We start from the raw sequence: 57,135 nt of genomic DNA on the forward strand, positions 1-57,135 counted from the left end.
ACAAAGAAGGAGCACTCTTTTGCTAGAAAAAGAGGTATTTGTGATTGGAAGATGGCGATCAGCACTGAATAACAAATAGAAATCTGACAGAAATTGTCTGAACGGTCACAAACGAAGTTGAGCGGTCAGAAACAGGATTGAACGGTCATAAATCAGTAACGAACGGTAAGATTCCAAGTATTTGCGGTCAAAACAATTGATTTCAAAATGAAAATTTACTTTTAAACTGACAATTGAAAATTCAATTTTCACTTCTTGCAGAAAAGTACACAGATGGTTAAACTATCATCAGAAAACTATTCAGCAAGGATGTGGTTCATTGATTAAAAAGGAAAGAAAAGCCCCAATTAAACTTCTGAAACTTGAGGCTATGATAAAAAGGCTGCCACAAAGTCACAGGATGAGAGCAAGTGCTAGCGAAGAGTTAGCTAAATTAAAGGCTGGATATAAGGGTGAGCAAGCGATAGATTACTATTTAAATGATTTGCCTGTTGATCAATATATCATTCTTCATGGGTTAAGGCTTGCTCATAGTAAGACAGAATTCTTTCAAATTGACACTTTACTATTAACTCAGCGTTGTTTTTTTATTTTAGAAGTAAAAAATATTAGCGGAATACTGTATTTTGATCAGACTTTTAATCAGCTTATTCGTATTTCTGGAAAAAATGAAGAAGCTTTTCTGGATCCAATACAGCAAGTAAAAAGACAAAAATCCAAGTTGGAATTATTTCTTAAACAGTATCCATTCCCTCCTGTACCCATCCACTGTCTTGTTGTGATCAGTAATCCATCCTCGCTAATAAAAGCAAAGTTTGACTCAGTAAAAAATACTGTGATTCATGCAGGTTCGCTTCCAGAAAAATTGGAGTCATTTCAAAATAGATATCATGAAGATCTGTTAACTATTAAAGATCTTAACAAGATTTCACACCTTTTACAGAAGCAGCATACTTCCCCTAAAATAAATATACTCTCACAGTACGATATTGAAAAATCAGAGTTAATATTTGGCGTGAAATGTCCTTCGTGTAGCAGATATCCGATGAACAGAATCAATCGTTCCTGGTTTTGTCCTTATTGCAGAAAAATGTGTAAAAAAGCTCACATAGAAGCCTTTTTTGACTATGTTTACCTCTTTGGTAATACTATGAAAAATAAGGAAATGAGAGAGTTCTTATGCATTTCATCAAGGCAAACAGTAACCCGCCTCCTAACCTCCCAAACCACCCAAACCGGCAATCAAAAAAACAGAAAATACATTCTTCAGCTTCCAGATTAGTGGTATAGTTTTTAGTGAAAGGTGTGAGATTTTAGTGGGGTGTATAGGTTTTCTGTTTAGGGTCCTTTTTCTTACAGGAGCTTCAATGTTTGTGATTTTTACCGGAGCGGCGGCTGTTTTTGAATTTGTTACTCTTCCTTTTGACGGGACATTTTCTAAGTTTATAACGCTTTATTTGATTTGGCTTGTAAGCAGCTATATTGTAGGCTGGTTTATTGAGGAGAAGATGAAGAATGATGAAATGGATACGACCGGCAGTTTTGTGCTGGATGCGTTGATCTGGTTTAATGTGCTGAATTATAAGTTCATTAACCGGTTCGTGTTTAGAAGGAAAAATAGAAATAATAGGAATGCAGCCCGCTAGATTTGACCTAAAGGCATTCTTAAGCTATCGTTTTATACATAAGCTGATCGGAAAAACCGAAGGCCCTTAACATTCACTTGTTAGGGGCCTTTCCTATTTGGAGGGAATGTTCATGAACTATAGTTATCTATCACATTTGAGCTGTCCGAAATGCGAAGCTGTCTATTCTGCCGATAAGATTCAGCAGCTTTGTACATGCGGATCGCCTTTGTTGGTGAATTATCACTTGGATCAAATTAAGTCTGTTTTGACGAAAGAAGAGATAGGACAAAGAGAAAATAGTTTGTGGAAATACCATGAATTGCTTCCTGTAGTGAACCCGGAAAACATCGTATCGATGGGAGAAGGCATGACGCCGCTGCTTGAGATGACCAGAATGGGAGCAGAGATAGGCATTCCAAATCTTCTTATGAAGGATGAAGGACTTATTCCAACTGGATCGTTTAAAGCAAGAGGTGCCGCTGTCGGAATTTCAAAAGCAAAGGAACTGGGAGTGAAAACGTTCGCGATGCCGACGAATGGGAATGCGGGTGCGGCCTGGTCTTTATATGGCGCAAGAGCAGGATTGGAATCTTACATCATTATGCCTATAGATGCGCCTCTCATTACGAGAAAAGAAACAGCAATATCAGGTGCTAATTTGCATTTGATTGACGGATTGATCAGCGATGCTGGAAAAGTTGTCGCAAAGCTGGTAAGCGAACATGGTTTTTATGATGCATCTACGCTGAAAGAGCCTTATCGCATTGAAGGGAAAAAGACGATGGGGTATGAAATCGCCGAGCAATTAAATTGGGAGGTCCCTGATGTCATTTTGTACCCGACCGGCGGGGGAGTAGGCATTATCGGTATATATAAAGCTCTTCTGGAAATGCAGGAACTCGGATGGATTAAAAAGGACAAACTTCCTAGACTCGTTGCTGTGCAGGCAGTAGGGTGCGCTCCAATTGTGAAAGCCTTTGAAGAAGGTCAGAGCGAATCGGAATTCTGGGAAAACTCAAAAACAGATGCATTTGGAATAAATGTGCCAAAAGCAATTGGTGATTTTCTTGTTCTGCAAGGAATCTATGAAACGAATGGGTGTGCAATTGCCGTTACTGAAAAAGAGATCAGTGAAGAGCAGTCAAACGCTGCCAGATTGGAAGGCAGCTTCATTTGCCCAGAGGGTGCAGCGACTTTTGCAGCGGCCCGTCTTTTAAGAAAAAGAAATTGGATAAAAAAAGATGAAAAAGTGGTATGTCTGAATACAGGGCAGGGAATAAAATATCCCGAAACCGTCAGTGCAGAAGCACCGCTGCTTCATAAAGGTGAAATACTTCACCTCTAAGCTTCTACTCCATCAGGCCGGGTCATATAATCTAGCAATGTACAGCCTGTCTCGTACATAATCGGCCGTGGAGGTGCTTTATGTTAATTGAACTTAGTGCTGTCGGAGCTGCATTAGCCTTTATTTGTCTTGTCGGGTATTTGATCCAGACGCTTCGAAGAGGAATGGTTACACTTGAAGAAACGAATGAAACGCTTGCAGAGGTGAGAAAGGCTGTGCATGATTTGTCAGGTGAAGCTGAAGAGCTTATTCACTCTGCGAATCAAATAACAGTAGATGTAAAAAGCAAGATCAAAACAGTCGAGCCGCTGCTTGATTCAGCTCAAGATATGGGTGAGGTCATACATAGTGTGACAAATTCGGTTAAACAGGCAGCAACCGGGTATGGCTATGCACTTCCGCCGGTGAAAAATAACCCTGTCCCGAACCGTGAAGTGAAAATAAAGCTGAAATAAGATTTCCCACTTAATGGGAATTTTTAAAAAGGTAAATAATTTTGGGTTATGCCACAACTTCTAGAGTTGTGGTATTTTTGATTTTTGATCAACATTAGGAAAAAATGAACGGAAGCTCTAAAAGTACGATCTAATGTGCTAAAATATTACAAATGGCAAAGGTTTATAGAGGGAGGTTGTCTAATGAAACCAAAAGTTAATATCATTACCCTTGCAGTTGATGATTTACAAAGGTCGTTAGTTTTTTACAGGGATGGATTAGGTTTAAGTGATATTACGGACGGTGGAGACCATGTTCTTTTTAATTTGCAAGGAGATTTATCATTAGTGCTCCTTCTCCGTACTGAGTTTGATAAGGTAGCTAATCAATCGAACACAACACAAAGGTTTTCGGAAATTAGTTTAAGTCATAACGCTGATAGTAAAGAAGAAGTAGACACTATTTTAAAAAGCGCTAAAGCAGCTGGCGGGACACTGACTTCAGGCGCAAAGGAGTATGAATGGGGGTACTCAGGTCACTTTAAAGACCCAGATGGGCATCTTTGGGAAATCGTGTATTTTTGTGTATAAAAAGTCTTTTGGCTTTAGTAATGTCTTTCATATTTCTTCCCGAACAATCGTAATGATCTGTTACTTAATAATTGTTATTAAGGAGAATAAAAATGAATCGTTCAAGAAAAATTGTTTTATTTATTGCCATCAGCATAGACGGATACATTGCCCGTCCAGACGGTGACATCAGCTGGCTCGATGATGTTCAGGGTGAAGGTGATAATGGTTACAGCGAGTTTATTCAATCTGTCGATACGGTCGTGATGGGTAAAAAAACGTATGATGATGTTCTGAAATTAACAAATAATCAGTACCCATATGAAGGGAAGACAAGCTATATTTTTACAAGAAAGGAAACAAGCACTAACTTAAATCTTGTTTTTACAAATGAAAACCCCGCAGCTTTTGCTGAAAAATTAAAATCAGAAGAAGGATCAGACATCTGGCTTGTTGGAGGGGCAGATCTTCTGGACAGCTTTATGAAAGAAAAATTGGTCGATGAGTACATCATCACGACTGCCCCGATTATTTTAGGTGACGGCATCCCGCTGTTTAAGGCTAATAATCCTGAGATCAAGCTCAATCAGAAGAGCACCAGACAATATGGGGAGTTTGTACAGTATCATTATGTGCACGCCTGAAAAAACGCATGGATTTCCATGCGTTTTTGTTTTAAACAAACAGAATTTCATCCGTCATACGATATTCGCTGGGGGTTATGCTCACGTATTTTTTAAAAGTGGAACTGAAATAGTTTGGTGTATTAAATCCAAGTTCATCTGCAATTTGCTCGATTGTTTTATCTGTATGCCTAAGCATCCAAACGGCGCGCTGCAGCCGGACAAAGGTTACGTATTCAACAAAACTCCGGCCGGTTTCTTTTTTGAAAAGCTTGCAGAAGTAGGGAACACTTATATTGATTTGGTCTGCAACGGTTTTGGCGGTCAAATCATTCTGATAATGATTGGTTATGTATTTGGTGCATATGTTCATTTGCTGATTGACTGTAATTTCTTCAAAATACCGAAGGGAAAGTCTATTATAGTGCGGCGTTCGTCTTGCTTTGCGTGCTTCCCGGTAAGAATAGGAAAGCAGCAGAGGTTCTCTGTAAATGGATCCGACGCCTATGTATAGATGAATGTCATGTTCATTTTTCAGAATATCTATACATTCAAGCAATTTAGCTTCGCCAGTCTGCCAATTCTTGATGGAAGAATATCCTTGCGGGACCTGGATGAGCATGATTAAGTGCTTTTTGTATGCAAGAAAGGAGGGCTGCTGTTCAATTTCTGAAAAGAGCTGTTTAAAGATCGTCTGAATTAAAAGAGGCGCAAATTCTGATTTTTCCCTGCTTTGATTATGAATAAATCCTTGAATAAAACAAACGGCATTTGGGACTGAATAATCAGGCAGATAGGGACGTGCCTCAAAAAGCTCTTCTTCTGACTTCACTTCGGCACGAAGCAGTCTTCTTAGGAATGCTTCTTGAAAAGGCAAGAGACCAGCACTCGAATTCCGAACTAGTTCAAACTGTTCTACCATCTTCCCATAGTTCGGAATGATTACGCTTTCATTTTGAGGCGATTGCAGCACTTTTTTTAGGTTCTTAATAAATGTATGTTTTTTAACTGGTTTCACGAGCATTGATTGAAGCTTCAATTCAATCGCGATTGGGGATGTTTTAAGCATAGCCGGATCCAGCAGCGGGAAAATGACGCAGTCTTTGTGCTGTTTTTGAAGACGGTGTATTTTCATCCAATCAAACAGCTTCGAAATCTCAACAACCGCAATATCAAGCGAGCTGTTGGTTTTACCTTCATCGAGTTGCAAGGAGTCATCTAATTCTTCGTGTAACCATGTCATCATTTTTTCTTTTTCAGATTGCTCTTGAACCATGAGTTTAATGTTATACACGTCCGATTCCTCGCTCCTTTGCCAGTATGTCTCTAGCACTAGTATACATGAAACGGAGAATATATTAAATATTTATACATTTCTGATAATTTATTGTAAGGTATGTGGTTTCCTTCTATTGTAAAATACAATCAAGCATAGCATTGCCGTGCTAAAGCAGAACAAAGGGGGAATGAATTTTGGCCGCTGAGTTTAAGGAATATGATTATGTAGAGGCAGGAACGGTTGATGTCCGTGAGCTTGAGCCGCTTGATGCAGAGACAACTCATTTGATGAAAAGTGAATTTAGTACTGGGTCGAAGCTTACACTCTTTTATTTTGCATTTATTTTTTCAATGCCGATCTTAAATTGGTTCGCACCTGGGTTTATGTTTTCAAATTTCTATGGCGGAATGACATACGCATGGTTTTTTACAGGTATTATTGCAATGGGAATGGCCTTTATAATTGCTTATATTCATACTGCGTTATATGAGAAGAGATTGAAAAAGAACATGAATACGGACAGCTCCAATCGTCCTTCAGCTGGAAGGAGTGTAAACTAATGGCTGCTTTGCTTGAACCGAAGATGCTGCTGACGATATTATTGATGGGAACGATTGTGTATATTACTTATTTAACAAAACGGAATGCAACAGCTTCTGATTTTTTCGTAGGGGGCCGGAGCTTTGGCTGGTTTACCAATGGATCTGCCATCGGAGGAGATTACTTAAGTGCAGCAACATTTTTAGGGATTGCAGGTTTAACATTCCAGCTGGGCTATGATGGTGCTTATTATGCATTTTGCTTCTCAATTGGATTAACGCTGCTTGCAATCTTTGTGGCAGGACCGCTGCGCCGTTTTGGTGCCTACACAGTTGCAGACTTTCTAGGGTATCGTTTTCACAGTAAACGGGCAAGACTTGCTGCAGTTGCCGTCGTGCTTGCTATATCAGGATTTTATGCTGCACCGCAATTATTAGGAGCGGCGCAAATTTTAAGCATGTTCTTTGGGACTAGCTATGAATTTGGAATCATTTTTACATGCAGTGTCATGATTTTCTACGTCGGGATCGGCGGAATGAAAGGAACAACTCTGAATCAGGCGCTTGAACTGTGGATTCGACTTGGCGCATTTATTTTAATGGTAGTTGCTGCTGTTTACGGCGGATTGTACTATGAAAGAATACTAGCTTCAATCAGTGAATTTACCGGATCCATTGCAGGCACGTCTACTTTTGCCCTTGACGGAAAAGACGTCGTGCATGACGGTCAAACCTGGATTGGCACAGGAAACTACTTCCCGTCCTTCTGGCAGACAGTTTCTATGACAATTGGACTTGCGCTAGGTACAATTGGTCTTCCTCATATCTTATTGCGCTTTTACACCAATCCAAGTGCAAAGGCCGCACGTAAATCAGCCCTTATGGCGATCTTAATTGCAAGCGTTTTCTTTTTCTTCGCTGTCTATCTTGGAGCTGTTGGAAGATCGATTTTCTTAAGCGGTTCAGCTGATCCACAAGTAATGAAAGATCTTGTCGCTGGAGGAAATAACATGGTGATTCCTTCAACAGCTCAGGCTCTAGGCGGAGAATGGCTGCTTGGACTCGTTATTGCGGGTGCGTTTGCAGCCGTTTTCTCTAACCTTTCTGGCTTATTCATCGCAAGCTCAGGTGCATTGGCCCATGATTTATATGCTACTTTTTTAAGAAAAAACATAACAGAAAAAGAGCGTGTTATTGCAGGGAAGGTCTCAATTCTTATCTTAGGTGTTTTGTACGGAATGCTTGGACTGCTTGTAAAAGAAGCTTCAATCGGCCACCTTGTCGCACTTGCCTTTACAGTTGCAGCAAGTACATTTACACCAATCTTTATCCTTGGAATCTGGTGGAGAGGCATGACAGAAAAAGGAGCGATTGCAGGACTTGTCCTAGGCCTGCTTTCATCCATGTACATGATTTTCTTACCAACAACACTGCCTGAATTCCTTCAGTTCAGAATACCAGGACTTATTACTGTACCAATTGGATTTTTGTCGGTTTACATCGTATCAAAACTGGACCGTAAAGTACCGGCAGATGTAAATGATTTCATGAGAAAAGTCCATTCGAAGGAATCTGAAATTGCTTAATTTTGAATGAAGAGAAGGCCAGATTTGGTCTTCTTTTATAGTGGAATTTTAAGAGATATCTTTAACTTAAGCGCTCAATATAAGTTTTACCCCTTATTTATGACCGTCTGGCTGTTTTTTAGCCAGCGCGATGAATGACTGCATCCCGGGGAAAAGGCAGTGGACGTAATATTGAATGAATAAGCAGAGAATCGCATGAGTCAATTCTGATGCAGGCAATTACCAATTAAAAGAGTAAGTGGAATGGATTCCATATACGGCCCATTCCACTTAAGCAATTCTAAAGATTTTCGATTAATCCTCTGTCACATTCACTTGTTTATTATTTAATACGTTTAAATCTGAAACGGGACTGTTTGAAAAGACACCATAACGCCCGTTTACGAAAACATTGTCAAAAATATTCAGGTCACGTGCCGCATGCTCTGCATTTGCAGAAGTGATCGCAATGATGGAAGAGTCCTTATAGTTCCCGCCATTTTTCAGATAATTGTCCGCTATTTTTATATGACTGGCACTTGCTACATCAATAATTCTTCCATAGTTCCCTATACCGTTGATTGTGTTGTCTTCAATGACTGTATGGTCGGCATAAACTGAAATGGCAGACCACATATCATGTGTTTTCTTTTCGGAATACGTTTGATAAAAGTTGTTATCGTCAAAATTATTGTAGATTGTATTTCCTTTAATAAGGGCACCCGGTGATTGAATTTTAATGGCTCTTTTATAAATATAGGCAAATGAGTTATCGATAATTTCCAGATTCACGTTCTCGTCAAACCCTTGGACAACAATGCCGTCACCATCATCTTTTGGTCCTATTTTCGAAAATTCCGTATTGCTGATTGTAATATTTTTGCTTACGCTTTGATTATTGTAGGAAGGACTTATTAATATTCCCCTTGCCACATAATGGTCCCAGCCTTTTATCGGATTTCGCGACATGACATCGTGAATCTGATTATTATCAATGTTTATTTCGCTTGAGCCGCCTTTAATTCTAATTCCCGTAACAGTCAGACGGGAGAGATCAGGATCCTTGGGCTGTGTGAAATGCTGAATCGTATTATTAGAAATGTCCACATTGTGTGAGCCTTCCTCGATGGTCATGCCTCGCAGGGCTGTTTTATTTCCATTCATTATAAGGTTTTGAATGGATATGTTTTCGCCTTTAATTTCCATCATCGTTGCAAGATCAGAGGAAGCTTTTATCTCAGCATTTTTTCCAAATAAGGTTGTATGACCCCGAATTGGCAATTCGCCTGTTATTTTATACTCTCCTTCCGGAAAATAGATACGGCGATATTTACCATCATTCAATGCGCTTTTTATTGCTGCCGTATCGTCTGCTGCGCCGTCGCCAACTGCGCCGTAATCTTTCACATTTATTGTTGCCAGAGATTTAAGATAGGTACAATATGTGAAAATAATAGCCATTCCTAAGAAAATAGAGACTATTATTTTTTTAGAAGATGTCTTCATTAAAAGCCTCCAATTTATTTTAGAATTCCCTCACCAATATACCCGATAAACATGGTAGGAAAACAGGGTCGAATGGCATAAGGGACAATGGAGGATAGTTGAGAAAATAAAAAACACTCTGGTCCTGGGCATGAAAATAGTCTATAAAAAAATCATTGTACTGTATTTATCTTTTACAAATAGTATAATCAATCGTCAAAAAAGGAACCGAAAAGATCCACATTTTGTGCTTTGCTTTAAGCTCTCCATCTTTTATTTGCTCCACATGAAATACTTCTTCAATCGGGAGTTTGAACACCGCTTTTTTAAACGCTAAATAAACACCTGAATCTGATTCTGGTTTTTCTTTTCTGCTTGAGAGCTGCAGGGTTTGACCAAGCTGTTTGAGTTCTAAAATCCCAACCATAGCTGCAGAGGGGAGAGGCAGAGAGATATTCATATACCATTTTCCTTCAGACTGGTGTTTGGAATAAAGTGCGACAAATGCAGGATCACCATTCACTTTCCGCACCCATGCGCGCACTCGGTCTCTCCCATCAAGTTCTGCTTTGATAGGAACAATATCTCCTGTCATTTCAATCTGCCTGCTTGAAAGCGGCAAGTTGATTTGTTTGACATAACGGCTTATAACCCGATATGCAGCTGCAAATGGTTTGAACCAAGAGTGCCAATTAATTTCTGCAAATAAACGATATTGGTTTGTATTTTCATAAAAATCGACTATGGCAGGCGCCAACAATTTCGAAGTCACATCAGGTTCATATATGCCAATATCATCTATAAGCCCTGAAAATTGCCGGCCATTATTGTCCGTTATGTCATCAAGGATTTTTTCTCCAATCACTTTTTTACCTCTTATCTTGCTGATTGGAATTCTTCTGCTGTATTGTGATGAAGGGGTGAAAATCGACCAGCCAATTACACCAAATAAGGCAAACAGACCACAATTCAAAATGCCATGAAATTTAAGCATAAAATCGATGGAAATGGTGAAAAGTCCCCAAACATTACCAAGTGCGTAGGCAAAAGAAAAAAGGATAGTAATGCCAAGTGCGGAGAATGAAATCCGGATCAGCCATTTTGCCTCATGAATAGGTGCTTTAAACGAAAGATATATCAAACTATAGATGCCGAAGATATAAAAAATGACAGAAAGTAGTTCAAGCCAATTTGAAAAGGAGATTCCTAGTGCAACGATGATGGGAGAGATTAGCAGAATGTTGCATGAAATCCTGTAAAACTGAGTTTTATAGATTCTCCCCAGAAATCCTGTGAAAATCGGCAGCAAAAAGGAGGCATAGTGAAAATGAATACCTGTAAGCCAGCGAATGATTGGAGAAAATCCTGTTTCAATATCAGCAATATGGGCAAAAAACCATGCTCCGCCAATCATTAAATAGAAAAGACCCATATCAATTGCAAACTCTTCTAACTTTATGAAGCCCCTGTTTATAAAACGTGTAAACCCGTAAGCAGCAACTGATATGGTAAAGATTAAATAGAGAGCTGCCAAGAAGATATCTCCCGGGGTCTCGTTTGTTATTTGTAATACCGCTACAGATAAATAGGCAGGAATCGATAGATAAGGATAAATGGCATGAAACCAATCTCCTCTTCTCATTACGAGCTGCAGAACGAGGGGGACATAGACCAGCTGCGCTGCTGTAAGCAATAAATAATACCAGGGGCCCGCATGAAAGATGGCCGTGAAGATAAATATTAGAATATGAATCATGGCTATACTACGCAATCTCATCAGGTGTAAACTCTCCTTCATATGAAAAGACATTTCCGATTATTGGATTATATACGTCTACTTTAATTTGAAAGACATCTCTTTTTTCATTGTACGATTCTCTTACTGTGGCTAAGCCTTGAAGCCATTTTGGCATTGGGATTTCTAGCTTTCCAACTAAGAGCCGCTGTTTCTTGGATGTGATAATTAACTGACCTTGATCACCTGCGGTAAAGGAAAGGTCAGAGTAAAACAGCTTTGGTTCACCGAGGTAATCCTTAATCATCCCTTCTTTAGAATCCATACTCATTAAGGCGTTGAAATATCTTTTCTTGTTATTAAAATGAAAGACCCGCTCCCAATGAACCTGCTCTTCGCCATTTACACCTGTGCGCAGAGTATTATGGATTGAAAATGGTATGTTTTCTCCATGTTCAGGAAAAAGAAGTTTAAAACGGACGCCTGCTAAAAAGAATGGATAGAGCCACTTTGGTCCGCCATTAATGGTTTTCATCACTCCTGAAGCTTTAAAGGGAAATTCGTATCGCTTTTGAAGCATAGGATGAAGCAAGATAAACTGCTCTCCCAAAACAATTCTATAAATAGACATCGAAATCTCCTTATCTCTTTCTTTTACAGCTTTTCGCAGTCGGCAGATCCCTGCTTACTATATATCCAATGATTGAAAGGATGAATAAAGCTGCATTATAGGTTAATGGACTGAATGGATGAATCAGATTCGAAGGTTCTGCCAAAATTGCTGAAAACGTAAGCGGCGGAAATACCATGATTTGCAGGCCGAATAACCTTACTTTATTAAATGGCAGGAGCCAGAGCAGTCCGAACAGGATTTCAGCAATCCCTGTGATCGCAACGAGTGCAGAAGCCTGATTCATAGTCAATGACAGCAGGGATTTTGTCATAGATACTTCCTCCGGATGCATAAACAGTATTTTCGGGACTGCGCCATGATAGGTCCAAATAAAGAAGAAGAGGAAGGAAATGAGCCATGTACTAAAAAAACGTATGTATTGAAAGGCAGGCGCTTCCTCTTTTTCAAGCCATCTTTTAAGCACATCAAAGCTTAGTGCTGTTGCCCATCCAATTAACGGACGAAATAACACTGTGTCAAAAAAAACTCCTGCTTTCCCAAAATTCACTTTATAATCGTATTGCGTAAGAAAGGTGATCTCGTTTCGTTCAGGCTTATATTTCCAATAGCCCTTTCCTTCTTTAATGATGGACATTTTTTGATCTGTTCCGAAGTGTAAGGATGATGTTCTCGAGCCGTCATCAGAGTGAAAAGCCCCAATACTTTTGCCCCAGCCTTGAACGTTAAGACCGAATCCAATATTCGTTTTATATAAAAAATGCTGTGGCTCGTTTTCTATTTTGGGAAGGTATGTAATCGATGAGAAACGGAGATCCCATTGTGAGTGTAATGCTGGAATTTGAGTGGCATCCCATAATTTATCCATGTCGGAATGGATTGATAGTTCCACATAAATTGGCTTATTTTTCATCGTATTCACCTCTCTTTTAGAGTATCATAATCTTAGATGGAAGAATTAGAGATTTATTGATTTTACTAGAAAGGATTGAAGCAAACATGACAAAACTGGGGATCGTCCGTCATGGTCGGACAGCATGGAATTTAGAGAGAAGAGCACAGGGAAGCTCAGATATTCCTCTTGATGAGTTAGGGATCGCAGAAGCAGAAAAGCTTGCAGAACGGCTTGGGGCAGAAGATTGGGACATGATATACGCCAGTCCATTGCTTAGAGCAAGACAAACTGCAGAATACATAGCAGCCAGATTAGGAAATCTTCCGATTCAATTTGATTCCAGAATCCGTGAAGTTTCCGGAGGGCAAATTGAAGGAACAACAGAAGCGGAAAGAATTGAGAAGTGGGGAGAACAATGGAGGGAGTTAGATCTTGGAATGGAGAAGGCAAATCTTGTGATCGAAAGAGGAATGTCTTTTTTCGAGGAAATCACAAGCAAACATCCGGGCAAAAACATCTTGATCGTCAGTCATGGTTCGTTTATCAAACATTGCCTGAAAAAATTGGTGCCCAAGCTGGAAATGGAAGAAGGACTGAAGAATACCTCCATTTCAACAATCGTCAAGGTCGAAAGTGTATGGAATTGTGATGTGTATAATTGTACAAGACATTTGGCAGAGCAGTCACAACAAAGCACAAAATGACAGGAGTTAATGGAATTCCATTGGTATGATGTAATCAAGGAGTGAGCAAAATGGCTTGGGTAGAATCAATACAGAAGGCGATCGATTTCATGGAAGAACATTTGCTGACAGACATCTCAATCAAACAGATTGCAAGAGAAGCGAACGCTTCAGCCTTTCATTTTCAGCGAACGTTCACCATCTTGACTGATATCTCAATTGGCGAATATCTTCGGAGACGACGTTTAACATTAGCGGCACAGGACCTTGCCAGTAACAGCTGCAAAGTGATTGACCTCGCTTATAAGTATGGTTACGACACTCCCGAATCGTTCACGAAAGCATTTCGCAGACAGCATGGAATATCACCGAGTGAAGTGAGAAAAAACACCGGTAAATTGAAATTCTATAGCCGCCTGATTATCCAGGTGAGTCTGAAAGGAGCAGAGCCAATGAAATACAATGTAATTGAAAGAAATGGGTTTGACGTCGTTGGAATTAAGCGTGAGTTTTCATGTGCAAATGAAGAGAATCTTATTGGGATTCCAAAGCTTTGGAATGAAGTGAACAGCGACGGCACGAACGATTTGCTCATGAAACTGAACAATGGAGAGATTAAAGGCGTTGTAGGTGTTTGTGTGGCAGACACGAATCAAATGATGGATTATTGGGTGGCGGCCGAGTATTCCGGAGAAACACCTGAAGGCTTATCGAAACTCACGATTCCAGCCTCTAAATGGGTTGTTTTTGAAGTGAATGGACCAATGCCGGACGCCATGCAGAATGCATGGAAGCAAATCTTTTCAGAATGGTTTCCGACAAGCGGCTACGAGCATGCTGGCACACCTGACTTAGAAGTGTATACAAATGAAGATCCGTACGGACCAGATTATTACTCGGAAATTTGGATTCCGGTAAAATCTTAAATCGGAAGCGGCACCCCTGAAATTGTATGGGGTGCTGTTTTAATTCACACGCAATAATTGGGCTTTTATGGTAAAATAGCTGTAGAAATACGGCTATATGAGTGCAGAGGAGCAGACGATGAATCTTGAAAGGTATCATAAAGAAGAGAAAATATTTACAATGGAAGAAATACAAAAGCCGATTTTGATTTTGACTTTAATCAGCACAATTATATTGGGTGCTGGTTATAGACTAATATGGGGGAATTCTGTATGGAATACCTGGGAGCCGTACGCATTGGTCATTATATTATATTTGGCTCTAATCCCAATCCATGAACTTATCCACGGCGGTTCATTTAAAATTTTCGGGAGGACATCCTGGTCAAATATCTCTTACGGAATCGATTGGAAAAATCTGATGCCGTATGCACATTGTAAAATTCCCATTTCAGCAGGTGCTTATAAAATAGCAGTCCTTCTGCCAATGATTATAACCGGTATTCTTCCTTTGGCCGCTGGTTTCATCATGGGGAATGGTTTTTTGACAGTTTTGGGAATCCTTTTGACCCAAGCCGGTTTTGGTGATGTTTTTATCTATTGGCATATTCGAAAATACGATAAACAGACTGTGATTAAAGACCATCCAGAGCAAATAGGCTGTGAGGTTTATAATATGAAAAAGGCAGAAAAGATAGGCTGATAGAGGATGAAAAATAATAATTTGTTCGAAAAGGATCTATATAAACCAATTCAAAAATATTTTATTAAGCATGGATATGAAGTTTATGGCGAGGTTAAAGACTGCGATCTTGCTGCAGTAAAAGAGAATGAACTGATTTTAGTCGAACTGAAGCTGAGGTTAAATGTTGAACTGCTCATACAGGCCGCGAAGAGACAGCGCTTCACGGATCAGGTTTATATCGCGATTCCAAAGCCATCTTACAGTTTGCGTTCAAAGAAATGGAAGGATCTTTGTTATTTGGTGAGGCGCCTGGAACTCGGGCTGATCGTGGTATCTTTTCGGCAAGGCAAAGGATATGCCGAAATCAAGATGGAGCCTGATTCCTTTGACCGGGTAAAAAGCATGAAGCTGAGTCAAAGAAAAAGAGCTCAGATCTTGGCAGAAATAGAAGGCAGAAGCGGTGATCATAATGTAGGCGGAGTGAATAAAACGAAAATCATGACAGCCTATAAGGAACGATGTATTCATATTGCCTGCTGTCTTGAACACAGCGGTCCGCAAAGTCCTAAGAATCTCCGCGAAATGGGAACCGGAGACAAGACGTTATCCATTCTTAATAAAAATTACTATGGCTGGTTTGACCGGGTGAAGAGAGGGACTTACGCATTAAGTGAGGCTGGGAAAAAGGATTTGATGGTCCACGAAGAATTAAGAGCCTATTTTTATTCCAGCTTGGAACCGTTAAACCGATAAAACCGATATTTAGACTGATAAAAGATGGATTTAAACTGATAAATGCCCGGATTACACGGATAAAAGTCTAAATTAGACTGATAAAGAAGAACGGTACAGATAAATTCAAACTTTAAGCCGGTAAAAAGAATTGTATTTTTTTCGATTATATATAGTAAACTTATCCTGGACTTTTGACTTAAAAAAAAAGAAGATTTTCCTTACATTTTTGAAAGTTTTTATAAGACCGATAAATCCTTATCAGTTAAAGGAACAGGGCTCGGTTTATCCAGTGCAGATTACTGCACCAGGGGAGAATAGTCGTATATTCAAAAGCGGGTAGATTTGCTGTTGTTATTCCGAATAAAATCTGAAATGTTTGAGATAGTGGAAAATTTTTTTCATTAGAATTAAGATAAAGGGTTTGAGATTCTGAACGCATAGTACTATCCTTATAAATAGAACCTTTTATTGAAAGGAGAACCATGCAGACAAAAAACAACTTAAATAAAACCCTTACGAAAATAAATAGATTGATTAAAGATCAAAAAGATAAGCTTCAATATGCAATTAAACAAGAAAAAAGCATTAAATATCCTAATATGATTGAGCCAAATCATACAGAGCTTGCAGCTTGGAGAGAAAAACTGATCAATATATACGCGGAGGCCATTCTGCTTGATAAACAGGAGTCGGTTGTCCTCTTGAATAATTGGGGAAGAGAAACAGCTGATTTGCTCGTCGCGATTCAAATTCCGTTAGATCTTGCAATAAAGGAAATCAGATTTTATCGGGATCAGATCGGCAGCATCATAAAGGAAGCAGCGAAAAGCGACAACCTGTCATTAGATGGATTTTACGAACTGCTATCATCATTAGATCATGCAGTTGATCACGCGATTCATCTCGTCAGCGTTTTCTATATGAAAAATTATTCAACAAATATACAATCTGCGAAAGATGCTCTGGATGAATTATCTGTTCCGATTGTGAATGTATCTGAAAAAATCGGTGTACTTCCATTAATTGGCGACCTTGATACACAGCGTGCTCAGATATTGATGGATGTTGCCTTAACACAAAGTGCTGAAAGCGGGTATGAGTATTTAATTATTGATTTATCAGGTGTACCTGTAATCGACACGATGGTTGCAAATCAAATTTTTAAAGTTCTAGATGCACTGAAAATGCTCGGCGTAGAAACAAAACTGAGCGGCATCCGTCCGGAAATTGCCCAAACAATGATTAGTTTAGGATTAGATTTTAAAGATACGAAGTCATTTTCAAGCCTTCACCTGGCATTGAAGTCTATTGGATTTGAACAAAAAGAAATCTTATAAAATAATGCGGCATCTGAATAATTGGAGCCGGCGTTCTTCTATATTAGAAATGTAACAATCATTTCTGTTTTTTAAAAATACAATATTCAAGTTCTGTTTTTTATTAAAGCATGGCCATGAAGGAGTGGGGCACTTGGAGAACTGGATTACTGATTTTATGGAACAATACGGCTACTTTGGGATCTTTCTAATGATCGCATTAGAAAATATTTTCCCTCCTATTCCGTCAGAGGTTGTGTTGCCTTTCGGAGGGTTCATGACGACCACTTCAAATATGAATGTCATTGGTGTTATTTTAGCAGCTACAGCCGGATCAGTTGTGGGCGCGATTATTTTATATTGGATAGGCCTGCAGCTTGATGTTGAACGGCTAGAAAAGATCATTGATAAGTGGGGTCATATTCTTCGAGTGAAAAAAAAAGACATTCACCGTGCAGATGCCTGGTTTGATAGGTATGGCGTTTGGACTGTGTTTTTCTGCAGAATGGTTCCCTTGCTTCGCAGTTTAATTTCGATTCCGGCTGGGATGTCCAATATGAATTTCATGAAGTTTTTGCTATTTACTACTTTTGGTACATTAATATGGAACATAGCGCTTGTCATGCTTGGCGCATCCCTTGGAGAAGCATGGCCAAAGATAAATGACTATGTCGGAGTATACTCAACTATTATTTATGTTGTTCTTGGTATAGCTGCAGCAGGAGTAATTATTTGGTTTATTAGAAGAAGACAGCTGAACAATACAAAATAAAACGCAGGCTGTGTCTGCTTTGCAAAAAATGAAGTAAGATTGGTCCAAATCACTTATGATTTGGGCTTTTTATATTTTCATCTTAATTGTAGGCTGTTTTCGCATTGATTGTTTTTTGGTTATTACTTTGTACCCGTGGATTTCCGCTGCAGGCACTTGCTTTCCGCGGGGAGGGATGGGAGCCTCTATTTCCCGCAGGAGTCAAGTGCCTTTCGCTAATCCACTAAAGGTTTTATCCATTTTTTTTTAATGCTAAATTTTTCCCCTGATGAAAACGTTAAAAGCAGTGAGATTTCTTTGCGAAATCCACTGCTTTTATATTTGTTTTTATATATGATTTTTCCTATGCGGGTACCTCAAAAGAGAACAGTTTAATATGCTGTTTAGTCCTCTTTTTTCTATTTCTCTTTCGTATGCTTTTTCTGTTTGGTAAATTCATGCTGCTTTTTGAACATTATAAGTCTCTTTAAATGTGTTCATCATTGATATATTTACGAGTACGCCAGCCGAGATAAACAGCAAAATCAATGAGGATCCTCCATAGCTGACAAACGGAAGCGTAACACCTGTAATCGGGAGAAGTCCAGCTACGGCACCTAGGTTAACAAGAGCCTGAATGCCAATCATCGAAGATATGCCAATTGCAAGAAGAGAGCCAAATGGATCCTGGCAGTTTTTACTGATTGCAAACCCTTTTAATACAATAAAACCAAGCAGTACGATGACAAAAAGGACACCGAATATGCCCAATTCTTCAGAGATGACAGCCATGATAAAATCGGTATGGCTTTCTGGCAAATAACCAAATTTCTGAACGCTGTTGCCGAGTCCAAGGCCAGTTATACCGCCGCCGCTTATTGCATAATAAGAACTGACAAGCTGATACCCTGAATCCGCAATGTTTTCAAATGGATCTAAAAATCCGGTAAATCTGGAGATTCTTTCAGAAGAAAATACGTCCGCTAATTTATTGGTGAGAAATAACAGGATTAATCCAAACATCGCAGCCAATGAAGTAAATACTGCTAGTTTTATACAGCTTTTTAAAGGGATGCCTGAACATAAAATGACAATGGCTGCATTTAATAAGATAATTAATGCCGTACCAAAATCAGGCTGCAGCAGGATTAAAATGAAAATAATGACAACAAAAATAACAGGAGGCAGAATAGCATGACTGAAATGATCCATATAATTCTGCTTTTTCGCGAGTAAAGCAGCTAGATAAATAATGACAGAAATCTTCGCAAATTCAGCAGGCTGAATCGCTGCTCCCCCTAATTTTACCCAGCTTTGCGCATTTCCGGCTGTATGGCCAAATACAATAACAAATAGTAATGATCCAATGGATACGTAAAATAAAAGCTTTATGAACTTTTTTTGAAAAAATATTTTATATGGAAAAAAGGAGACCAAAACAAACATGATGAATCCTAATAGTAAAGAAATACTTTGTTTTTTGAAAAAATAGCTGCTTGTGACATCATATCTTAAGATAGATGTAATCATACTAGAGCTGTAAACCATAATGAGCCCGAATGTACTTAATAAAAAAATCGCCAGTATTAAAGAATAGTCGTAGGACTTAAGTATTTTGATGAACATGCTGTGACTCCCCGTCATGAAGTTGTTTGCAACATAGCATATGTACCCAGTTTGCTTACTTCTGTAACATTTTTCGTTCAGATATTAATATTGAATAATAGTAAATTAGAATATGAATAGAGGACTATAGTTGTAAACAATGTATCCTATTTAATTATCGGATTGAGAATCAATTATTTTACTGCAAGTTTAAAAGGAGCTAAAATCCAATGTAACAAACTGCTTACAACCTGAAAAAAGTGATGAGGAGGCAGTCCAATGTAAATAACCTACCCTTTACAAACCAATAAGAAAAAAGGGGTAGTGAACATGAACAATAAATCGTTTCGATTTCTTTGGCTCGGGCAGTCAATTGCCGGCGGCGGGGATGTCTTATATGTTGTAGGTATCATAACACTGCTGTATATGTATACTGGTTCTGCACTATTGATAGCTGCAGTACCCTTTACAGTCACTTTAGGCCGTTTCATCAGCGGATTCTTTGCTCCTGTTTTAATCGATGCACTTCCGCTCAAAAAATTGCTGGTCTACTCTCAGCTCGGTAAAACAGGGATGCTGTTTATTCTTGCATTGTTCAATCCAGTCTTCGCACAATCAGAGTCCATACTTATGATCTTTGTGCTGATCTTTGTCATTTCTTTTTTAGACGGATGGGCAGCTCCAGCTGCAAATTCTATGCTGCCAAGGCTTGTCCCCACTTATGAATTGCTTAAAGCCAATAGCTTGGTTTCTGTTTTAGATCAGTCTGTTCAACTGGGCGGATGGGCCATTGGCGGGATATTGGCTGCGGCAATCGGCGGGAGCAATGTGATCTGGGTAACGTTAAGTTTATTCGTACTTTCAACCTTATTGATGGTTCAAATATCAGATCATCATCAAAATATAAATCATGATCATATGCCAAAAACGAAATGGGATTCTATAAAGGAAGGATGGGTTTTCATATGGAAAAATCCATCCATAAAAACAATCAGCATCATCGCTTTTATGGAATCCATAGCGAATGTCGTTTGGATTGCGGCTATTTTGTATATTTATGTGAAGGATCAGCTTGAGATGGAAGAGGTTTGGTGGGGATATATCAATGCGAGCTTTTTTGTCGGTTTGATTCTCGGAGGATTTATCGGATTAAATGCATCAGAAATCATCCGCAGGCAAATTAGTACTGTTGTGATGATTTCAGGATTTGGATTAAGCCTTTGTACCTTTTTGTTTGGACTTACATCCGTTCCATGGATCGCACTTTTTCTCTCCTTTGCATTTGGAGTAGGTGAACAACTAAAATCTATTGTGATGCAGACTCTCCTGCAAAACAACGCTGCTGCAGAGCAGCTGCCCAAAATCTATTCGGCACAAAGTGCGCTGCTTTCCTTAACATTTGGATTCGCATCATTATTGGTCGGATATTTGACAGAACAGACAAATGTTCAAACTGTCTTTGCTGTATCCGCCCTGATATTATTGGGATCAGCAGGCTATGCCTATATAAGGAGAGACAATCTGAAACTTAAAAGCTTTCAAAAGAGTGATTAATTGTAAAAAGCCGATGCTGCAGTTATAAATGCAGCACCGGCTTTTTTAGTTTAGGCAGATCTAGTATTTTAGCCTTATTGAGGCTTAAACGCCTCTACATCATTTGAATATTTACTGCCACAAATTCAATGTACCTTCTTTCTTCTCGGAATTCAGTTTTCTATAATTTAAAGTTTTGAAGCGTTGTTATATAACACCATTTCCTCATTGTGCTATAATAACATTGAAATATTTGAATATTTAGAAATAAAGGGGATGAAGAAATGAAGGTACCATTGCTGCTGCCTCAATTTTTGGATCGAGCTGTAACGTTATATGGCAAGAAACCAGCTGTGATCGATGATTCAAAGGAATTTACATACGCTGAAGTAAATGAGAGAGTGAACCAGCTTTCAAGGGGTCTCTCAGAGCTGGGAATTGAAAAAGGGGACCGGGTTGCATACCTGGCTCCAAATTCTTCTGAAATGTATGAGGGGTTTTACGGTGTTCTGCAGCTTGGAGCTGTGATCGTTCCGCTTAATACACGGCTGATACCGGATGATTATGTGTATATCTTAAATCATAGTGAAACAAAAGCGCTCTTTGTTGATCACGTGCTTTATTCCCAGATTGAACCTGTCCGAGATCAATTTAAGACTGTACAAACGATTATTGTTCATGGCTTAGAAGGAAGCGAAAATGGGGCTATAGCTTATGAAGAATGGCTAAGTCAGTATGGAAAACATCAGATTGAACGACCTGAGATGGATGAAAACGATCTGGCAACACTGCTTTACACGAGCGGGACGACAGGTAAACCAAAAGGGGTAATGCTTACGCACCGCAGCAATTATTTGCATGCGCTTAGCTCGATGCATCATTTGCGTGTATCGGATCGGGATGTTTTGCTTCACGTTCTTCCGATGTTCCATGTGAATGGGTGGGGTTCGCCTTTTTACTACACAGCGAATGGATCAACACAGGTGTGTCTTAGAAAAGTGCTGCCGGCTGACATTTTCAGAAAGATAAATGACCATGGTGTCACAGTGATGCATATGGCTCCGACTGTGCTAAACAGTTTGCTTCAATTTTCAGAATCTAATGGATATGCGAAGCAGCCTCAGGACATTCGCATTGTCATTGCAGGTTCTGCCCCGCCGCCTGCGTTTGTAAAACGAGTGGAAGAAGAATTAAAGTGGGAATTCATACAAGTTTATGGCATGACAGAGACTTCGCCGCTGATAACAACTTCTATTATTCGGGATACACAGCAGCATCTCTCGAATGAAGAAAAATATCGTTTGAAAGCAAAAGCTGGCTATCAATTTATTGGAAGTGAAGTAAGAGTTTTTAATGAGCTTGGTGAGGAAGTTAGGCACAATAGTCAAGAAATCGGAGAAATTGCTGTTCGCGGAAATGGTGTAATGGAAGGCTATTGGAACAATCAGGAAGGAACAGATGAAGTGATTCGGGGCGGCTGGTATTTTACTGGTGACATGGCTGTGGTAGATGAGGATGGGAATATTGAAATTGCTGACAGGAAGAAGGATATCATCATTAGCGGCGGAGAGAATATTTCTTCAATAGAAGTAGAAGGCGTTTTGTACGAACATCCTGCTGTCCAGGAAGCAGCCGTCATCTCTGTTCCGCATGAAAAGTGGGGAGAAACTCCGCAAGCTATAGTGGTGATAAAGGAAGGTCAGTTAACAAGCGAAGAAGAACTCATCGCCTTTGCACGCAGTAAGCTTGCCCATTTCAAAGCACCGACAATAGTAGTATTTACTGATGAATTGCCAAAAACAGCTTCAGGCAAAATTCAAAAAGTGCATCTGCGGAAGGAATTTTGGAAGGAAAAGGAGAAGTTTGTAAACTAAAATGAGCGCGCTTTCAAAATTAGATCAGGGAAACCGGGTTCTTTTTTAGGAGAAAAAGAGATGACCATCATTATCTTATCTTTACTTGTATTTGCTTCAGCTGCCGCCTATATGGCCGCCATTTATCTCAAGAAAGCAAAGTGGATTTATGTATTAAAGCCAGGAACAATGCTTTTAATCATAGGAGTTGCATTGATAGACCTGCAAGGTGCAGGCAAATATGGAATCTTGATTGTGTTTGGCTTGCTTTTTTCGCTAGCCGGAGATCTTTTTCTTATGCTGCCGACTGATCGTTTTTTAGAAGGATTAATTTCGTTTTTTATTGCCCATGTAATCTATGCTGCTGCTTTTATGGCTGAGTGGAGTCAAAAGCTGGATGATTTGAACGTGCTGATCTGGCTAATGCTTGCATTGCTCGCTCTTTTATTCTTCAGACTTCTTTTAAATGGTGTAAAAGAAAAAGGGGGACGTGCTATGGTAGTAGCAGTATCCTTATATATAACGGTCATTTCTGTGATGACAGGGATGTCTTTTTTAAGCAGTCAAGGTTTTGTTATCGCAGCAGCTTTATTCTTTTATTTGTCAGATGCAACGCTCGCATGGGATCGTTTTAAATCCTCTTTAAAATACAGGGATTATATGGTGATGAGCACTTATTTTCTGGCCCAATTTTTGTTCGCAGTCAGTGTGTATCTTTTTTAATCATTAAGAGGTGATTAGATTGCTTGCTTCAAATGCCATCTTATCTGTATGGAGAAATTTTGATGAATATCCAATGGAAACACTCACAAAAGGGTGGTATTTCAATAAAGCCGGTATAAAAAAACAACGGGAGCTTTCATTAATGAAAGAGCACTGGCAACAGTATGGAATAAGCGGAAATTGCTTTGACTTAACGATTTGGCTATTAGATGAATTTACAAAAGCGGGAATTGAGGCGTATCCGATTGGCCATGATTTGAAAACAAGCCGTGCGCATGTCGCAGCAATCGCATTGGATGAAATGGGAAAACGATATTTATGTGATTTAGGTGATCAATGGCTGAATCCGATATTAATTGATGGAGAGGCTGAAGATTTTACAAATGATAGACTAGAAGGGTTTTTCCCGGCTGCAGCAGTCGAAGTTGACCCATGCGACGATAACGTTAAAGTTACCTATCATCGACCAAATGGGAAAATGTCAAACCAAACCTATCAAACAGCACCTATTGAAATGACTGAGTTCTTAGCGGCAGCAGAATGTTCTCAAAACCTGATTAAATCGAAACCGCTTTTGGAGAAAAGAGTAAAGCGGGGAAATGAAACCGCTCATTGGGAGTTCTATAATTGGAAAAGCTTCCTAAGCACAAATAATGGTTTATATAATGATGCACCTGCAAATACAATAGAGGAATGGGCTGAACGTATCCATCAAAAGACGAAGTATGATATTGAATTTCTTGTTGATGCGTTAGGGTTTTATAGGAAGGTTGTGAATGAAAAGAATCACATTTGAAGATTGAGAGGTCTGCAAAAAATAGAACAGGAGTTATTGCGTATTTTTGACGATAATCATAAACCTATTGGAATAGCTGCTCGAGAGGAAGTACATAAATTTGGCCATTGGCATGAAACGTTTCATTGCTGGTTTACAAGGATCGAAACCGGCACTTTATACCTCTATTTTCAGCTTCGCAGCAAAGAAAAAAAGGATTACCCAAGTCTTTTTGATATTACTGCTGCAGGTCATATATTGGCAGATGAATCAATTGAAGATGGAACGAGAGAAGTACAAGAGGAAATTGGCATTCACGTTGATTTTACAGAGCTAATCTTATTAGATGTTGTTAAATATTGTGTATCAAATAAGGACCTCTTAGATAATGAAATTGCACATGTTTTCTTATATCCTTACACACAATCGTTTGACAATTTTATTCTTCAGGAAGAAGAAGTATCAGGGATTGTTCGAGCAGAATTGATCTTGTTTAGAGAGCTCCTTGCCGGCAAAAGAACGAGCCTCCAGGTGGATGGTTTTGAAATCAATCAGAACGGAGTTAGAAAAACAGTCCACATGAATGTGGATAAAAGCAGATTTGTGCTTCATGAAGATACATACTATGTCAGAGTTTTAGATCTAATTGAAGAATATTATAAAAAGTGATTGATAGAGAGATGGAACTTTAGTACTAGTAATATTCCAGATCAGTTCAATATAAAGATAATAAAACTGTATAAATCAGCTCTTTTTAATGAAAAAGCCCTTCATTTTGTAGGGCTTTTTTCATTGTTTAATGTTAAGTTTTGTAATTTATAGAACAATTTGTTTCTATAATTCGAATTTGGGGTTATAATACATATTTGTAATAACGAATGATAGGGGATTTTTAAAAATGTTGTATGCTATGTTTGCAAATATTGCGATCATTGGTTTTTTTATTTTCATAGGCGGCCATTTATTAAAAGATAAACAACTAACGATAGATTCAGATTTTCTGCTAAAAGCAACAATCGGAATGTTGACAGGTGCTTTAGGAATTATCCTTATGATTTACAGCGTTAGAATTGATAATGGATTAATTATAGATCTAAGATACATTGCGATTATATTGGCAACGATTACTACCGGACCCGTATCCGCCATTATTGCTTCCATCATTATTGTGATAGGTAGGCTTTCTATGTTTGGAATTAATTATTACTCTCTGAATGGAGTACTTAATGTGCTGTTGATTGGAGCTGGCTCAACAGCTATTTGGATTTACCTAAAGAAATCTTTTATCCAAAAATGGGTTTACTTAAATGTATTCTGTATCGGAGTTACTTCGATTTTTTTGGTGTATTTACTAACAGACTGGACGGTAGCGATCTATTTTATCATCATCAGTTCCATTGCATCTCTATTCACCTTTTACTCGTATAGGTATGCTTATGAAACAAATGAGAGTTATCGCAAACTTAAAAGAGAAGCAATGAAAGATCCATTAACCGGATTAAATAACGTTAGAAAATTTGATCAGTTTTTTAACGAGCAAATTCAGCACTTCAAAGAGAAAAGAATAAATCATTTATCACTCCTTGTTATAGACATTGATTTTTTTAAGAAAATAAATGATGAGCACGGTCATTTAACCGGGGACAAGATTTTAAAAGAATTTGGAGACGTTTTAAGAAATGAACTCAGTCAGGAAGGGATTATTTCAAGAAATGGCGGAGAAGAATTTACCGTTTTGCTTCCAAATATTAAATTTGAGGATGCTCACACGATTGGTGAGGAGCTAAGAAAATCGGTTGAAAATCATTTGTTTTTAAAAGATACCGTTAAAAAGCAGATCACTTTTTCTGCCGGTGTAGCCTCCAATAATGAATTTTCGTGCGACATGTCCATGGACGAATTATACAGCAGGGCAGATGAAAAACTATATCAAGCTAAAAAAGCAGGACGAAATCGGGTATATCCTAAGGTTATTAAATATAGAGGCACAGGAAAAGGAAAGCAGGCACTATAATTAGTGTCTGCTTCATTTTTTATATTCTCTTTTATGAAACCTTTTCATCTAATTTTACGTTTATATATAAGAAGAGACTGCACTTATGATTCCTATATGGTGCATTGATCATTGTTTATTTTGCAGGGATAGTTGTGGTCAATTGATGAAATGAGGCTGATAACCTGGAAGTTCTTGTGGACTTTCAAACTGTGGTCACATCTCTCACATTAACTTGTAATAAATGGGGCACAAGACAGTATGATCAGCAGGATATCTGTACATAGTTAACGGCTGCCGATCCGCAGTCGTTTTTGGATTTTACTATAGGAGGAATTGAAGGGATTTGCGGGAGATGGAAAAAAATGAACATCCTTTTGACTTTAGTTTGGTTTTTATTCTTTTTTTATTTTCAATTATTAGTTTTATATCAATCAACACCGCACAAGATTTTGGACAGTATAATGAAAATTTTCTGGTTAAGCAGATTGCATGGTATATCGTGGGCTGCGGAATTATTCTGGCTGTAATGTATTTCGATATGGAGCAGATTGAAAGGATTCACTGGTTTGCCTATGGTTTTGCGATGCTGCTGCTTATCTTTTTGATTATCGCTCCTGAATCGATTGCACGGCCAATAAACGGGGCGAAAAGCTGGTTTCAAATCCCTAAAATAGGCTCACTCCAGCCATCTGAACTGTCAAAAATTGCACTTATTCTAACCCTTAGCCACATTATTGCAAAACATCATATGAAATATGTGTTTAGAGATTTAAAGACAGATATTATTCTTTTAACTAAAATGGGGATGGCTACGTTAGCCCTCATTGCCATCATCATGCAGCAGCCGGATTTAGGAACGTCTTTAGTATTATTGGCAATCTTCGCAGGGCTGATGCTTGTTTCAGGAATATCGTGGAAAGTGATCTTGCCAATTTTTCTTTTGGCAGGTTCTATTGGAGGACTGCTTATTTATCTAATCGTGTTTCAGCCAGATCTCTTGAATATGATTGGGGTTAGGCAATATCAGCTTGGAAGAATCTATTCCTGGCTTAATCCTGAAGAATTTAAAGAGGGAGACGGGTACCATTTATATCAATCCATGCTTGCGATTGGATCTGGTTTGATTACTGGGAAAGAAGCAAGCTTAGGCAACGTTCATTTACCTGAGGGGCACACTGACTTTATTTTTAGCGTTATTGGTGAAAAATATGGTTTTGCCGGTGCGAGCTTTGTCATAAGTCTCTATTTTTTATTAATCTATCGCATCATCAGCCTTTCTCTTGATGTCAAAGATCCTTTTACTTCATACATTTGTACTGGCGTCGTTTCAATGATTGCCTTTCACGTGTTTCAAAATGCGGGAATGACGATTGGCCTGCTTCCGATAACAGGGATTCCTCTACCGTTTATTAGCTATGGAGGAAGCTCGATGATCAGCAATATGCTGGCAATAGGGCTGATTTTCAGCATCAGTTTCCGTAATAAAAAGTACATGTTTGATCGGGAGTGAATGGGGGATTACCAAGAGAATTAGTGAAAGCTTCCAAAATAGTTGGAGGCTTTTACATATTTTAGACAGGCCTTTGCATAATCCTCTGATAAGTCCTCTTATAAGAAGCTTTACTTATTTTTTCTCCTTGAAATAAATTCACTATATTCCCATGGCGGGAATTGCATTACTATCAAACAATTCTTCTTTATTTTTTGCAGGAAAGCAGAAATACAGCAGTTGTTAATGTCGGGGCGAATAAAGCGGGTATTTTTCTTAATCTGATTCCCGTATTTGCATCTATCTTTGCCGTGTTATTTTTAGGTGAACAACTAATGTGGTATCAGACAGCCGGAGGCATCTTTGTCATTTTAGGTGTTTATCTTTCTGCTAAATCCGTTTCAGATAAGAGCGCAGCCCTGCAAAGAAAGGAATTTTTCGGATAAAAACGAGTGGCGATTCCATAGAGGAACCGCCATTTTTTTATACATAAAAGAATTTCAAATAGACAAGCATGATCCCTAAGTCTGCAAGAATATGACTGAGAACTGGAGCAAAAATTGAAACGTATTTAATGCGGAAACAGCTCCAAAGAATACCTGCAAAAAAGACAGGGAGAATCGCGAGAACATTTAATGGCCAGCTAAACATCGGAATTAGCGACAGCAAATGATAAAGACTGTAGAAGGATGAGGTGATCAGTACGGTTTTGAAAGAACCTAGTTTAAAGAAGAACTTTTGATGCATGTATTCCCGCCAGTAAAATTCTTCTAAAAAAGGATTAACGAGAAGCAAAACGAAGATAAGCGAAACAACATTGTCGCCTGTGAATTTCCAGTCTATTAATAACTGCTGAAGTCTGGGAATCTCAAAAAAAGATTCGGAAAATATAGAGACAATGACAATGATTAAGACTAGAAAAATTGTCCCGCTTATGAAACCTGCCAAAATGGATTCTCTTGTGATAAATTTGTCCCAAACAGGTTTTGAATGATTTTTAAGCAAACTTACAGCTGGCACAAGCACCAGCCAGCCATAGAAAAGAAGAAAGGTTAATGGAACATTTTGAAAAACGAGCAGACCGAGCGTGATCATAAAGGTCGGACCTGTTAGTAGTATTAGGATTTTTAACATAAACCCTCCAGACTTATATTCTTTCTTCTCCTGTAATTCAATCAATAAAGCAGAATTCCTTCAAAATTTTGGAATTATCTTATAAACAATAATGAAGATTTTAAACCTCTTTTTATACACAAAATACTGACAAATTTCAGCAAAAACTACTATACTTTCGACAGGGATTTCATAAAACATGCAAGCTTTTCATTCTTTATGACTCTGATTGTAAGCAGGAGTCGATATTTGTGCATATCTTTAATCGTCTATCTGCGATATTATTATCATACTTCTTGTTGCTAGTTTTTGGAGTCGGTCAGTAATCATCATGAAATCTGCGGAGGGATCTGTATGAGTGTTACATTTGAAGTGAGGAAGGCTGAAAATTATGCTGATTTAGCGGATGAGGTTCTGCTTGAGCTTGTTCAAGAAGGAGACTCAGAATCAACTGATTTTTTAATCAGCAAATATCGTAATTTTGTCAGGGCAAAAGCCAGCAGGTATTTTCTTATCGGCGGAGAAAGAGAAGATATTGTTCAAGAAGGAATGATTGGCCTCTACAAAGCCATTCGTGATTTCAAAGCGGACAAGCAGTCATCTTTCAAGGCGTTTGCAGAACTTTGTATTACAAGACAAATTATCACAGCAATCAAAACAGCTACCCGTCAAAAGCACACCCCTCTTAATTCCTATGTTTCTTTGTACAAGCCTCTTTTTGAAGATGATAACCACACGCTATTGGACGTGATTCCCGGAACAAAAACTTTGGATCCGGCAACATTGATTATCAATCAGGAAAAAGCACTGGACATTGAACTGAAAATGGCTGAAATGCTAAGTGATTTAGAAAGAAAAGTACTCGCATTATACATGGACGGCCAATCTTATGTTGAAATTTCAGAAGAATTAAACAAGCATGTAAAATCAATCGATAATGCTCTCCAGCGAGTAAAAAGAAAGCTTGAGCGGTATATGGAGATGCGAGATTATAGCCTCGTGTAAGATAGAATGGAATAAAAAATGGCGGCATTACTTTAATTAGTGGTGCTTTTATTTTTTGGGAAATCTTCTGCATATCAGTATACAATGAAAGTGGCGGTTCCAATTGGAGCCGCCATTTTCATTGTATGGAAACATCTTACTCATTCCTCCTGTTTTCCTTCACATGTTTAAGCTCTGCCACAATCATAAAACTGACGATTAAAACAAAAGCCAGGAGCTGATTTTGCCGATATGGACAAGCTCCCAATTCTGCTGATCAAGATTTGTGTTACTAGACAAATTAGATAAATGAGATCATAGCGGGCAATATAAGGAACGTGAATAAATGTTGTCAGTGCAAGCGCGGGAAAAATAACGACCGGAAATACGCATGAGCGGGCTTATTCAAAGCCAAAATTAAAAAGGGAAGTCTATGTTAAATTAGAAAATTCTTTAGAAAACTACCTGTCTCTGCTTTTTATTAAATTGTTGCTTGACAATCTGAAATTACAAAAATATAATTACTTACATAAAGTAACTTACTTATTTTAATAAAGTTAAAATTTTTCTAATGGGGGAAAAATACATGGAATTTCATCGCCATCCACATACGTTTGTTGGTCAAGTCAGCATCAAGGTTCAAGATTTAAAACGCGCATTAGCGTTTTATCAAGAAGTAATTGGTTTTCAAATCCTTAATCAGACTGAAAGAAGCGCTAATCTGACAGCAGACGGCAAAAAAGCTCTTCTGTCTCTTGAACAGCCAGAAAATGTTGTACCTAAACAACGCAATACGACAGGTTTGTATCATTTTGCGCTATTGCTGCCTAAGCGCTCAGATTTAGGAAGAGTGCTTCAGCACTTAATTAATATCAGCTATCCAATTGGAGCATCAGATCATTACGTTAGCGAAGCGCTTTATTTAAATGATCCTGATGGAAATGGGATTGAGATTTATGCAGATCGGAAAGCTTCAGAATGGACGTGGCAAAATGGCCAAGTGTCTATGGCCACCGAACCGCTTGACGCCCAAAGTGTTCTAGCTGAAGGAAAAGGTGAAGCATGGAGTGTTCTGCCTGCAGAAACGGTAATGGGACATATTCACCTGCACGTATCCCATCTGAAGAATACAGAAGAATTTTATGAAAAAGGACTTGGGTTTCAAGTAGTTACCCGATACGGTAAACAGGCACTCTTTATGTCAACAGGGGGCTATCATCACCATATTGGATTAAATACATGGGCAGGAGAGGGTGCACCTGCACCTGAAGTAAACAGCGTAGGATTAAGAAAGTTCACACTTGTCTTCCCAAGTGAGGAAGCAAGAGCTAAAGTCATCCAGCAATTGACGAAAATAGGTGCTCCTGTTAAAGAAAAAAACGGTGAGATTATAACCTCAGATCCTTCTGGAAACAATATACAACTGATAATCTAAAAAAATAAATTCAAAGTGGAGGTTCAACATGGGACTATTGCAAAAAATATTTGGAGAATCAACGAACGAGACGAACGGAATGACCCAAACGAAAGATTTTTATTCAGCAGTAGAAAGCAGACGATCCATTTACAGCATAAGCAATGAAGCGGTTGTTTCAGACGAACGAATCAAAGAAGTGATTGAGCATGCGGTTAAGCATACCCCTTCAGCATTTAATTCTCAAAGTGCACGGGTTGTTGTTCTAATGGGAGAAAATCATTCGAAATTTTGGGATATCACAACAGAAACGCTAAGAAAAATTGTGCCAGCTGATCAGTTTGGACCAACTCAAGAAAAAATGAATGCTTTTGGCAGCGGCTATGGAACCGTTCTTTTCTTCGAAGATCAAGCTGTAGTCGAATCGCTGCAGCAGCAATTTGCAGCTTATGCAGATAACTTTCCGCTCTGGTCACAGCAATCGAACGGCATGCTGCAATTTGTCATTTGGACTTCTTTAGAGCTAGAAGGCTTTGGAGCATCGCTGCAGCATTATAATCCATTAATTGACGAAGAAGTAAAAAGTGAATGGAATATTCCTCAAGGCTGGAAGCTATTTGCTCAAATGCCGTTTGGCAAACCGACTGCACCAGCAGGCGACAAAGAATTTAGTCCATTAGAAGAACGTGTTAAATTTCATAATTAAGTTGAAACGGTCTTATTGGCAGAATAGATGCCAATAAGGCCGTTTTTTAAACCTTCATACTTGTTTCAATACATATAATAAATTTTTATACCGACGGAGCTTCCATTTCAGCCCATTCTTCTTTTGAAGGCCCATATGCACCAGTGACAGGAAGACCAGCTTGACGCATCAGAACAGTCAGCTGTCCGCGATGATGAATTTCATGCTTGACGAAAATCGATAATGTCATCCCATTTTTCCACTGAAAACCAAACACTTCATTTGTTTCTTGAAGCTTTTCATCATTCCATTCTTGGACAGCTTCTAAAATGGATTGAACAGTCATCCGGTATTGTTCAGTGATCTCTGCTGCATTAGCTGGCTGTTCGCTGTTTTCAGCAGTTTTAATCTTCAATCCAATCGGTTCAAACATGCTTTCACTTGGAACAAGATGCCATGCCAATTCACCGAGTGACCGATATCCAGGGGCAGTCTCTTGCTTTAGTGACGCATCTGTTAATGTTTCAAGTAACTTTCCTGTGACAGCTGCTTCATTTTTATAATCCTCGATAAAGCCTTGCACCGTGTTATACATTTTTTTAGCTCCTATCCGATTTGGTTTTGATAGAACATACGTACTGTTCATGTATTAAATTCTAGAGCGGATATCAATATCCTTCAAAAAATTAAAATAAAAAAATATAAAATGTTGAAATGATATTTATTGGTTTTTTCAATTTAAAAAAGCAGGTATAGAATCGCCCTTAATGTTAAAAAATGAATGTGGAAATCCCCTCCATTTCATATATGACATTTATCATGTATTCAGCATGACACCTATGTCTGCACAATTGGATCGAACATCTCTATAATTTGAATTACCTTATGTAGAAGGGAATCAAAAACATGAGTAAAGAATTGCAAAGAAATTTACGAAAACAAGTAGCTCCATATGAAAAATCAAATACGAAAGCTAGTGTTATGCAGCTGATCAATACGATAGGACCATTTATTTTACTATGGTTCCTTGCGTATCAAAGTCTGTCGATTTCATATTTCCTGACACTTGGACTAACTGTTATCGCAGCAGGATTTTTAACAAGAATCTTCATTATATTTCATGATTGCTGTCATCACTCGTTCTTTAAAAACCGCAAAGCAAACAAAATTGTGGGAACGATCACTGGTGTTTTAACCTTATTCCCATACAGTCAATGGCAGCATGATCATTCCATTCACCATGCAACAAGCAGTAATTTAGATAAACGCGGCACTGGAGACATTTGGGTTCTTACGGTCGATGAATATTTGGCAGAACCTATGTGGCGCAGAATCGCTTATCGTCTATATCGAAATCCGCTTGTCATGTTTGGACTCGGACCAACTTATGTTTTTCTATTTAAAAATCGTTTTAATAAAAAAGGCGCAAAACCTGGTGAGCGTATGAACACATACCTTACGAATGTAATGATTGCAGCATTAGCAGGAGCACTCTGTTTGGCAATTGGATGGGAAGCGTTTCTTTTAGTACAAGTTCCAATCTTCTTAATCTCGGGATCTCTGGGAGTATGGCTTTTCTATGTACAGCATACATTTGAGGATTCTTATTTTGAAGAAGATGAAAACTGGGATTACGTGAAAGCAGCAGTTGAAGGAAGTTCTTTTTATAAACTTCCGAAGCCTCTGCAATGGCTGACAGGAAATATCGGCTACCACCATGTTCATCATTTGAGCCCGAGGGTTCCGAACTATCGATTGGAAGAGGCGCATAACAATACAGAACCTCTTCAGAACATACCGACCATTACACTTGCAACAAGCTTGCAGTCATTAAAGTTCCGTTTATGGGATGAACACAGCAAAAAGTTTGTCGGTTATAAAGAGATCAAAGCTCTTTCTAAAATGAGAAGCAGTCATCAAGTATAATAAATTGGAAAATACATGCAGTCTAATAGGCTGCATGTGTTTTATTATGATAAAATAAAACTAAGAAGATTACCTGAAAAAGAGGTTTCCATCATGATTAAAAGGTATATTAATAACGGGATTTCGCCTTATATATGGGCGGTTTTAAGCATTTTGCCCTTTTATTTTATTTTCCAATCTTCCTCAACGGCTGAAATCATTGTTGGCATTTCTTTAACCATTTTATTTTTCATAATTTTCCGGCTTGCTTTTATTTCAAAAGGCTGGCCCGTTTACCTTTGGACCTGTCTTTTAATCGCGATTTCATTCACTTCAATGTATTTGTTCACTTATATCTACTTTGCTTTTTATATTGCCTATCTAATAGGGAATGTCAGAGATCGCATTGCGTTTATTACTCTGTATGTTATCCATTTAGTCAGTACAACAGTTTCCATTAATTTCAGCATTATCATTCAGGAAGCGTCTTTCTTGGAACAGCTGCCATTTATTATTATAACGTGCATTAGTGTCATTCTTCTCCCGTTTAATATCTATAATAAAAAGGAGAGAGGGCAGCTGGAAGAAAAGCTGGAAGATGCGAACAAGAAGATATCGGAGCTTGTGAAGCTTGAAGAACGTCAGAGGATCGCCCGTGATTTGCATGATACGCTGGGACAAAAACTTTCTCTTATTGGGCTGAAAAGTGATTTGGCCAGAAAATTGATATACAAGGATCCTGAACAAGCCCGTGATGAATTAAAAGATGTGCAAGCTACTGCAAGAACGGCTTTAAATGAAGTAAGGAAAATGGTCTCGCAAATGCGCGGCATACGCCTGAAAGAGGAAATGATCCGTGTAAAACAAATATTAAAAGCAGCTGAAATCAATTTTGTGGTTGAGCAAGATGCAGCACTATCAAACGTATCTCTGCTGACTGAAAATATTTTAAGCATGTGTTTGAAAGAAGCGGTAAATAATGTTGTGAAGCATAGTGAGGCAAAAACGGTCTATTTCTCAGTTGAACAAACATGGGCAGGTATTGTTCTTACCGTTCGGGATGATGGAATCGGCAGTGTGACTGAAGGCGACTTTACAAAAGGAAATGGCTTGAATGGCATGAAAGAACGGCTGGAATTTGTCAACGGAAGCCTTGAAATCAGGTCAGAAAAAGGGACAACATTAGTGATTAAAGTGCCAAATGACGTAAAACAGACAGATAAGGAGGAGCTCATATGATCCGAATAGTCATTGCGGAAGATCAGCAGATGCTTTTGGGAGCATTAGGGTCGCTGCTCAATTTGGAAGATGATATGGAAGTAGTAGGAAAAGCAGGCAACGGTGAAGAAGCCATTGCCCTTGTGAAGCAGCTGAATCCGGATGTATGTATTACAGATATTGAAATGCCGGGGATGAATGGACTTGAAGCAGCTGAGCAGCTGAAATCAGAAGGATGTAAAGTCATTATCTTAACAACCTTCTCCAGATCTGGTTATTTTCAGCGGGCAGTGAAAGCTGGAGTAAGCGCCTATCTATTAAAAGATAGTCCAAGTGAAGAGCTTGCAAGTTCCATCCGCAGTGTCATGGCTGGACGAAGAATCTATGCGCCGGAGCTGATGGACGATGTATACAGTGAGGAAAATCCTCTGACAGAACGCGAAAAAGAAGTTTTGGAACTCGTAGCAGATGGAATGAACACAAAAGAAATTGCTGAAGAATTAAGCATTAAAGCTGGAACAGTCCGGAATTATATTTCAACTATTTTTGAAAAGCTGGAAGTGAAAAATCGAATAGAAGCCATATCCCAATCGAAAGAAAAGGGATGGTTTAAATAAAACAAAAACCTTAATCCAGTGGGAACAACTGAATTGAGGTTTTTTTTGTTAGTTTTCAGCTCCGTATTAAGGAAGTGTTTGGGAAAAAGAAAGTATTTGCATCGAATTGGAAAAGTAAATGCTCTTAAATAGAAAGTAAAAAAGGGGTACTGGAAAGTTATTTTTATTGAAATAGAAAGTAAACCCAGAGGCAAAGGGGAAATTTTCGTAAAAGCTTTAATGAAGTTATCAAATCCGATTTATTTTGCCCAATTTAAAACGATAACGACAAACAGATATATTGAGAAACCTTGAAAACAATGGCATGATTATTTGAGAAGTTTTCCCTACAGTTCCTGTGAAAAAGGTGCAGACTTAAAAAATGTCCTTCTTGCGATGGAGGGCTGAAATGGGAGAAGAGTCGATAAATATGTATTAAGGAGATAGTAATATGAGTTTTTTGCTTGGGCTTAAAACAGCCAATTTAGCCCTTCGCTTTATCCTCGAATTGTGCGCACTTGCAGCTGCAGGTTATTGGGGATTCAAAGCAGTAAATACATGGTTCCTAAAAGGCATACTGGGAATTGGCACACCTCTTGTAATTGCTGTTGTGTGGGGGTTATTTGGTTCTCCTAAAGCTGCAATTTTGCTTTCACCTGGACTTCATTTAATACTAGAGGTTATTGTATTTGGCCTTCCAATTATCTTTCTTTTGTTAGCTGATAAAATAGGATTAGCGTGGATGTACGGAATTGCTGCAGTCATCAATAAAGTGCTCATGCATGTTTGGAATCAGTAAAAAAGGATGCATTATGGCATCCTTTTTTCTACTTTATTGCCCGGTAAATCCTTTTAATCGTCTCCATATGCATACCCTCATGATAAAAGCTGAAAAGGAATGTCTCGCCTACCGTATAGAAGGTTATGCCTGCACGGTTAGTGAATGGCGTTGCCAATTCTTTATGAAAATGATCAGGTATAAATGTATGCAATCTGTTTTTTTGGTCAATCAGCACTTCTGAAATTTCAGTGAATGATGGAGGTGTCCCCTCCCACTCAGCTGGTTTTGTTCCAGCACTAAAAAAATCCTTGAAATATCCAGGTATACCCGTTTTGGCACCTGCCAGTTCAAAGACAAGCTTTTCCTGTATGTAGGCAATATGCCCTAAGTTCCAGCGGATATTATTGTTGTAGCCTTGCGGAATAAGATCCGATTTTTCTTCTGGAATTCGATTAAGTGAACTTTCGGTAATTCCTCTTACAATCTCCATGTGCTTCATAATTGTTTGTTCCAAGATAATCCCTCCTATATATGACCTATTCTAGTTAATACCCTGTTTTCCTTCTCTTTTGACTTTTAAAAAGGAATTTCGTTCCCCCATACAGAATAGTAGACAGGAAATGAATAACTTTTGGAGGAACGAAATGTTAACGAGCAGCGAACAAATTGAGATACAAGAACTTCAGCGGGAATGCGAAGCCGCAGATTTAATAAAATTAAAACTGAATTGGGAGATGCTCCGAAACCGAAGAGGGAATGAAAGCAATGATTTCCTTCATTATGAAGATGGAAAGCTTGCAGCTTTTCTAGGTGTTTATCATTTTGGGAATAAAGTCGAAATATGCGGCATGGTAAAACCGGAGTACAGAAGAAAAGGAATTTTTTCAAATCTGATGAATGCCTCTCTTGCCTCCTGCAAGGAGAGAAAAGTCAGGGAAATACTATTAAATGCTCCTGCAAACTCTGAAGCAGCAAAGGGCTTTCTTAAAACAATTCCAAGTGAATTTTCCATTTCAGAATACCAAATGAAATGGTCGGAAACGGAAGCTGCATATGATGAAAGTGTCACGCTGAGACCGTCTGCACCTGAAGACCTTGCAGTTGAAATTATGCTGGATGTAAAATGTTTCGGTTTACTGGAACAGGAAGCTGCAGACCATTATCAATCAATCAAACGAGAAGAAGATCAAGATTTTCATATGATAGAGTATAAAAACAAAACGGTCGGAAAAATGCGTGTTTCCCATTCAAATCAAGAAGCTTGGATTTATGGTTTTGCAATCCTTCCAGAATATCAGGGGAAAGGGATTGGGAGAAAAGCTTTAAAGAATGTCATTAGGAAGGAACATGGCAATGGCTATTCGATTTTTCTAGAGGTTGAGGCTAAAAATGCCCATGCGCTTAAGCTATATGAGTCTTGCGGATTTAAAGCTTTTCATGTTCAGGATTATTATCTTTATACAGGAAATTAAAGGGAAACGTCACCAGTTTGAGCTGGTGACGGTTTTTTCAGTATCATTTTAATATTAATTCAGAATTACGCAACTTTTAAAGAGGTTAAATCGTATGTAGTAGTGACACATACGAAGGGTAGTACATAAAAGTATGAAAAAGAGTGGAGGAGGGGAATTAGTGAATTCAGAGCTATCTGAAAACGGATGATCTTTATCTGGATCAATTTTTTGGGGCTTTTGCCGGATGTGTACTTCTGATCTCTTCCCTGATATGGAGAATAAGAAATAAATTCTTCTCATGCACAGTAATGTGTCACTTCAAAAATAAGCTATGAAAGAAAGAAAGGATGATGAAACATGAATAAACGGCCTGAACAAAACGAATATGCTCCATACTATTCTGACTACATCAGCTTAATACCAGAAGGAGATATCGAACAAATTCTAAAGCTGCAAATCATTGAAACAACGAAACTGCTTGCCAATCTGTCTGACCAAAGAGGAATTTTCAGGTACGAAACAGGCAAATGGAGCATAAAAGAAGTGATAGGCCATATAGTTGATACGGAGAGGATAATGGGGTATAGGCTTTTAACGATTGCAAGGGGAGATTCCGTTGCAATGCCAGGCTACGATGAAAACGCGTATATACTTCAAGCAGACTTTAATCAGCAGCCAATGGAAGAACTGCTTGAGACCCTCTCTGCAGTCCGTCAGTCAACCCTGTATTTGCTAAAAGGGTTAAAAGAAGAAGATTGGGTGCGATGGGGGAATGCCAATGGTTTTGAAGTGACAGTAAGGGCGATCGCTTTTATTATCGCAGGGCATGAAATTCATCACCGCAAGATTCTTGCAGAACGGTATTTCGGTTCGAAGGACTTTCCATCTGCTTGAGGCTGACACGCTCCCTGACCCGAGAATGGAGGCAGGCCATCCTGAAAAGATACATCAGCATGATTATTCTGTCTGTATCAGCAAGCATCATTCTTTTTTAACCGGAATGGGTGATTATCTGGATGGAATGATGATGGCTGTAGTGCCAGTGCTATCCTTGCAGATCAGCTTTATCATCTGTATCATCTGTATCTTATTCTATCTAATTAAAATACTGAGAATGAAAGGTTACAAGAGATCATGATGATTTGTCTGCATGCTTAATAAAATGTAAAGGTGCTGTTGATATAGAAGCGGTAGCGTTTCTTTTCCCTCTATTCTTATACTTAGGTTTACTTTTACTTGGAGTCTTTGCAGTCATTTGTTTTTTAGACTCTTTTCGTAAAAAAACCTTTAGTGGATTGTAGCGGAAGGCACGTGACTCCTGCGGGAAATAGAGGCTCCCATCCCTCCCCGCGGATAGCAAGTGCCTGCAGCGGAAATCCACAGGTGCAATATATATCCAAAAACAACAATTAATTCGAAAACAGTTATTTTTTAAACTGACTTAAGAACGGAATCAATATTTAAAAGACAACAGGAATGAGCTTAAAAGGATGTGGGGGTAATGCATCTGTTTATAAAAAAGATGGACAGGAGAATGGCTGCAGAAATACTTCTTTGGAGATATGAGCCTCCATATGATTTTTACAACAATGACCTTACCGGTGGGAATATTCATGAAATGCTTCATCGCTCCTATTATGCGGTTGTCGACATTTACGGCCGCTTGGTTGGCTTTTTTTGCTTAGGAGAATCAGCTCGAGTCCCGAATGGAACCTACTCAGAGGATATGATTGATATCGGGCTCGGACTTGAACCGGGCAGAACAGGAAAAGGAATGGGGTATTTTTTCTTTTCATACATTCTGCATCACATTCAGCATGCTTTTCCTTTCACATCACTGCGGTTAACAGTTGCTTCCTTTAATGAAAGAGCCATTCGTCTTTATATTAAATCGGGATTTCAGGAGCACTCAAGATTTAATAAAGGAGAGACAGTCTTCATCATCATGGTGAAATATAAGGCTCTATCAACTAATCGATAGAGCCGTTCTGTATTTATACCGCAGTCTGATTAAGCACTTTTTCAATAAAGCCAAGCGTTTCGTCAATAATCAGCTGCTGATCATGATCAAGTGTTGCCACATGGTAGCTATTTTCCAGTGTGATCAGCTTTTTATCAGCTGAAGATATTTCCTCATAAATGATGCGGGAATTATCCGGCGGAACAACATGATCCTCTGAGGAGACAAAAATTAAAGAAGGACACGAAATTTCATGCAGATTGTTTTTCACGATAGCCATCAGCTTAATGATCTCCCTCATAGACTGAACAGGTGTTTTTTCATAAGCAAGCTCAGTCACTGCAGGATCTTTAATGTCTGATCCGATGGCGTCAAGATATCTTGCCTGAACTTGCTGAGCGCCTGCCATTGTTGGTATTTCAATCGCTGCATTTATTGGAATGATTGCTTTAATTTCTGGATGCTTTTGCGCCATGTAAAGAGTAAGAGTACCACCCATGGAAAGACCCGTGACAAAGATGGTATCGCATCGCTCTTTTAGCCATTGATAACCCTCTTCCAAGGATGCAATCCAATCCTCATAAGTCGTTGATTCCATTTCCTCATAATGTGTTCCGTGGCCTTTCAATCTTGGACCGCATACTGTGTAACCTGATTTTTCATAAGCTTCACCTAGGGGGCGCATGCTTTGAGTAGAACCAGTAAAGCCGTGTGAAATGAGAATGCCAACATGATTTCCCTCGAAATAAAATGGTTCTGCCCCTTCTAAAACCGGATATCTTTCTGCCATCAAAAAACCTCCCTGCCTTTTTGAAAAAACGTCATCATTCTTTCATTCGATATAAGGTTTGCAATCTCCTACTTAAGATTGAGATTGATCCTCCATTTTCAGGATTCTAAAAATTCTAAAATGTGGTAAAATTGCTTTTAGCAAAAGATGGAGGAACATAATATGAAACACTTAAAACAAATTCACCCGCTTGGATGGAACATCTTAGTAGGCACCATTTTTGGCAGAATGGCGACCTCAATGAGCATCCCATTTTTAGCTATCTATTTAACTCAAGTAAAAGATGTATCTGCCGCAATGACAGGAACGATCATTGCAGTCAGCTCGCTTGCTGGAATACTATCAAGCTTTTATGGAGGCTATTTATCTGACAAACTGGGACGGAAAGTAGTCCTGCTGACTTCCATTTTTGTTTGGGTTCTTGTTTTTATTGGATTTGGAATGGCGGACAGTGTCCTTGCGTTTTTTATCATGAATGCGCTGAACGGGGTGTGCAAATCTGTTTTTGAACCAACCTCAAGAGCGCTGTTATCAGACATTACCGAACCCGAAAATAAGCTGATGATTTTTAACCTGCGCTATGCTGCTATTAATATAGGAGTTGTATTTGGACCAATCCTTGGTATTTTCCTTGGATCAGCTAAAACGACCTATCCCTTTTTTATTGCTGCAGCCATTTACTTTTTATACGGGAGTTCTCTTTTGCTTACATTTATGAAAACAGACGTTTCTAATCAAGCAATTCAAACCAGCCGAATTGCATTTCGTGAAGCGTTTCATGTAACAAGAAGAGATAAGCTGCTCCTTTTATCTTTGATTGGCATTATCCTTTGTACAACAGGCTACTCTCAGCTTACCTCCACGCTGCCGCAGTATTTTGCCCTGTCACCTGAAATCGCAGATGGAGCAAAAACCTTTTCAATTCTTTTGTCACTAAACGCTGTGGTGGTGCTGATGATCCAGTATCCAATTATTCGAATCGCCAAGAAATATTCGCCTATCACATCTTTAATGGCCGGGAATCTTTTTATTGGACTGAGTCTGTTCAGTTTTGCATTTGTGAAGGGAATTTGGATGATAGGCTTCCTTGTTGTTTTGTTTACGATAGGTGAAGTTCTTCTTTTTGCGATGATGGACGTCCTGATTGATGATATTTCGAACCCTGATATGAAGGGAACGTATTTTGGAGCAATGGGATTCACCCAATTCGGAAATGTTCTCGGTCCTTGGATTGGCGGACTTTTACTGGATTCATACGGAGTCAGTCAGCCTTTCATTCTGTTTGGATGTCTCATGCTTGTCACGTTAAGCGGACTTCCTGTTCTGATGCTTGTGAAAAAAGAGATGGACAGAAAGGTAAAAGGAACGATAATAAAAGAACACGTTCATGTGTGAAAGAATAATTGTTTGAAAAAATGAAAACAATTCTGACTTCTTATACGTAATTCTATAATGAAGACAAATCTTGGATTAATCCTTTTGATAGTCCTGCCGCTAGCGGTAAGCACTTGTTCGCCTATGACATATTAGCAGTTCGTTTAATTTAGAATGCAGTGTATAGTGAAATAAGGAAAAAATAACCTCAAAAAATTGAGGTTATTTTTTATTTGCTTGACGTCCGCTTTTTTTGGGCTATGTGAGCTTGTGTTACCAATTTGATATTCATTTTCAAAGTCGATACCATTTCTTTTATCTTGTTTCTCGATTTGTTCTCTTGTTTGATTCAAATTTTGCATACCTTGTTTAGACATACTCTCACCCATCTCGCTTATTGGAGATATTCCTGTCTTGTTGCTAGTCAAATTAATATAAGTGTATGTTTTCCAAAGGTTTTTACTTTATACAAAAATTTAAATGGACTGTAGGGTAAATTCTAAAAAGAAATGAAAAAGAAAAATCTAGAAAGGTTATACGAGAAAAAACAATGATACCTTTCCTTAATGGATAATCGAACAAACAAAACTAATGATTTGATGGGTAATAATTTCGATGTTCTTGGTGCTTCTGAATCTAACTTGAATTTTCTTTGTGACATTTAAGTTATTGGTATTTGTTACCCATAATAAAAGTTTAAGACAGGGTCAAAATACAGAAGTAAATTTAATTAAGAATAAGGAGAGATTCGAATGACACAAAATAACCAGCAAATTGATGTTAATCAATTAAATCAAGCTAAAGCAAATGTTACCTTAACACAAAATTTACTAAACCAAGCGATTGAGAAGTCTGCTTCGGACCCAACTTTAGCACAAGAAGCAATCAAACAAGCTGCTAATGAAATTGCACAAGCTCAAACAGCAGTTAGTCAAGTGCATAGTACAATAATAGCCCAAAAATCCGAATGAAATAATTTAACACCTGTAACTTCCAATAAGGTATAAAAATTTTTTGAGCTGCTTTAGGGCAGCTTTTTTTATTTCTAACTGGAAAACAGCAGGAATGAGAAAATGCTACCAAATCTGAAAATTAACTGGCCGCTGTTTTCCAAGATTATGATTGGGCGGATGAGGTAGATCAGCAGAAAATGGATAGTCCCTGGATATGGCGGATTAGAAAAAGCTAGAGCTAAATTAGGGACTGCGATAAAAAGCGGGGAGAATCAGAAAAAATCGCAATTGGTCGAAAATGGAAGACGTTCAGCAAAACAAAATGGCCTCAGGCGATCCTGAATATGCTGTCCTGTTAAAATCGTATAAGTGGTCTCCGAGGAAGTGTGTTACCAAACCAAATGAGAGCAACCTTGTTTATACTTAAAAATAATGATTGTCTTTAAACAGCAGCTATATGCAGTCAATAATAAGATAAGGAAAAGTTATTACTTTTATTACATAATTTGTAATACCACATCAAAAAAGGAAGTGTTATTATTTTCCTATAAAGGAAGTGGTGATGATGAGTATGTTTACCATAAATTCTATTGGGGTAGTTTACAACGAACGTAAAGTACCAGAAGATGATTTTTGGGGGAAAGTTCTTTCAGAAATAAAGTTAGAAAAAGATTTGGATATGAGTTGTCTAGATGGGATTGAATCATTTAGTCATTTAGAAATATTATACCTATTTCACCTTGTTCCAGATGAAAACATTCAATATACCTCAAGACACCCCAGAAATAATGAAGACTTTCCTAAAGTAGGTATTTTTGCACAAAGAGGAAAGAACCGCCCAAATAAAATAGGGGCAACAATTGTTGAGTTAATTAATAAAGAAGGAAATTCCTTAATAGTCAAAGGATTAGATGCAATAGATGGTACACCAATAATCGATATAAAACCTGTTATGAAAGAATTTTTGCCAAAAAGGGAAACAAAACAGCCTCAATGGGCATCTGAGTTAATGGAGAATTATTGGGAGTAGTGGATAAGAGGTCCTTTAAATTAAGTTCCTATACAAGTATTGAGTGCTTACCTTGAATAAGGTTTAAACAATATCTTCAACAATCATGCTCATTTCTTGCACAAGGAAAATTTGGAGAGAAATTAAAAAGAAAGAGCGATTTACTCTTTCAGTTGGAAATTAAGAATTAGTATTATTAGATTTATCTAGTTTTTCAGATATATTTTTTAGAATAAGATTCTTTTCCTGTTGTATTTTTAGAAATTTTAAAAGAAACCAAATTGCAAATACAACAGGAGCTATATAAATCAGAATCGTTATAATCGGAAAAAAGGCAAATATTGCATCACCGTTCATTTTTAAACCTCCCTCTCATTTTGGATTATTATACCATATGAAATGATTAGTACACGTGAGCAAATTTAAAACAGTTCGAAATTAATCTGCATTAGCCAATGCCTTTGCTTTAGTATTTATGGGGGCATTTACTCCTGCTTCTGGATCAACAACTATTTGCCCATCAGTCGAGCCAACGTCAGTAGAAACAATGAATGCAGATAGAATTTGGATCGAAGTTGTGTATAAATTCGTTAATTCACCGCCAGAGTACAGGTTTTACTCTACTACAATATATGGACATAATTGTATAAAAAGAGGCTCGTTTTCGTTTTGAAATTGAGCCTCTTTCTTATTATCCTGCTACTTTTTCAGAAAATTGACTATTATAAAGATCTGCGTAGAAACCATTTATAGTTCTGAATGTGTTCCTTGTTCAATCACTTTTCCTTGATCCATAACAAGAATCAAATCAGATGTGATAAATGCTTGAATATCACCAATTGAGATCGCACGCTGAGTTGATTATTTTCAATAAATATATTATTATCAAAGTTGATAATAGAATGTTGTGAAACATTTTTTTCATAAAACATTATCATTATTAATAATGATAATAATGTAAGCTGGAGGGTTTAATTTGAATAACGCAAAAATGAATTTGATTTTACATCCTGTAAGAATGAAAATTGTGCAATCTTTATTGAACCGAAAGGAGATGACGGTTCAGCAATTATCTGAACGAGCTAAAGATGTTCCTCAGGCGACGTTATATAGACATCTAAATAAACTTCTTGAAGCCAACATCATTCAAGTTGTTCAAGAAAATCCAATTAGAGGAACTGTTGAAAAAGTATATGCTCTTAATGAACCTGCAGTTCATTCTCAAGAAGATCTTTTACATTTATCTAAAGAGGAGCATCTGGAATTATTTATGAATTTTACAACACAGCTTCTTGGGATGTATGAGACTTATTTAAAGCAGAATGATGTGGATTTGGTCAAGGATGGTGTAAGCTTCAGTGTCGCCAATTTATACTTATCAGATTCCGAGTTTATGGATTTGATGAAAGGGATGGCCACACTTATTCAAAAAGCCATGATAAATGAACCTTCTCCTGAGCGAACAGGAAGAAACATAGCAACAATTGTGATTCCTGAGTCAAAAGGAGACGAGAGAAAGTGAGTTGAAATAGGGGGAGCTAGATGAAAAGATCGGATATCAAAATCGCACTATTTATAGCTTTTATTTGTTTTATATCAGGCTTCTTCTTATTGCCTTATCAATTAGAAGCATTAAAAGCTGCGATGCCATTAAGAGAATACGAGGAAATGACAGGCAGTACTTCTATGTTTGTTTTAATGTTGCTTACATCTCTCCAGTTATTCATCTTGAGTTTTCTTATTGCCTTTTTTGGAATAAAACTCGCACGAAATACGGGTTTTTCTTTTGAAATCTTACAGTCATTATTTGAAAAAAGGAGAAAAATTTCGATAAATGGAAAATCGATGCTGCTGTCTATTGTGCTGGGAGCAGTGACAGGCTTTATTATCATCGGAGCAGATAAATTTTATTTCCGGTCTTATATCGAGGGATTGAACGATATAACACCTGAATTCTCATGGCTGGGATTGTTCGCAGGTGTGTTAGCGGGGGGAGTATTTGAGGAAACGCTGCTAAGGCTGTTCCTGGTTAGTTTGCTTGTGTTGATTTTTCAAAAAGTGTTCGCCAGAAAGAGTGAACAGATGCCTGAAAGATATTACTGGATTTCAATTACCATTGCTGCACTTGTGTTTGCTGCTGCTCATTTGCCGTTTACATCACTTGTTTTTGGGGATTTAACTTCAATGATCCTGGTTCGATGCTTCCTGCTGAATGGAATTGGGGGTCTGTTCTTCGGTTACCTCTACTGGAAAAAAGGATTTGAATATGCGGTACTGTCGCACATGTTTGCACATATATCGCTGCAGCTGCTGTTTATTCCGTTATTTTATTAATGAAAGAGTAAAGGGAGAGTAGACTGATGAAGATGATCGAAGTCACGGATGTTTCAAAAACGTTTGGAAATCAAACCGTATTAAAGAATGTAAATTTCAAAGCAGAACAAGGTAAAATTGTCGGACTTTTAGGACCTAATGGAGCAGGAAAAACGACATTTATCCGTATATTGAATGGGGTTATTAAATCGGATAGCGGTTCTATTTCGATACTGGGCCATGATCCAGTGACAGGCGGGGATGAGATTAGAAAGATTTCGGGCATTGTGACTGAAGGGGCAGGTCTGTACCATCAAATGAGCGGAGAAGAAAACTTAGCCTTTTTTGCAGATTTATATGGAGTTAGAGATAAAAAGCAAATTAGTAAACTATTAAAGCTATTCGATTTGAAAGAACATAAGGATAAACCAGTTGGTACGTACAGTACAGGAATGAAAAAAAGGCTTGCACTAGGGAAGGCGCTTCTGCACAATCCAAAATTGCTGTTCTTGGATGAACCGACTAATGGACTGGATCCCGACGGCATCAAAATGGTTCTCTCTTATTTGAAAACATACAATGAAGAGACAGGAACGACGATTATCATTTGCTCTCACGTCTTGCATCAGTTAGAACCTATTTGCGATTCATTTGCATTTCTTGAAAATCAGACAATCGTAGAACAAGGGACTAAGAATGAACTGGAAAGAAAATATATAAAGGATGTAAGAGTAGAGATAAGCACGGATTTTAGAACTGCTGAAAAAGCAGTCTTGGGTTTTCCTTTTGAACATACGGGGCGAAATTCGCTTTCTTTCATTCTCCCTTCAAAAAATCATATTTCCATTCTGCTGAAGGAGATTCTTAAGAATCATAGTGTTTATTCTGTTGAGATTTTAAATAATGATCTTGAATCGATTTATTTCAATGTAAGGGAGAAATACAATGAATAACACAATTATGAAAGCCATGATCAAAAAGGATTTAATGGATATTTTCCGCAGTAAAAACCTGTTCGCTACCCTAATAATTATACCCATATTATTTTCAGTGATCCTGCCAGCAGCTGTTCTCGGAAGTGCTCTCTTTATGGATATTGAAAAACTGGCAGGGAATGATGCACGTAAATTGATTGATAGTTTTATAACTCACTTAAACAAGGAAAGCCTTTCTTTAGATACGCCTGAACAGCAATTTGTTTATTTGTTTATTAATAACATGCTTCCATCCTTGTTTTTACTAGTGCCGATCATTACAGCAAGTGTTGTTGCTGCGAACAGTTTTGTAGGTGAAAAGGAAAGGCGTACACTTGAAAGTCTTCTATTTTCGCCTGTCACCATTAAAACACTCTTCGTCAGCAAAGTACTGGGGTCATTTATTCCATCCTTGCTTGTATCTGCTTTTAGCTTTTTTCTTAGCGGAATTGTAATCAATGCACTGGGATATCGTTTGTTTGGACAAATGATTTTTCCATCAGCTAATTGGCTTGCATTAATCTTATGCCTGTCTCCAATGGTTTCTCTTATGACGGTTTTGCTTAACGTATTCATATCATCGCGGGTGAAAACGTTCCAAGAAGCTCAGAACATTGGCGGAGTTATTATTTTGCCTGTAGTTGGGATGATGGCTGGCCAAGCCAGCGGATTGTTTTTGGTAGGAGCGCAAGTAATATTGCTTATCTCATTAGGCATTTTTATTATTAATTTGATTTTGCTGCAAAGAATAACGAAGTACAACGATCGATACGTGCTTTTTGAAAAGCAGATTCATTAAGAAGCTGGTACAGAGGGTGGACATTGGTTTTTGGCCGAAGAATAGCGGAAATTGGCCGGAATATGCTGCTTTTTGGCCGGAATAATTATGAAACTGGCCGGATAAACTTAGTAATTGGCCGGAATATCGTTTTTTCCAAATTTGCGTTAAGAATCTTGTTTAACTGATAAATGAAATGAAAATCCCCTTGCCAATCTGGCAAAGGGGATTTTCAATAATTCTATTAAATCTTAATTTCAATCTTCGCATTTTTCTTCAATTCTTCAACTTGCTGAGCCAGTTTTTCCTGCTGCTTTTGCTGCTGAAGAGACTGTTCGATTTGAGGTTTTACTTCTTCTAGCTTAGGAACCTCTTGTCCGGTAGTCTTTCCTTGTTCAGCATATTGATCATATGCTTTTTGGATTTCTTCGTCTGTTACTTTATCAGCAGGTATTTCTTTTTCAACGTATTGTCTGAATTTAATATCGTCAGCAATTTGAGTTTCAAGTGTTTTCATATCCATGCCTGATTTTTTTAGAGCACTTTCGAATTCCTTTTCAGTTTTGAACTGTTTTTTCGTTTCGTCAAGCTGCTTTTTAATATCTTCATCTGAAGCTTTATATCCTTTTTTATCTGCCTCTTGGAGAAGAAGAGTTTGACCGACTAAGCTGTCAATCGTTTGTTTTTTTACTTGCTCTGCAGCTTCCTTAGAGGATGGATCTTGTCCCATTTGCTGCATTTGTCCCTGTGTAGATTGTAAGACGCTGTTATAGTCGCTTCCTACTATTTCTTTGTCGTTCACAATGGCAACTGTTTTCTTCTCATCTACTTGCTGTTCTTCTAATTTTTTTTGCATTTCTTCCATTTTCTTTTGCTGTTCTTTCTGCTGATCAGTTTCGGCAGTTTTAGCTTTATCTTCATTTTTAGCTTCTTTGCTTTCTTCATTTCCTCCGCATGCTGCTAAAACAACGGCCATCAGACCGGTTATTAATGTAAACATCATTTTTTTCATAATCGATCTCCTTCCTAAAGCTAGAAGTATAATTTTTCCCTAAAAAAAATCATCTAGTGCGCATTATAAAGGAAATTCAGTGAAAAAGAAACCTTATACACTGTTTCTGGAGATTTGTAACAGGATTGAAACGTTATGAAACAATATGAACTGGGTAAATAGGATCGCTTAACTGACGATTCATTATCCGGACCTCAAAATAGTAAGTCCTTAAATTTAGGTTGAGCGGTAAAGATTAGAATAACAGGACACCCGTATGATGAAGCAGGCAAAGAAATCAGATACAATAGGTTTAGAAAAAGAATAAAAAGGAGAATATCATGACGCATACACCTAACAGTAAACCTTGTTCAGAATCGAGAGTCTTTCAAACTAATCGAGTATTGCCGCCAGACACTAATAATCATCAAACTTTATTCGGAGGAAAGCTCATGGCATCTATTGATGTGGTAGCCTCGATTTCAGCTTCTAAGCATTGCAGAACTGAATGCGTCACTGCATCAATGGATTCAGTTGATTTCTTGCATCCAATTCGTCCGACTGATGCTGTGCATCTCGAATCATTCGTAACGTTTACAGGCAGATCTTCTATGGAAGTATTCGTAAAAGTAACAGCAGAAGATTTAATCAGCGGTGAATCAAAAGTTGCCGCGACAAGCTTTATCACATTTGTTTCGCTTGATGAGCAGGGTAAGCCAAAAGCAGTTCCAGGTGTTTACCCGGAAACGGAAGAGGAGAAAGATTTGTTTGACTCAGGCGAAGAACGCTCACTGATTCGAAAGTCGCGAAGAAAAGGGAGCATGGCCTTCTCTGAGAAAATAAAAAAATATTGATGAGTTTTAATGGAGAAAAAGATGCAAACCTAAAGATGAATACTTATAGAACAGGGAGATGCACGAAAAAAGCAGGAGAACCTGATGAGGTCTTCCTGCTTTTTTTGCTTAAACTGATAAACTTGCAGTTTTCACTGATAAATTAACGATTTACACTGATAAAATCCTAAATTTCACTGATAAAGTTAGGTTATAATGCTTCCTTTAGTTATGCACTCTCCTTGTCCACATGCCGCTTCTTTTGCAGCTGCATGAATCGGCGACACGATTAATGCAAAGGACATAATCAACAATCCGAATGTTATTAAATGTTTTTTTACACCACATACCTCCTCGTATTAAGTGATTCAGATTTTCATTTAACGATATTTTCTTCTGCATTTATCAAATCTTTATCTTGTGCTTCATTTTGGTCATTTTCAAAACCATAAATCTCATTTATCTCTTTTGTAACTTCATCTAAAAACTCATCTGATAATAGCGGGATGTTTTCTTTAGGCATCAAAATCCTCCTGTCACTTGTATAAAAATAGTGTTTGCGCATGGGCACAATATCATACCTTTCATACTTTTTTGACCCCAAGCTTATTGGTTTAAAAAAGTCAAAGGATTTGTTGTTTTTATATTTACATCTCTTAAGGTTAGGAGTATGATAACCAACAGTTTGATATTTATAATTCGCTTAATCCTTGAGGAGCGGGGAACCCGATTTTGTGATATTTTTCGCAAAGGGGTGAATCCTATTAATGTAGGTAGGGATACTCTTTTGTCCCGAACCCGTCAGCTAACCCCGTAAGCGTTAGAAGAGAGGATGTGTAGCTGGTGAGACTGCGATTCTAATGTCCATTATGCTGTTTTTATTTTCTTGCGGAAATGTATCCTTTTTTCGCTTATAGCAATTCATTACCTGCTTATATGATCTCATCAAGAGAGTCTTCAAAAGAAAATATTTGGTGGTGCAAAAATGTTATCGATGCTTAAAAGAATTATAATTGGAGCTCCCTTAAAGTCTACAGAATTAGGTGAGCAAAAATTAAATAAAAAGAAAGCACTGGCTATTCTTTCTTCAGATGCATTATCTTCTGTAGCGTATGGGCCAGAACAGATCCTGCTTGTCTTGGTTACTGTTAGTGCTGTTGCGTTTTGGTACTCCATACCCATTGCAGTGGGTGTGCTATTTCTATTAACAGCTCTTATTTTGTCTTACCGGCAAATTATATATGCTTATCCACATGGCGGCGGAGCATATGTCGTTTCAAAGGAAAACCTTGGTGAAAATGCAGGTTTAATTGCTGGCGGTTCGCTGTTAGTTGATTACATATTGACAGTTGCTGTAAGTGTATCTGCAGGAACAGATGCGATTACTTCTGCCTTACCAGGATTACATGATTATAATGTCATGATTGCCAGTATTTTGGTGGTCTTTATTACCATTCTGAATCTAAGAGGAATAACAGAGTCAGCTTCGATTTTAGCCTACCCGGTTTATTTGTTTGTTTTAGCACTTTTTATCTTAATCGGGGTGGGAATATTCAAAATCATTACTGGGGATGTCTCACCTGATTTGCATGCTCCGATTGGCACTCCAGTTGCAGGCATTAGCTTGTTTTTACTGCTAAGAGCATTTGCTTCAGGGAGTTCAGCCTTAACTGGAGTCGAAGCGATTTCAAATGCGATTCCGAATTTTAAGGATCCTGGTCCTAAAAACGCGGTCAGAACTTTGATGGCGATGGGGTTATTGCTTGCCATTTTATTTTCTGGAATCGTCTTTTTAGCCTATTACTTCGGGATAGCCCCAAAACATGAAGAAACAGTTGTTTCCCAAATTGCAGCTGAAACGTTTGGAAGAAACTTTATGTATTATTTTATCCAGGGAACAACTGCAATGATTCTTGTTCTCGCTGCAAATACGGGATACTCTGCTTTTCCTTTGCTTGCGTTCAACCTTGCAAAGGATAAATACATTGCAAGAATGTTTACGATGAGGGGAGACCGATTAGGGTATTCTAATGGGATCATTACTCTCGGAGTCACTTCAATTTTATTAATTGTCATCTTTAAAGGACAAACGGAACAGCTCATCCCCCTTTATGCAGTTGGTGTGTTTATACCATTTACATTATCCCAGACCGGGATGCTAGTGAAGTGGCTGCGTGAGAAGCCTAAAGGCTGGCCGGTTAAACTTGCAATAAATTTAACTGGAGCACTTATCAGCTTTCTTGTCATGATGATGTTCTTCATTACAAAGTTCTCACAGGTTTGGGCAGTTCTGATCTTTTTGCCTCTTATCGTTTTAGGATTTCATCGAATTAAGAAGCACTATGTGGCCGTTGGAGATCAGTTGAGACTTACAACTTGTGAGCCGATCAAGCCGATTGAAGGAAATGTCATTATCGTGCCGGTAGCCGGGATGACTCACGTTGTAGAGAATTCTTTAAACTACGCAAAGTCTTTATCTGCTGATCAAATTATTGCTGTATACGTTTCTTTTGAGAGAGTGGATGAAAAAATCTTTGAAGATAAGTGGAACAAGTGGCAGCCTGATATTCGTCTAGTAACACTGCAGTCTTATTACCGAAGCATCATTCAGCCGCTGACTAAATTTATCGATACAGTTGAACACAAAGCAAGTGAATCAAATTACAGGGTAACCGTATTGATTCCGCAGTTTATTCCGAAGAAAAGCTGGCATAATATTCTTCATAACCAGTCAAGCATCTTGATTCGGACGTTTCTGCTCTATCGAAGAAATGTCATTGTAACTACTGTTCCGTATCATCTGAAAAAATAGAAAGAATGTCCTGGAGCTCGTACACCGAGCTCCTTTTCTTATGATCATTTCCGGAATATAAAAGCGAAACGTTAATTATTGACATTTTTAAAAGTGGGTATTAAAGTTAAATGTGTTAATAGTTAAATAGTTGAACAATTAAATAGTAGAACAACTTGTAATGAGGTGAAAAAATGTCAGGAGAAAACATTAAAGAGTTAGTTGATCGCTACATAGCGGTTTCCTATTCTGTAGCGAACAGAGGCGAGTGCCTTGTAAAAGAGCAAATTGGAAGTGATTTGACAAATGATCAGCACTATATGCTGAGATACATCAATCACGCAGATTCCTGTACATCTTCTGAATTAGCAGAGGTATTCAATGTGAAAAAAAGTGCGATTACTGCCATTATTACGCGTTTGTTTGAAAAAGGTCTGATTGAGCGTACGCGTGATGAAAATGATCGGCGAGTTGTTTACTTGACGCTGACGGATAAAGGAAAGGAGCTGTTTGAAAAAGCGGAGGACCGCATTCATAAGCTGGTTGAATCTTTTATTAATAAGTTCGATCCTTTGGAAATTAAACAATTCATTGAAACATATGAAAAGCTCAATCGAGTATTAATAGAGAGTAAAGAAGGGGAATAAATGTGAATACGATAATAAAGAGTAAGTGGCTGGTGCTGATCGCATGGATTGCCGTTGTGGCGGGATTATTAATGGCAGCCCCAAATATGACAGATTTAGTCCGGGAAAAAGGACAAATTGACGTACCGGAAGGATATTCTTCTTCCTTTGCTTCTGAAATCATGGAAGAAGTGCAAAAGGATGAGGGCGGCGGAGATGAAACACAGGTGGCCCTTGTTTTTCACAGCGAGAAAGAGCTTGCGAAAACGGAAATTGCCGAAGCGGAAAAAGCGATTCGTTTGCTTGAAGATGAAAAAAAATCATTAGGAATCACAGAAATCCTGACTCATTTTAATGAAGAAAGCTTAAAAGAACAGCTTGTCTCTAAAGATGGAAAGGCGATATTAGCTTCCGTCAAGGTTGCCTGGAATGATCGGGAACCGGGTGAGGTCAGCGATGCTTTATACAAAACAATTGAAGAAGTAAAGGTTGATCATGATTATACAGGCAACTGGATGATTAATGAAGATCTGATGAAAAGCTCTGAAGAGGGATTGAAGAAGACGGAAGGCATAACGGTTGTGTTTGTATTAGGTGTACTGCTTCTTGTGTTCCGGTCGATTGTTGCACCCATCATTCCGCTTCTGACAGTCGGATTTACTTATTTGGCTTCACAATCTATTGTATCCATGCTGGTTGAAGAGCTTAATTTTCCAATTTCGAATTACACTCAAATTTTCTTGGTTGCCATCTTGTTTGGTATTGGGACAGATTATTGTATTTTATTATTAAGCCGTTTTAAAGAAGAATTATCTCATAAAGAGACGGTAGCAGAAGCAATCATTGAAACGTACCGCAATGCAGGGCGTACGGTATTCTTTAGCGGTGTCGCTGTTATGATTGGATTTGCTGCAATTGGATTTTCTCAATTCAAACTCTATCAATCTGCTTCTGCCGTTGCAGTAGGTGTTGCGATTCTTCTAGTGGCGTTATTTACCATTGTGCCGTTCTTCATGGCTGTTTTAGGCGGAAAAATTTTCTGGCCATCTAAAAGCACGGCAGAGCATGGCGAGAGTAAATTATGGGGCGCTTTAGGAAGATTTTCTTTAGCACGTCCATTTCTGTCTCTATTGATTGTTGCTGCAATTTGTGTCCCATTTCTAGTAATCTATGAAGGAGAATTATCGTTCGATTCGTTAGAAGAAGTCAGTGGAGATGTTTCTTCAATCCGGGCATTTACTGCGATTGCTGACAGTTTTGGACCTGGCGAATCAATGCCGACTCAAATTGTTTTAAAAAATGATGAAAAAATGGATTCTGCAGAATATGTGGAATTGGCAGAAAAAATCAGCCAGGAAATCGAAAAAGTAGAATTGGTTGATAATGTGCGCTCTGTTACTCGTCCAGCAGGAGAGCAGGTTGAAGATTTTTTTGTCTCTAAACAAGCTGAAAGCCTTGGCGCCGGACTTGGTGAAGGAAAAGAAGGAATAGACGAAATCAGTCAAGGACTAAATGAAGCGGGAAGTGAACTTTCTAAATCTCAACCGGAATTAAATACCGCGACAAAAGGAATTAATGATTTAATTTCTGGTACTTCAGATCTTCAAACAGGATTAACAGAAGTCCAAACGAATTTAGCAAAACTTGAAGATGGAATAAGGCAAGGCTCAGCGGGTTCAAGTGAAATCAAAAAAGGGTTAGAGCAAGCAAAAGCAGGGACTGAAGAATTGCTTGCGGGCTATCAGGATCTATTAAAAGGATATAAAGAGATTCAAGGTAACTTGAGCAGTTTAAATACTAAATATGGTCAGATTGAGGATGGTTTAACTTCTCTTTCTGGAGCAGCTTCACAAATAAAGGAAGAGGACTTTGCCTATCTTGAGCGAACCTACGACGGCATTCAAAATGAAGAACAATATCAAAAAATAAAAGGAACGGTTGGAGCACTTCAAGAGCAGCTGCCTCCGCTTGCAGCTGGACTCGGTCAGCTGAATTCGGGGTTATCTCAAATTACAGCTGGAATGGATCAGGCGAATGCCGGATTTCGTAAAGCAAATGATGGACAGCAAAATGTTGCATCAGGACTGGACGCACTAGTAAAAGGCATCGATCAGCAGCTCTCTGGATTAAATCAGCTTGCTGACGGTCAGGGTCAAATCGTTGATAATATGCCAAAGCTCACGAATGGCTTGGGTGAAATTAATTCTGGTCAAAAGCAGCTGCTTGATGGATTTGGAGACCTTGGTGGACAATTGGGTCAGTTAACAGACGGACTTGGTCAAAGTGCCGAAGGTCTGGATCAAGTATCAGTTGGACTTGGTTCAGCTCAGGACTACTTATCAGGACTATCAAATTCATCTGGTACGAAGGGCTTCTACTTGCCTGAAGATGTGCTGAAGAGCAAGGACTTTGAGCAGGCTTTAGATGCTTACATGTCGGATGATCGCAAAACAATGACAATGGATGTTGTCCTTGAAGCAAGTCCATATTCAAATGAAGCAATAAAACAGGTACCAGAAATCAAGGAAGCTGTTGAAAGAGCAACAAAAGATACAAAGCTTGAGAACGCAGTAGTAGCTGTAGGCGGAATTACAAGTACGAATGCAGACTTAAGTACAGTATCAGGACAGGATTATTCCCGGACAGTGGTCTTGATGCTTGTTGGGATATCCATTATCTTAGTTTTCATGTTCCGTTCAATCATCATGCCAGTCTACATTATTGGTTCGTTGATTTTAGCTTACTATACTTCAATGGCTATCAATGAAGTAATATTTGTGGACATCTTAAACTATACAGGGATCAGCTGGGCCGTTCCATTCTTCGGTTTTGTTATCCTGGTAGCTCTTGGAGTGGATTATAGTATTTTCCTTATGGACCGGTTCAACGAATATAGAGATCTATCCGTTGCGGAAGCAATGCTGATGGCGATGAAGAAGATGGGTACTGTCATCATTTCAGCTGCTGTCATTCTAGGCGGAACGTTTGCCGCTATGATGCCCGCTGGTATGCTATCACTCTTGCAAATTGCATCCATAATCTTAATCGGTTTATTCCTATACGCCCTTGTCATCCTGCCGCTGTTTATACCAGTTATGGTAAAAAGCTTTGGCCAGGCAAACTGGTGGCCATTTAAAAGAGCGTCGAATTAATATTAAGTAATAATTAGGTATTCTAATATCAAAAAAACCGTTCGAGTTTCCGAACGGTTTTTTTGTTGATGGTTCATTCTATTAAAATGTTACCTCATCCTGATTCTTTACAACTAATAAGGTCTTACCCTTGTCCAATTCTTCTTCAAGCTCTTCAGCTTTCGATTGCTCAAATCCGATTTCTTCCATTTTAGTTCTTAGTTTATCGCCTTTGCTTCTAAACACATTTTTTATCGCTGTGCCAACTCCGGTTACGTTTACCCCTATTTTATTGGCATCTGTTTCTTTTCTATCTCGCCGATCATGATCATTATCGTGGGCAAGAATATAAATATCTTCATCACGAATCCCATTGTTTCTAAGCTTATCAATTGATTCACTTAACGTTTCATCATTGTGGAATATCTTAAATTTAGGTTTCATAATTTATCGCCTCCATAGTATCAGATACCCGGTCAATAAAAGAGGTAAACAATCAATAAAAAGGGCTGGAAAAACCTTTGCAATAAGTAGGAAAAAAAAGAATCTATAATAATATGTAATATTTTACCTCTCACTGCTGTTATGATAAGAGAAACAGATAGGAAAGGGGGAGTTCAAAAATGTTAATGGATCCTTATGGGGAACTAAGAGGAATAAAGCGAACTCTGATTGCATTAGTCA

At 38.3% G+C, this 57,135-nt stretch carries 60 protein-coding genes and 1 riboswitch (1 of these 61 running past the window's edge); of the genes, 45 read left to right on the forward strand and 15 right to left on the reverse strand.

From position 1 onward, the window contains the following. The first annotated feature begins 319 nt into the window (after positions 1-319). From CYJ36_RS00700 to CYJ36_RS00725, 6 genes are all read left to right on the forward strand, one after another. Positions 320-1,282, forward strand: coding sequence for a nuclease-related domain-containing protein (locus CYJ36_RS00700; protein WP_101563848.1), 963 nt, complete (start codon positions 320-322; stop codon positions 1,280-1,282). Between the two features lie 91 nt (positions 1,283-1,373). Continuing rightward, on the forward strand, positions 1,374-1,646 hold the full coding sequence (locus tag CYJ36_RS00705) for a hypothetical protein (RefSeq protein ID WP_142382663.1): 273 nt from the start codon (positions 1,374-1,376) through the stop codon (positions 1,644-1,646). A gap of 112 nt (positions 1,647-1,758) precedes the next feature. Then, the gene (locus CYJ36_RS00710) at positions 1,759-2,973 is read left to right on the forward strand and encodes a threonine synthase (protein ID WP_101563852.1); all 1,215 of its coding nucleotides are present in this window, start codon (positions 1,759-1,761) and stop codon (positions 2,971-2,973) included. An 80-nt stretch (positions 2,974-3,053) separates the two neighbouring features. Beyond that, positions 3,054-3,428 (forward strand): DUF948 domain-containing protein, encoded by a 375-nt coding sequence (locus CYJ36_RS00715; RefSeq protein ID WP_101563853.1) that lies wholly within the window; start codon positions 3,054-3,056, stop codon positions 3,426-3,428. Positions 3,429-3,611: 183 nt separating this feature from the next. Next, positions 3,612-3,998: a VOC family protein gene (locus tag CYJ36_RS00720; protein WP_101563855.1), complete on the forward strand. Its 387-nt coding sequence runs from the start codon at positions 3,612-3,614 to the stop codon at positions 3,996-3,998. Positions 3,999-4,090: 92 nt separating this feature from the next. Beyond that, positions 4,091-4,621: a dihydrofolate reductase family protein gene (locus CYJ36_RS00725; protein WP_101563858.1), complete on the forward strand. Its 531-nt coding sequence runs from the start codon at positions 4,091-4,093 to the stop codon at positions 4,619-4,621. Between the two features lie 31 nt (positions 4,622-4,652). Here the strand turns inward: CYJ36_RS00725 and CYJ36_RS00730 are convergent, their stop codons facing one another. After that, entirely contained in the window at positions 4,653-5,846 is a 1,194-nt protein-coding gene (locus CYJ36_RS00730; RefSeq protein ID WP_219621051.1) for a helix-turn-helix domain-containing protein, read from the reverse strand. A 227-nt stretch (positions 5,847-6,073) separates the two neighbouring features. Here CYJ36_RS00730 and CYJ36_RS00735 point away from each other — a divergent pair, with 227 nt between their 5' ends. Both CYJ36_RS00735 and CYJ36_RS00740 read left to right on the forward strand, forming a co-directional pair. Beyond that, positions 6,074-6,439: a hypothetical protein gene (locus CYJ36_RS00735; protein WP_101563861.1), complete on the forward strand. Its 366-nt coding sequence runs from the start codon at positions 6,074-6,076 to the stop codon at positions 6,437-6,439. After that, entirely contained in the window at positions 6,439-8,004 is a 1,566-nt protein-coding gene (locus CYJ36_RS00740; protein WP_101563863.1) for a sodium/solute symporter, read from the forward strand. Before CYJ36_RS00735 ends, CYJ36_RS00740 begins: the two co-directional genes overlap by 1 nt. Before the next feature lie 294 nt (positions 8,005-8,298). Here CYJ36_RS00740 and CYJ36_RS00745 read toward each other — a convergent pair whose 3' ends face one another. From CYJ36_RS00745 to CYJ36_RS00760, 4 genes are all read right to left on the reverse strand, one after another. Beyond that, positions 8,299-9,489 carry a glycosyl hydrolase family 28-related protein gene (locus CYJ36_RS00745; protein WP_101563865.1) on the reverse strand — a complete coding sequence of 397 codons (1,191 nt, stop codon included), beginning with the start codon at positions 9,487-9,489 and terminating at the stop codon, positions 8,299-8,301. A 166-nt stretch (positions 9,490-9,655) separates the two neighbouring features. Beyond that, entirely contained in the window at positions 9,656-11,245 is a 1,590-nt protein-coding gene (locus tag CYJ36_RS00750; RefSeq protein ID WP_180849978.1) for a YndJ family protein, read from the reverse strand. Further along, complete coding sequence (locus CYJ36_RS00755) at positions 11,232-11,834, reverse strand: DUF4166 domain-containing protein (RefSeq protein WP_257962351.1); 603 nt, start codon at positions 11,832-11,834, stop codon at positions 11,232-11,234. The genes CYJ36_RS00750 and CYJ36_RS00755 overlap by 14 nt, the downstream gene beginning before the upstream one ends. Before the next feature lie 10 nt (positions 11,835-11,844). Continuing rightward, the gene (locus CYJ36_RS00760; RefSeq protein WP_101563871.1) at positions 11,845-12,747 is read right to left on the reverse strand and encodes a DoxX-like family protein; all 903 of its coding nucleotides are present in this window, start codon (positions 12,745-12,747) and stop codon (positions 11,845-11,847) included. A gap of 86 nt (positions 12,748-12,833) precedes the next feature. Here CYJ36_RS00760 and CYJ36_RS00765 point away from each other — a divergent pair, with 86 nt between their 5' ends. The 6 genes from CYJ36_RS00765 (at position 12,834) to CYJ36_RS00790 (ending at position 17,825) form a co-directional block, all read left to right on the forward strand. Further along, entirely contained in the window at positions 12,834-13,433 is a 600-nt protein-coding gene (locus CYJ36_RS00765; RefSeq protein WP_101563873.1) for a histidine phosphatase family protein, read from the forward strand. Between the two features lie 50 nt (positions 13,434-13,483). Beyond that, positions 13,484-14,338: an AraC family transcriptional regulator gene (locus tag CYJ36_RS00770; protein WP_101563874.1), complete on the forward strand. Its 855-nt coding sequence runs from the start codon at positions 13,484-13,486 to the stop codon at positions 14,336-14,338. Positions 14,339-14,456: 118 nt separating this feature from the next. After that, positions 14,457-15,020 carry a DUF3267 domain-containing protein gene (locus CYJ36_RS00775; RefSeq protein WP_180849980.1) on the forward strand — a complete coding sequence of 188 codons (564 nt, stop codon included), beginning with the start codon at positions 14,457-14,459 and terminating at the stop codon, positions 15,018-15,020. A gap of 6 nt (positions 15,021-15,026) precedes the next feature. Then, on the forward strand, positions 15,027-15,755 hold the full coding sequence (locus tag CYJ36_RS00780) for a DUF2161 domain-containing phosphodiesterase (RefSeq protein WP_101563878.1): 729 nt from the start codon (positions 15,027-15,029) through the stop codon (positions 15,753-15,755). Between the two features lie 464 nt (positions 15,756-16,219). Beyond that, positions 16,220-17,074, forward strand: coding sequence for an STAS domain-containing protein (locus tag CYJ36_RS00785; protein WP_101563880.1), 855 nt, complete (start codon positions 16,220-16,222; stop codon positions 17,072-17,074). 133 nt (positions 17,075-17,207) lie between these two features. After that, positions 17,208-17,825 carry a DedA family protein gene (locus CYJ36_RS00790; RefSeq protein ID WP_101563882.1) on the forward strand — a complete coding sequence of 206 codons (618 nt, stop codon included), beginning with the start codon at positions 17,208-17,210 and terminating at the stop codon, positions 17,823-17,825. A gap of 435 nt (positions 17,826-18,260) precedes the next feature. On the opposite strand, the gene CYJ36_RS00795 is transcribed toward CYJ36_RS00790, so the two are convergent. Then, positions 18,261-19,430: an FtsW/RodA/SpoVE family cell cycle protein gene (locus CYJ36_RS00795; RefSeq protein WP_101563883.1), complete on the reverse strand. Its 1,170-nt coding sequence runs from the start codon at positions 19,428-19,430 to the stop codon at positions 18,261-18,263. Positions 19,431-19,739: 309 nt separating this feature from the next. Here CYJ36_RS00795 and CYJ36_RS00800 point away from each other — a divergent pair, with 309 nt between their 5' ends. The 8 genes from CYJ36_RS00800 (at position 19,740) to CYJ36_RS00835 (ending at position 28,224) form a co-directional block, all read left to right on the forward strand. Next, positions 19,740-20,963 carry an MFS transporter gene (locus tag CYJ36_RS00800; RefSeq protein WP_101563885.1) on the forward strand — a complete coding sequence of 408 codons (1,224 nt, stop codon included), beginning with the start codon at positions 19,740-19,742 and terminating at the stop codon, positions 20,961-20,963. 263 nt (positions 20,964-21,226) lie between these two features. Then, positions 21,227-22,816, forward strand: a complete 1,590-nt coding sequence (locus CYJ36_RS00805; RefSeq protein ID WP_101563887.1) for a long-chain-fatty-acid--CoA ligase — start codon at positions 21,227-21,229, stop codon at positions 22,814-22,816. A 60-nt stretch (positions 22,817-22,876) separates the two neighbouring features. Continuing rightward, positions 22,877-23,518, forward strand: coding sequence for a lysoplasmalogenase (locus CYJ36_RS00810; RefSeq protein WP_101563889.1), 642 nt, complete (start codon positions 22,877-22,879; stop codon positions 23,516-23,518). 19 nt (positions 23,519-23,537) lie between these two features. Then, positions 23,538-24,314 (forward strand): hypothetical protein, encoded by a 777-nt coding sequence (locus tag CYJ36_RS00815; RefSeq protein ID WP_257962352.1) that lies wholly within the window; start codon positions 23,538-23,540, stop codon positions 24,312-24,314. 3 nt (positions 24,315-24,317) lie between these two features. Then, the gene (locus tag CYJ36_RS00820; RefSeq protein WP_257962353.1) at positions 24,318-24,962 is read left to right on the forward strand and encodes an NUDIX hydrolase; all 645 of its coding nucleotides are present in this window, start codon (positions 24,318-24,320) and stop codon (positions 24,960-24,962) included. A gap of 229 nt (positions 24,963-25,191) precedes the next feature. Then, entirely contained in the window at positions 25,192-26,307 is a 1,116-nt protein-coding gene (locus CYJ36_RS00825) for a GGDEF domain-containing protein (protein ID WP_101563892.1), read from the forward strand. Between the two features lie 334 nt (positions 26,308-26,641). Further along, positions 26,642-27,799 (forward strand): FtsW/RodA/SpoVE family cell cycle protein, encoded by a 1,158-nt coding sequence (locus CYJ36_RS00830; RefSeq protein ID WP_180849982.1) that lies wholly within the window; start codon positions 26,642-26,644, stop codon positions 27,797-27,799. Positions 27,800-27,960: 161 nt separating this feature from the next. Beyond that, positions 27,961-28,224, forward strand: a complete 264-nt coding sequence (locus CYJ36_RS00835; RefSeq protein ID WP_257962354.1) for a DMT family transporter — start codon at positions 27,961-27,963, stop codon at positions 28,222-28,224. A gap of 37 nt (positions 28,225-28,261) precedes the next feature. Here CYJ36_RS00835 and CYJ36_RS00840 read toward each other — a convergent pair whose 3' ends face one another. Then, positions 28,262-28,912 carry a CPBP family intramembrane glutamic endopeptidase gene (locus tag CYJ36_RS00840; RefSeq protein WP_101563898.1) on the reverse strand — a complete coding sequence of 217 codons (651 nt, stop codon included), beginning with the start codon at positions 28,910-28,912 and terminating at the stop codon, positions 28,262-28,264. 333 nt (positions 28,913-29,245) lie between these two features. On the opposite strand from CYJ36_RS00840, the gene sigH reads away from it, so the two are divergent. Continuing rightward, the gene (gene sigH / locus CYJ36_RS00845; RefSeq protein ID WP_101563900.1) at positions 29,246-29,896 is read left to right on the forward strand and encodes an RNA polymerase sporulation sigma factor SigH; all 651 of its coding nucleotides are present in this window, start codon (positions 29,246-29,248) and stop codon (positions 29,894-29,896) included. Between the two features lie 167 nt (positions 29,897-30,063). Here sigH and CYJ36_RS23360 read toward each other — a convergent pair whose 3' ends face one another. Continuing rightward, complete coding sequence (locus CYJ36_RS23360; protein WP_142382679.1) at positions 30,064-30,249, reverse strand: hypothetical protein; 186 nt, start codon at positions 30,247-30,249, stop codon at positions 30,064-30,066. Between the two features lie 212 nt (positions 30,250-30,461). Between CYJ36_RS23360 and CYJ36_RS00850 the strand changes: the two genes are divergently transcribed. Continuing rightward, entirely contained in the window at positions 30,462-31,310 is an 849-nt protein-coding gene (locus CYJ36_RS00850; protein ID WP_101563902.1) for a VOC family protein, read from the forward strand. A 79-nt stretch (positions 31,311-31,389) separates the two neighbouring features. Next, a complete protein-coding gene (locus tag CYJ36_RS00855; RefSeq protein WP_224773447.1) occupies positions 31,390-31,995 on the forward strand; it encodes a nitroreductase family protein in 606 nt (201 codons plus the stop codon). A gap of 85 nt (positions 31,996-32,080) precedes the next feature. Here CYJ36_RS00855 and CYJ36_RS00860 read toward each other — a convergent pair whose 3' ends face one another. After that, positions 32,081-32,569 carry a DinB family protein gene (locus CYJ36_RS00860; protein WP_101563906.1) on the reverse strand — a complete coding sequence of 163 codons (489 nt, stop codon included), beginning with the start codon at positions 32,567-32,569 and terminating at the stop codon, positions 32,081-32,083. A gap of 311 nt (positions 32,570-32,880) precedes the next feature. On the opposite strand from CYJ36_RS00860, the gene CYJ36_RS00865 reads away from it, so the two are divergent. The 4 genes from CYJ36_RS00865 (at position 32,881) to CYJ36_RS00880 (ending at position 36,492) form a co-directional block, all read left to right on the forward strand. Further along, on the forward strand, positions 32,881-33,900 hold the full coding sequence (locus CYJ36_RS00865) for a fatty acid desaturase (protein ID WP_101563908.1): 1,020 nt from the start codon (positions 32,881-32,883) through the stop codon (positions 33,898-33,900). A gap of 93 nt (positions 33,901-33,993) precedes the next feature. Further along, positions 33,994-35,118 (forward strand): sensor histidine kinase, encoded by a 1,125-nt coding sequence (locus tag CYJ36_RS00870; protein WP_101563910.1) that lies wholly within the window; start codon positions 33,994-33,996, stop codon positions 35,116-35,118. After that, the gene (locus CYJ36_RS00875; protein ID WP_101563912.1) at positions 35,115-35,714 is read left to right on the forward strand and encodes a response regulator transcription factor; all 600 of its coding nucleotides are present in this window, start codon (positions 35,115-35,117) and stop codon (positions 35,712-35,714) included. The genes CYJ36_RS00870 and CYJ36_RS00875 overlap by 4 nt, the downstream gene beginning before the upstream one ends. A 430-nt stretch (positions 35,715-36,144) precedes the next feature. Next, positions 36,145-36,492 (forward strand): YrdB family protein, encoded by a 348-nt coding sequence (locus CYJ36_RS00880; RefSeq protein WP_101563913.1) that lies wholly within the window; start codon positions 36,145-36,147, stop codon positions 36,490-36,492. Positions 36,493-36,520: 28 nt separating this feature from the next. On the opposite strand, the gene CYJ36_RS00885 is transcribed toward CYJ36_RS00880, so the two are convergent. Next, positions 36,521-36,988 (reverse strand): DinB family protein, encoded by a 468-nt coding sequence (locus CYJ36_RS00885; protein ID WP_101563915.1) that lies wholly within the window; start codon positions 36,986-36,988, stop codon positions 36,521-36,523. 130 nt (positions 36,989-37,118) lie between these two features. Between CYJ36_RS00885 and CYJ36_RS00890 the strand changes: the two genes are divergently transcribed. From CYJ36_RS00890 to CYJ36_RS00905, 4 genes are all read left to right on the forward strand, one after another. After that, the gene (locus CYJ36_RS00890; protein WP_101563917.1) at positions 37,119-37,946 is read left to right on the forward strand and encodes a GNAT family N-acetyltransferase; all 828 of its coding nucleotides are present in this window, start codon (positions 37,119-37,121) and stop codon (positions 37,944-37,946) included. 339 nt (positions 37,947-38,285) lie between these two features. Continuing rightward, positions 38,286-38,822: a DinB family protein gene (locus CYJ36_RS00895; RefSeq protein ID WP_101563919.1), complete on the forward strand. Its 537-nt coding sequence runs from the start codon at positions 38,286-38,288 to the stop codon at positions 38,820-38,822. 25 nt (positions 38,823-38,847) lie between these two features. Next, on the forward strand, positions 38,848-39,066 hold the full coding sequence (locus CYJ36_RS23955; RefSeq protein WP_101563922.1) for a hypothetical protein: 219 nt from the start codon (positions 38,848-38,850) through the stop codon (positions 39,064-39,066). 363 nt (positions 39,067-39,429) lie between these two features. Continuing rightward, positions 39,430-39,909 carry a GNAT family N-acetyltransferase gene (locus CYJ36_RS00905; RefSeq protein ID WP_101563924.1) on the forward strand — a complete coding sequence of 160 codons (480 nt, stop codon included), beginning with the start codon at positions 39,430-39,432 and terminating at the stop codon, positions 39,907-39,909. A 13-nt stretch (positions 39,910-39,922) separates the two neighbouring features. On the opposite strand, the gene CYJ36_RS00910 is transcribed toward CYJ36_RS00905, so the two are convergent. Further along, positions 39,923-40,678 (reverse strand): alpha/beta hydrolase, encoded by a 756-nt coding sequence (locus CYJ36_RS00910; RefSeq protein WP_101563926.1) that lies wholly within the window; start codon positions 40,676-40,678, stop codon positions 39,923-39,925. A gap of 162 nt (positions 40,679-40,840) precedes the next feature. Between CYJ36_RS00910 and CYJ36_RS00915 the strand changes: the two genes are divergently transcribed. The 3 genes from CYJ36_RS00915 (at position 40,841) to tsaA (ending at position 44,035) form a co-directional block, all read left to right on the forward strand. Beyond that, complete coding sequence (locus CYJ36_RS00915) at positions 40,841-42,073, forward strand: MDR family MFS transporter (protein WP_101563927.1); 1,233 nt, start codon at positions 40,841-40,843, stop codon at positions 42,071-42,073. Positions 42,074-42,804: 731 nt separating this feature from the next. Further along, entirely contained in the window at positions 42,805-43,023 is a 219-nt protein-coding gene (locus tag CYJ36_RS00925) for a hypothetical protein (RefSeq protein WP_101563931.1), read from the forward strand. Between the two features lie 547 nt (positions 43,024-43,570). After that, entirely contained in the window at positions 43,571-44,035 is a 465-nt protein-coding gene (gene tsaA / locus CYJ36_RS00930) for a tRNA (N6-threonylcarbamoyladenosine(37)-N6)-methyltransferase TrmO (RefSeq protein WP_224773330.1), read from the forward strand. Between the two features lie 159 nt (positions 44,036-44,194). On the opposite strand, the gene CYJ36_RS23475 is transcribed toward tsaA, so the two are convergent. Continuing rightward, positions 44,195-44,371 (reverse strand): hypothetical protein, encoded by a 177-nt coding sequence (locus CYJ36_RS23475; RefSeq protein WP_180849984.1) that lies wholly within the window; start codon positions 44,369-44,371, stop codon positions 44,195-44,197. A gap of 619 nt (positions 44,372-44,990) precedes the next feature. Between CYJ36_RS23475 and CYJ36_RS00935 the strand changes: the two genes are divergently transcribed. The 4 genes from CYJ36_RS00935 to CYJ36_RS00950 are packed head-to-tail and all read left to right on the forward strand — an operon-like array spanning position 44,991 to position 48,100. Then, positions 44,991-45,536, forward strand: coding sequence for a helix-turn-helix domain-containing protein (locus tag CYJ36_RS00935; protein WP_101563934.1), 546 nt, complete (start codon positions 44,991-44,993; stop codon positions 45,534-45,536). A 20-nt stretch (positions 45,537-45,556) separates the two neighbouring features. Then, complete coding sequence (locus CYJ36_RS00940) at positions 45,557-46,348, forward strand: CPBP family glutamic-type intramembrane protease (RefSeq protein ID WP_101563938.1); 792 nt, start codon at positions 45,557-45,559, stop codon at positions 46,346-46,348. A 26-nt stretch (positions 46,349-46,374) separates the two neighbouring features. After that, on the forward strand, positions 46,375-47,280 hold the full coding sequence (locus tag CYJ36_RS00945; protein ID WP_224773329.1) for an ABC transporter ATP-binding protein: 906 nt from the start codon (positions 46,375-46,377) through the stop codon (positions 47,278-47,280). Continuing rightward, positions 47,273-48,100, forward strand: a complete 828-nt coding sequence (locus CYJ36_RS00950; protein WP_101563942.1) for an ABC transporter permease subunit — start codon at positions 47,273-47,275, stop codon at positions 48,098-48,100. Before CYJ36_RS00945 ends, CYJ36_RS00950 begins: the two co-directional genes overlap by 8 nt. Positions 48,101-48,323: 223 nt before the next feature. Here the strand turns inward: CYJ36_RS00950 and CYJ36_RS00955 are convergent, their stop codons facing one another. Next, positions 48,324-49,091, reverse strand: a complete 768-nt coding sequence (locus CYJ36_RS00955) for a SurA N-terminal domain-containing protein (RefSeq protein WP_101563944.1) — start codon at positions 49,089-49,091, stop codon at positions 48,324-48,326. A gap of 320 nt (positions 49,092-49,411) precedes the next feature. On the opposite strand from CYJ36_RS00955, the gene CYJ36_RS00960 reads away from it, so the two are divergent. Beyond that, positions 49,412-49,924, forward strand: coding sequence for an acyl-CoA thioesterase (locus CYJ36_RS00960; RefSeq protein WP_101563946.1), 513 nt, complete (start codon positions 49,412-49,414; stop codon positions 49,922-49,924). 355 nt (positions 49,925-50,279) lie between these two features. Here CYJ36_RS00960 and CYJ36_RS24205 read toward each other — a convergent pair whose 3' ends face one another. Then, a complete protein-coding gene (locus CYJ36_RS24205) occupies positions 50,280-50,426 on the reverse strand; it encodes a hypothetical protein (RefSeq protein ID WP_224773328.1) in 147 nt (48 codons plus the stop codon). A 167-nt stretch (positions 50,427-50,593) separates the two neighbouring features. Beyond that, a riboswitch (cyclic di-AMP (ydaO/yuaA leader) is annotated at positions 50,594-50,739 on the forward strand. Positions 50,740-50,888: 149 nt separating this feature from the next. On the opposite strand from CYJ36_RS24205, the gene CYJ36_RS00970 reads away from it, so the two are divergent. The 3 genes from CYJ36_RS00970 (at position 50,889) to CYJ36_RS00980 (ending at position 56,472) form a co-directional block, all read left to right on the forward strand. After that, positions 50,889-52,715 carry an APC family permease gene (locus CYJ36_RS00970; RefSeq protein ID WP_101563947.1) on the forward strand — a complete coding sequence of 609 codons (1,827 nt, stop codon included), beginning with the start codon at positions 50,889-50,891 and terminating at the stop codon, positions 52,713-52,715. Between the two features lie 173 nt (positions 52,716-52,888). Further along, a complete protein-coding gene (locus CYJ36_RS00975; RefSeq protein WP_101563949.1) occupies positions 52,889-53,341 on the forward strand; it encodes a MarR family winged helix-turn-helix transcriptional regulator in 453 nt (150 codons plus the stop codon). 2 nt (positions 53,342-53,343) lie between these two features. Then, complete coding sequence (locus CYJ36_RS00980) at positions 53,344-56,472, forward strand: MMPL family transporter (protein WP_101563952.1); 3,129 nt, start codon at positions 53,344-53,346, stop codon at positions 56,470-56,472. Between the two features lie 81 nt (positions 56,473-56,553). On the opposite strand, the gene CYJ36_RS00985 is transcribed toward CYJ36_RS00980, so the two are convergent. Further along, complete coding sequence (locus CYJ36_RS00985; protein ID WP_101563954.1) at positions 56,554-56,895, reverse strand: general stress protein; 342 nt, start codon at positions 56,893-56,895, stop codon at positions 56,554-56,556. Positions 56,896-57,074: 179 nt separating this feature from the next. Here CYJ36_RS00985 and CYJ36_RS00990 point away from each other — a divergent pair, with 179 nt between their 5' ends. Further along, on the forward strand, positions 57,075-57,135 hold the start of the coding sequence (locus CYJ36_RS00990; RefSeq protein WP_101563956.1) for a hypothetical protein. 308 nt of this gene lie beyond the right edge of the window; only the first 61 of its 369 coding nucleotides appear in the window; its start codon is at positions 57,075-57,077; its stop codon lies beyond the right edge, outside the window.

The organism is Bacillus sp. UMB0893 (assembly GCF_002858905.1).
GTDB lineage: Bacteria > Bacillota > Bacilli > Bacillales > Bacillaceae > Bacillus_P.

Coding starts and splice junctions, on each gene's coding strand:
- CYJ36_RS00710 (WP_101563852.1), top strand. CDS start 1,759: ATGAACTATAGTTATCTATCACATTTGAGCTGTCCGAAATGCGAAGCT.
- CYJ36_RS00715 (WP_101563853.1), top strand. CDS start 3,054: ATGTTAATTGAACTTAGTGCTGTCGGAGCTGCATTAGCCTTTATTTGT.
- CYJ36_RS00720 (WP_101563855.1), top strand. CDS start 3,612: ATGAAACCAAAAGTTAATATCATTACCCTTGCAGTTGATGATTTACAA.
- CYJ36_RS00725 (WP_101563858.1), top strand. CDS start 4,091: ATGAATCGTTCAAGAAAAATTGTTTTATTTATTGCCATCAGCATAGAC.
- CYJ36_RS00730 (WP_219621051.1), bottom strand. CDS start 5,846: ATGATGACATGGTTACACGAAGAATTAGATGACTCCTTGCAACTCGAT.
- CYJ36_RS00740 (WP_101563863.1), top strand. CDS start 6,439: ATGGCTGCTTTGCTTGAACCGAAGATGCTGCTGACGATATTATTGATG.
- CYJ36_RS00745 (WP_101563865.1), bottom strand. CDS start 9,489: ATGAAGACATCTTCTAAAAAAATAATAGTCTCTATTTTCTTAGGAATG.
- CYJ36_RS00750 (WP_180849978.1), bottom strand. CDS start 11,245: ATGAGATTGCGTAGTATAGCCATGATTCATATTCTAATATTTATCTTC.
- CYJ36_RS00755 (WP_257962351.1), bottom strand. CDS start 11,834: ATGTCTATTTATAGAATTGTTTTGGGAGAGCAGTTTATCTTGCTTCAT.
- CYJ36_RS00760 (WP_101563871.1), bottom strand. CDS start 12,747: ATGAAAAATAAGCCAATTTATGTGGAACTATCAATCCATTCCGACATG.
- CYJ36_RS00765 (WP_101563873.1), top strand. CDS start 12,834: ATGACAAAACTGGGGATCGTCCGTCATGGTCGGACAGCATGGAATTTA.
- CYJ36_RS00770 (WP_101563874.1), top strand. CDS start 13,484: ATGGCTTGGGTAGAATCAATACAGAAGGCGATCGATTTCATGGAAGAA.
- CYJ36_RS00775 (WP_180849980.1), top strand. CDS start 14,457: ATGAATCTTGAAAGGTATCATAAAGAAGAGAAAATATTTACAATGGAA.
- CYJ36_RS00780 (WP_101563878.1), top strand. CDS start 15,027: ATGAAAAATAATAATTTGTTCGAAAAGGATCTATATAAACCAATTCAA.
- CYJ36_RS00785 (WP_101563880.1), top strand. CDS start 16,220: ATGCAGACAAAAAACAACTTAAATAAAACCCTTACGAAAATAAATAGA.
- CYJ36_RS00795 (WP_101563883.1), bottom strand. CDS start 19,430: ATGTTCATCAAAATACTTAAGTCCTACGACTATTCTTTAATACTGGCG.
- CYJ36_RS00800 (WP_101563885.1), top strand. CDS start 19,740: ATGAACAATAAATCGTTTCGATTTCTTTGGCTCGGGCAGTCAATTGCC.
- CYJ36_RS00805 (WP_101563887.1), top strand. CDS start 21,227: ATGAAGGTACCATTGCTGCTGCCTCAATTTTTGGATCGAGCTGTAACG.
- CYJ36_RS00810 (WP_101563889.1), top strand. CDS start 22,877: ATGACCATCATTATCTTATCTTTACTTGTATTTGCTTCAGCTGCCGCC.
- CYJ36_RS00825 (WP_101563892.1), top strand. CDS start 25,192: ATGTTGTATGCTATGTTTGCAAATATTGCGATCATTGGTTTTTTTATT.
- CYJ36_RS00830 (WP_180849982.1), top strand. CDS start 26,642: ATGGAAAAAAATGAACATCCTTTTGACTTTAGTTTGGTTTTTATTCTT.
- CYJ36_RS00840 (WP_101563898.1), bottom strand. CDS start 28,912: ATGTTAAAAATCCTAATACTACTAACAGGTCCGACCTTTATGATCACG.
- sigH (WP_101563900.1), top strand. CDS start 29,246: ATGAGTGTTACATTTGAAGTGAGGAAGGCTGAAAATTATGCTGATTTA.
- CYJ36_RS00850 (WP_101563902.1), top strand. CDS start 30,462: ATGGAATTTCATCGCCATCCACATACGTTTGTTGGTCAAGTCAGCATC.
- CYJ36_RS00855 (WP_224773447.1), top strand. CDS start 31,390: ATGACCCAAACGAAAGATTTTTATTCAGCAGTAGAAAGCAGACGATCC.
- CYJ36_RS00860 (WP_101563906.1), bottom strand. CDS start 32,569: ATGTATAACACGGTGCAAGGCTTTATCGAGGATTATAAAAATGAAGCA.
- CYJ36_RS00865 (WP_101563908.1), top strand. CDS start 32,881: ATGAGTAAAGAATTGCAAAGAAATTTACGAAAACAAGTAGCTCCATAT.
- CYJ36_RS00870 (WP_101563910.1), top strand. CDS start 33,994: ATGATTAAAAGGTATATTAATAACGGGATTTCGCCTTATATATGGGCG.
- CYJ36_RS00875 (WP_101563912.1), top strand. CDS start 35,115: ATGATCCGAATAGTCATTGCGGAAGATCAGCAGATGCTTTTGGGAGCA.
- CYJ36_RS00880 (WP_101563913.1), top strand. CDS start 36,145: ATGAGTTTTTTGCTTGGGCTTAAAACAGCCAATTTAGCCCTTCGCTTT.
- CYJ36_RS00890 (WP_101563917.1), top strand. CDS start 37,119: ATGTTAACGAGCAGCGAACAAATTGAGATACAAGAACTTCAGCGGGAA.
- CYJ36_RS00895 (WP_101563919.1), top strand. CDS start 38,286: ATGAATAAACGGCCTGAACAAAACGAATATGCTCCATACTATTCTGAC.
- CYJ36_RS23955 (WP_101563922.1), top strand. CDS start 38,848: ATGGAGGCAGGCCATCCTGAAAAGATACATCAGCATGATTATTCTGTC.
- CYJ36_RS00905 (WP_101563924.1), top strand. CDS start 39,430: ATGCATCTGTTTATAAAAAAGATGGACAGGAGAATGGCTGCAGAAATA.
- CYJ36_RS00910 (WP_101563926.1), bottom strand. CDS start 40,678: ATGGCAGAAAGATATCCGGTTTTAGAAGGGGCAGAACCATTTTATTTC.
- CYJ36_RS00915 (WP_101563927.1), top strand. CDS start 40,841: ATGAAACACTTAAAACAAATTCACCCGCTTGGATGGAACATCTTAGTA.
- CYJ36_RS00925 (WP_101563931.1), top strand. CDS start 42,805: ATGACACAAAATAACCAGCAAATTGATGTTAATCAATTAAATCAAGCT.
- tsaA (WP_224773330.1), top strand. CDS start 43,571: ATGAGTATGTTTACCATAAATTCTATTGGGGTAGTTTACAACGAACGT.
- CYJ36_RS23475 (WP_180849984.1), bottom strand. CDS start 44,371: ATGAACGGTGATGCAATATTTGCCTTTTTTCCGATTATAACGATTCTG.
- CYJ36_RS00940 (WP_101563938.1), top strand. CDS start 45,557: ATGAAAAGATCGGATATCAAAATCGCACTATTTATAGCTTTTATTTGT.
- CYJ36_RS00945 (WP_224773329.1), top strand. CDS start 46,375: ATGAAGATGATCGAAGTCACGGATGTTTCAAAAACGTTTGGAAATCAA.
- CYJ36_RS00950 (WP_101563942.1), top strand. CDS start 47,273: ATGAATAACACAATTATGAAAGCCATGATCAAAAAGGATTTAATGGAT.
- CYJ36_RS00955 (WP_101563944.1), bottom strand. CDS start 49,091: ATGAAAAAAATGATGTTTACATTAATAACCGGTCTGATGGCCGTTGTT.
- CYJ36_RS00960 (WP_101563946.1), top strand. CDS start 49,412: ATGACGCATACACCTAACAGTAAACCTTGTTCAGAATCGAGAGTCTTT.
- CYJ36_RS24205 (WP_224773328.1), bottom strand. CDS start 50,426: ATGCCTAAAGAAAACATCCCGCTATTATCAGATGAGTTTTTAGATGAA.
- CYJ36_RS00970 (WP_101563947.1), top strand. CDS start 50,889: ATGTTATCGATGCTTAAAAGAATTATAATTGGAGCTCCCTTAAAGTCT.
- CYJ36_RS00975 (WP_101563949.1), top strand. CDS start 52,889: ATGTCAGGAGAAAACATTAAAGAGTTAGTTGATCGCTACATAGCGGTT.
- CYJ36_RS00985 (WP_101563954.1), bottom strand. CDS start 56,895: ATGAAACCTAAATTTAAGATATTCCACAATGATGAAACGTTAAGTGAA.